Origin of the sequence: Formosa agariphila KMM 3901, from assembly GCF_000723205.1 — a bacterium.
Classification (GTDB): domain Bacteria; phylum Bacteroidota; class Bacteroidia; order Flavobacteriales; family Flavobacteriaceae; genus Formosa; species Formosa agariphila.
In genome coordinates this window covers 4,155,205-4,212,875 of sequence record NZ_HG315671.1, presented here as the reverse complement: position 1 = coordinate 4,212,875, position 57,671 = coordinate 4,155,205, and the positions used below count along the sequence as shown (strand labels likewise).

The 57,671-nt window shown below is 32.1% G+C and carries 52 protein-coding genes and 1 tRNA gene (1 of these 53 running past the window's edge); 40 read left to right on the top strand and 13 right to left on the bottom strand.

Annotation, left to right across the window (positions count from 1 at the left end):
* Positions 1 to 116 precede the first annotated feature (116 nt).
* From BN863_RS17815 to BN863_RS17785, 7 genes are all read left to right on the top strand, one after another.
* On the top strand, positions 117 to 977 hold the full coding sequence (locus BN863_RS17815; RefSeq protein WP_038532907.1) for an MBL fold metallo-hydrolase: 861 nt from the start codon (positions 117 to 119) through the stop codon (positions 975 to 977).
* A 14-nt stretch (positions 978 to 991) separates the two neighbouring features.
* Complete coding sequence (locus BN863_RS17810; protein ID WP_038532906.1) at positions 992 to 2,608, top strand: S8 family peptidase; 1,617 nt, start codon at positions 992 to 994, stop codon at positions 2,606 to 2,608.
* A gap of 69 nt (positions 2,609 to 2,677) precedes the next feature.
* Positions 2,678 to 4,546, top strand: a complete 1,869-nt coding sequence (locus tag BN863_RS17805; protein WP_038532904.1) for a M1 family metallopeptidase — start codon at positions 2,678 to 2,680, stop codon at positions 4,544 to 4,546.
* An 84-nt stretch (positions 4,547 to 4,630) separates the two neighbouring features.
* Positions 4,631 to 6,037: a nicotinate phosphoribosyltransferase gene (locus BN863_RS17800; protein ID WP_038532902.1), complete on the top strand. Its 1,407-nt coding sequence runs from the start codon at positions 4,631 to 4,633 to the stop codon at positions 6,035 to 6,037.
* Positions 6,037 to 6,642: a bifunctional nicotinamidase/pyrazinamidase gene (pncA, locus tag BN863_RS17795; RefSeq protein ID WP_038532898.1), complete on the top strand. Its 606-nt coding sequence runs from the start codon at positions 6,037 to 6,039 to the stop codon at positions 6,640 to 6,642. Before BN863_RS17800 ends, pncA begins: the two co-directional genes overlap by 1 nt.
* 3 nt (positions 6,643 to 6,645) lie before the next feature.
* Positions 6,646 to 7,026 (top strand): ribonuclease P protein component, encoded by a 381-nt coding sequence (rnpA, locus tag BN863_RS17790; protein WP_038532896.1) that lies wholly within the window; start codon positions 6,646 to 6,648, stop codon positions 7,024 to 7,026.
* Positions 7,027 to 7,069: 43 nt separating this feature from the next.
* The gene (locus tag BN863_RS17785) at positions 7,070 to 8,710 is read left to right on the top strand and encodes a S41 family peptidase (RefSeq protein WP_038532894.1); all 1,641 of its coding nucleotides are present in this window, start codon (positions 7,070 to 7,072) and stop codon (positions 8,708 to 8,710) included.
* Here BN863_RS17785 and BN863_RS17780 read toward each other — a convergent pair.
* Genes BN863_RS17780 through BN863_RS17765 form a run of 4 tightly spaced genes read right to left on the bottom strand, consistent with a single transcriptional unit; the run spans position 8,707 to position 10,915 of the window.
* The gene (locus BN863_RS17780; protein ID WP_038532892.1) at positions 8,707 to 9,153 is read right to left on the bottom strand and encodes a GNAT family N-acetyltransferase; all 447 of its coding nucleotides are present in this window, start codon (positions 9,151 to 9,153) and stop codon (positions 8,707 to 8,709) included. The two genes, BN863_RS17785 and BN863_RS17780, sit on opposite strands and share 4 nt — an antisense overlap.
* Positions 9,154 to 9,155: 2 nt before the next feature.
* A complete protein-coding gene (locus tag BN863_RS17775; protein WP_038532890.1) occupies positions 9,156 to 9,566 on the bottom strand; it encodes a hypothetical protein in 411 nt (136 codons plus the stop codon).
* 2 nt (positions 9,567 to 9,568) lie between these two features.
* On the bottom strand, positions 9,569 to 10,480 hold the full coding sequence (locus BN863_RS17770; protein WP_038532888.1) for a cation diffusion facilitator family transporter: 912 nt from the start codon (positions 10,478 to 10,480) through the stop codon (positions 9,569 to 9,571).
* Positions 10,481 to 10,915 (bottom strand): RpiB/LacA/LacB family sugar-phosphate isomerase, encoded by a 435-nt coding sequence (locus BN863_RS17765; protein ID WP_038532886.1) that lies wholly within the window; start codon positions 10,913 to 10,915, stop codon positions 10,481 to 10,483.
* Between the two features lie 1,075 nt (positions 10,916 to 11,990).
* Here BN863_RS17765 and rnr point away from each other — a divergent pair.
* The 3 genes from rnr to BN863_RS17750 all read left to right on the top strand — a co-directional run bounded on the left by rnr (position 11,991) and on the right by BN863_RS17750 (position 15,739).
* The gene (gene rnr, locus BN863_RS17760; RefSeq protein WP_038532884.1) at positions 11,991 to 14,180 is read left to right on the top strand and encodes a ribonuclease R; all 2,190 of its coding nucleotides are present in this window, start codon (positions 11,991 to 11,993) and stop codon (positions 14,178 to 14,180) included.
* Between the two features lie 157 nt (positions 14,181 to 14,337).
* Entirely contained in the window at positions 14,338 to 15,012 is a 675-nt protein-coding gene (locus BN863_RS17755; RefSeq protein ID WP_038532882.1) for a head GIN domain-containing protein, read from the top strand.
* A 43-nt stretch (positions 15,013 to 15,055) separates the two neighbouring features.
* On the top strand, positions 15,056 to 15,739 hold the full coding sequence (locus BN863_RS17750; RefSeq protein WP_038532881.1) for a LysE family translocator: 684 nt from the start codon (positions 15,056 to 15,058) through the stop codon (positions 15,737 to 15,739).
* A 78-nt stretch (positions 15,740 to 15,817) separates the two neighbouring features.
* Here the strand turns inward: BN863_RS17750 and BN863_RS17745 are convergent.
* Positions 15,818 to 15,888, bottom strand: a tRNA-Cys gene (locus BN863_RS17745).
* Positions 15,889 to 15,941: 53 nt separating this feature from the next.
* Positions 15,942 to 16,304, bottom strand: coding sequence for a dihydroneopterin aldolase (gene folB / locus BN863_RS17740; RefSeq protein ID WP_038532879.1), 363 nt, complete (start codon positions 16,302 to 16,304; stop codon positions 15,942 to 15,944).
* A 134-nt stretch (positions 16,305 to 16,438) separates the two neighbouring features.
* Between folB and BN863_RS17735 the strand changes: the two genes are divergently transcribed.
* From BN863_RS17735 to BN863_RS17710, 6 genes are all read left to right on the top strand, one after another.
* A complete protein-coding gene (locus BN863_RS17735) occupies positions 16,439 to 18,463 on the top strand; it encodes a glutamine--tRNA ligase/YqeY domain fusion protein (protein WP_038532877.1) in 2,025 nt (674 codons plus the stop codon).
* A gap of 148 nt (positions 18,464 to 18,611) precedes the next feature.
* A complete protein-coding gene (locus BN863_RS17730; protein WP_038532875.1) occupies positions 18,612 to 19,625 on the top strand; it encodes a lipoate--protein ligase in 1,014 nt (337 codons plus the stop codon).
* Positions 19,626 to 19,708: 83 nt separating this feature from the next.
* Positions 19,709 to 19,921 (top strand): hypothetical protein, encoded by a 213-nt coding sequence (locus tag BN863_RS17725; protein WP_038532873.1) that lies wholly within the window; start codon positions 19,709 to 19,711, stop codon positions 19,919 to 19,921.
* Between the two features lie 180 nt (positions 19,922 to 20,101).
* Positions 20,102 to 21,697, top strand: a complete 1,596-nt coding sequence (locus tag BN863_RS17720) for a sensor histidine kinase (RefSeq protein ID WP_038532871.1) — start codon at positions 20,102 to 20,104, stop codon at positions 21,695 to 21,697.
* The gene (locus BN863_RS17715) at positions 21,694 to 22,326 is read left to right on the top strand and encodes a response regulator (protein WP_038532869.1); all 633 of its coding nucleotides are present in this window, start codon (positions 21,694 to 21,696) and stop codon (positions 22,324 to 22,326) included. Before BN863_RS17720 ends, BN863_RS17715 begins: the two co-directional genes overlap by 4 nt.
* Positions 22,327 to 22,435: 109 nt before the next feature.
* Positions 22,436 to 22,744, top strand: coding sequence for a hypothetical protein (locus BN863_RS17710; protein ID WP_051774921.1), 309 nt, complete (start codon positions 22,436 to 22,438; stop codon positions 22,742 to 22,744).
* A 146-nt stretch (positions 22,745 to 22,890) separates the two neighbouring features.
* Here the strand turns inward: BN863_RS17710 and BN863_RS17705 are convergent, their stop codons facing one another.
* Genes BN863_RS17705 through BN863_RS17695 form a run of 3 tightly spaced genes read right to left on the bottom strand, consistent with a single transcriptional unit; the run spans position 22,891 to position 24,923 of the window.
* Positions 22,891 to 23,646 carry a tetratricopeptide repeat protein gene (locus tag BN863_RS17705; protein WP_051774920.1) on the bottom strand — a complete coding sequence of 252 codons (756 nt, stop codon included), beginning with the start codon at positions 23,644 to 23,646 and terminating at the stop codon, positions 22,891 to 22,893.
* Between the two features lie 11 nt (positions 23,647 to 23,657).
* On the bottom strand, positions 23,658 to 23,975 hold the full coding sequence (locus BN863_RS17700) for a heavy metal-binding domain-containing protein (protein ID WP_038532866.1): 318 nt from the start codon (positions 23,973 to 23,975) through the stop codon (positions 23,658 to 23,660).
* Between the two features lie 18 nt (positions 23,976 to 23,993).
* Positions 23,994 to 24,923 (bottom strand): SPFH domain-containing protein, encoded by a 930-nt coding sequence (locus BN863_RS17695; RefSeq protein ID WP_038532864.1) that lies wholly within the window; start codon positions 24,921 to 24,923, stop codon positions 23,994 to 23,996.
* Between the two features lie 306 nt (positions 24,924 to 25,229).
* Here BN863_RS17695 and BN863_RS17690 point away from each other — a divergent pair, with 306 nt between their 5' ends.
* Entirely contained in the window at positions 25,230 to 27,044 is a 1,815-nt protein-coding gene (locus tag BN863_RS17690) for a T9SS type A sorting domain-containing protein (protein WP_051774919.1), read from the top strand.
* A gap of 78 nt (positions 27,045 to 27,122) precedes the next feature.
* Here BN863_RS17690 and gltX read toward each other — a convergent pair whose 3' ends face one another.
* Complete coding sequence (gltX, locus tag BN863_RS17685; RefSeq protein WP_038532862.1) at positions 27,123 to 28,634, bottom strand: glutamate--tRNA ligase; 1,512 nt, start codon at positions 28,632 to 28,634, stop codon at positions 27,123 to 27,125.
* A 164-nt stretch (positions 28,635 to 28,798) separates the two neighbouring features.
* Here gltX and BN863_RS17680 point away from each other — a divergent pair, with 164 nt between their 5' ends.
* From BN863_RS17680 to BN863_RS17650, 7 genes are all read left to right on the top strand, one after another.
* Positions 28,799 to 32,203 (top strand): glutamyl-tRNA synthetase, encoded by a 3,405-nt coding sequence (locus tag BN863_RS17680; RefSeq protein ID WP_038532860.1) that lies wholly within the window; start codon positions 28,799 to 28,801, stop codon positions 32,201 to 32,203.
* Positions 32,203 to 32,613, top strand: a complete 411-nt coding sequence (gene ybeY, locus BN863_RS17675) for an rRNA maturation RNase YbeY (RefSeq protein ID WP_038532858.1) — start codon at positions 32,203 to 32,205, stop codon at positions 32,611 to 32,613. The genes BN863_RS17680 and ybeY overlap by 1 nt, the downstream gene beginning before the upstream one ends.
* Positions 32,614 to 32,679: 66 nt before the next feature.
* Positions 32,680 to 34,551, top strand: coding sequence for a tRNA uridine-5-carboxymethylaminomethyl(34) synthesis enzyme MnmG (gene mnmG / locus BN863_RS17670; RefSeq protein ID WP_038532855.1), 1,872 nt, complete (start codon positions 32,680 to 32,682; stop codon positions 34,549 to 34,551).
* A gap of 110 nt (positions 34,552 to 34,661) precedes the next feature.
* Positions 34,662 to 35,519, top strand: coding sequence for a class I SAM-dependent methyltransferase (locus BN863_RS17665; RefSeq protein ID WP_038532853.1), 858 nt, complete (start codon positions 34,662 to 34,664; stop codon positions 35,517 to 35,519).
* Positions 35,520 to 35,750: 231 nt separating this feature from the next.
* Positions 35,751 to 36,263, top strand: coding sequence for an OmpH family outer membrane protein (locus tag BN863_RS17660; RefSeq protein ID WP_038532852.1), 513 nt, complete (start codon positions 35,751 to 35,753; stop codon positions 36,261 to 36,263).
* Positions 36,264 to 36,480: 217 nt separating this feature from the next.
* Complete coding sequence (locus BN863_RS17655; RefSeq protein WP_038532849.1) at positions 36,481 to 38,850, top strand: TonB-dependent receptor; 2,370 nt, start codon at positions 36,481 to 36,483, stop codon at positions 38,848 to 38,850.
* Between the two features lie 6 nt (positions 38,851 to 38,856).
* Positions 38,857 to 39,702 carry a DUF4249 domain-containing protein gene (locus BN863_RS17650; protein WP_038532847.1) on the top strand — a complete coding sequence of 282 codons (846 nt, stop codon included), beginning with the start codon at positions 38,857 to 38,859 and terminating at the stop codon, positions 39,700 to 39,702.
* A gap of 274 nt (positions 39,703 to 39,976) precedes the next feature.
* On the opposite strand, the gene BN863_RS17645 is transcribed toward BN863_RS17650, so the two are convergent.
* Together BN863_RS17645 and BN863_RS17640 are read right to left on the bottom strand one after the other, a co-directional pair.
* The gene (locus tag BN863_RS17645) at positions 39,977 to 40,375 is read right to left on the bottom strand and encodes a hypothetical protein (protein ID WP_038532844.1); all 399 of its coding nucleotides are present in this window, start codon (positions 40,373 to 40,375) and stop codon (positions 39,977 to 39,979) included.
* A 9-nt stretch (positions 40,376 to 40,384) separates the two neighbouring features.
* Positions 40,385 to 41,536, bottom strand: a complete 1,152-nt coding sequence (locus tag BN863_RS17640) for a DNA polymerase III subunit (protein ID WP_038532841.1) — start codon at positions 41,534 to 41,536, stop codon at positions 40,385 to 40,387.
* A 242-nt stretch (positions 41,537 to 41,778) separates the two neighbouring features.
* On the opposite strand from BN863_RS17640, the gene BN863_RS17635 reads away from it, so the two are divergent.
* The 3 genes from BN863_RS17635 to BN863_RS17625 all read left to right on the top strand — a co-directional run bounded on the left by BN863_RS17635 (position 41,779) and on the right by BN863_RS17625 (position 45,735).
* Entirely contained in the window at positions 41,779 to 42,966 is a 1,188-nt protein-coding gene (locus tag BN863_RS17635; RefSeq protein WP_038532839.1) for a phosphoglycerate kinase, read from the top strand.
* Positions 42,967 to 43,080: 114 nt separating this feature from the next.
* Entirely contained in the window at positions 43,081 to 44,727 is a 1,647-nt protein-coding gene (locus tag BN863_RS17630) for a LysM peptidoglycan-binding domain-containing protein (RefSeq protein ID WP_084817575.1), read from the top strand.
* 24 nt (positions 44,728 to 44,751) lie between these two features.
* The gene (locus BN863_RS17625) at positions 44,752 to 45,735 is read left to right on the top strand and encodes a DUF4837 family protein (RefSeq protein ID WP_038532836.1); all 984 of its coding nucleotides are present in this window, start codon (positions 44,752 to 44,754) and stop codon (positions 45,733 to 45,735) included.
* A gap of 78 nt (positions 45,736 to 45,813) precedes the next feature.
* Here BN863_RS17625 and tatA read toward each other — a convergent pair whose 3' ends face one another.
* Complete coding sequence (gene tatA, locus BN863_RS17620; protein ID WP_038532834.1) at positions 45,814 to 45,996, bottom strand: twin-arginine translocase TatA/TatE family subunit; 183 nt, start codon at positions 45,994 to 45,996, stop codon at positions 45,814 to 45,816.
* A 118-nt stretch (positions 45,997 to 46,114) separates the two neighbouring features.
* Here tatA and BN863_RS17615 point away from each other — a divergent pair, with 118 nt between their 5' ends.
* The 13 genes from BN863_RS17615 to BN863_RS17555 form a co-directional block, all read left to right on the top strand.
* A complete protein-coding gene (locus tag BN863_RS17615) occupies positions 46,115 to 46,987 on the top strand; it encodes a M23 family metallopeptidase (protein ID WP_038532832.1) in 873 nt (290 codons plus the stop codon).
* Positions 46,984 to 48,486, top strand: coding sequence for a GH3 auxin-responsive promoter family protein (locus BN863_RS17610; protein WP_038532831.1), 1,503 nt, complete (start codon positions 46,984 to 46,986; stop codon positions 48,484 to 48,486). The genes BN863_RS17615 and BN863_RS17610 overlap by 4 nt, the downstream gene beginning before the upstream one ends.
* Positions 48,487 to 48,513: 27 nt before the next feature.
* The gene (locus BN863_RS17605; protein WP_038532829.1) at positions 48,514 to 50,202 is read left to right on the top strand and encodes a DUF6909 family protein; all 1,689 of its coding nucleotides are present in this window, start codon (positions 48,514 to 48,516) and stop codon (positions 50,200 to 50,202) included.
* Between the two features lie 5 nt (positions 50,203 to 50,207).
* Positions 50,208 to 51,296, top strand: coding sequence for a hypothetical protein (locus tag BN863_RS17600; RefSeq protein WP_038532827.1), 1,089 nt, complete (start codon positions 50,208 to 50,210; stop codon positions 51,294 to 51,296).
* The gene (rfbB, locus tag BN863_RS17595; RefSeq protein WP_038532825.1) at positions 51,286 to 52,305 is read left to right on the top strand and encodes a dTDP-glucose 4,6-dehydratase; all 1,020 of its coding nucleotides are present in this window, start codon (positions 51,286 to 51,288) and stop codon (positions 52,303 to 52,305) included. Before BN863_RS17600 ends, rfbB begins: the two co-directional genes overlap by 11 nt.
* A 1-nt stretch (position 52,306) precedes the next feature.
* Positions 52,307 to 53,173, top strand: coding sequence for a glucose-1-phosphate thymidylyltransferase RfbA (gene rfbA / locus BN863_RS17590; protein ID WP_038533866.1), 867 nt, complete (start codon positions 52,307 to 52,309; stop codon positions 53,171 to 53,173).
* Positions 53,173 to 53,718, top strand: a complete 546-nt coding sequence (gene rfbC / locus BN863_RS17585; protein WP_038532823.1) for a dTDP-4-dehydrorhamnose 3,5-epimerase — start codon at positions 53,173 to 53,175, stop codon at positions 53,716 to 53,718. Before rfbA ends, rfbC begins: the two co-directional genes overlap by 1 nt.
* The gene (gene rfbD, locus BN863_RS17580; RefSeq protein ID WP_038532820.1) at positions 53,718 to 54,566 is read left to right on the top strand and encodes a dTDP-4-dehydrorhamnose reductase; all 849 of its coding nucleotides are present in this window, start codon (positions 53,718 to 53,720) and stop codon (positions 54,564 to 54,566) included. The genes rfbC and rfbD overlap by 1 nt, the downstream gene beginning before the upstream one ends.
* Positions 54,567 to 55,361, top strand: a complete 795-nt coding sequence (gene cysQ / locus BN863_RS17575; RefSeq protein ID WP_038532818.1) for a 3'(2'),5'-bisphosphate nucleotidase CysQ — start codon at positions 54,567 to 54,569, stop codon at positions 55,359 to 55,361.
* A gap of 69 nt (positions 55,362 to 55,430) precedes the next feature.
* Positions 55,431 to 55,850 (top strand): DUF2061 domain-containing protein, encoded by a 420-nt coding sequence (locus BN863_RS17570; RefSeq protein WP_038532816.1) that lies wholly within the window; start codon positions 55,431 to 55,433, stop codon positions 55,848 to 55,850.
* On the top strand, positions 55,850 to 56,455 hold the full coding sequence (gene cysC / locus BN863_RS17565; RefSeq protein WP_038532814.1) for an adenylyl-sulfate kinase: 606 nt from the start codon (positions 55,850 to 55,852) through the stop codon (positions 56,453 to 56,455). Before BN863_RS17570 ends, cysC begins: the two co-directional genes overlap by 1 nt.
* Complete coding sequence (cysD, locus tag BN863_RS17560) at positions 56,448 to 57,359, top strand: sulfate adenylyltransferase subunit CysD (RefSeq protein WP_038532812.1); 912 nt, start codon at positions 56,448 to 56,450, stop codon at positions 57,357 to 57,359. Before cysC ends, cysD begins: the two co-directional genes overlap by 8 nt.
* A 33-nt stretch (positions 57,360 to 57,392) precedes the next feature.
* Positions 57,393 to 57,671 carry the start of a sulfate adenylyltransferase subunit 1 gene (locus BN863_RS17555; protein ID WP_038532810.1) on the top strand. 975 nt of this gene lie beyond the right edge of the window, so 279 of the gene's 1,254 nt are visible here — the first part of the coding sequence; it begins with the start codon at positions 57,393 to 57,395; its stop codon lies beyond the right edge, outside the window.

The following is a 57,671-nucleotide window of genomic DNA, read 5'->3' as shown; positions in this document are numbered from 1 at the left end:
TTGGCTTATATCAGGTGCTAGTAAGTTCTTTTATGTTAAAAAAGACCCAATAAAAATTAAGATTTCTATAAAATAGGTTCACTCTTTTTAACTTTACGTTGTAAAATTTTAAAATCATGAATTTATATCCAATTGAAACTGGAAATTTTAAGCTTGATGGAGGTGCTATGTTTGGCGTTGTACCTAAAACCATTTGGCAAAAAACAAATCCAGCAGATGCTAATAATTTAATCGATATTGCGGCGCGTTCACTCTTAATTGAGGATGGTAATAGGCTTATTTTAATAGATACTGGAATGGGCGATAAACAGTCTGATAAATTTTTTGGATATTATTCATTGTGGGGAAACCATTCCATAGATGCTTCTTTAAAAAAATATGGTTTTCATCGCGACGATATTACCGATGTGTTTTTAACGCACTTGCATTTCGATCACACAGGCGGAAGTATTCAATGGAATAAAGATAGAACAGGTTACGAACCTGCATTTAAAAATGCACATTTTTGGAGTAATAAAGACCATTGGCTATGGGCCACACAGCCTAATAGAAGAGAAAAAGCATCGTTTTTAAAAGAGAATATTATACCAATGGAAGAAAGCGGTCAATTAAAATTTACTGGACTTCCTAAAACCGACATTCTAGAAAACAGTGAGCTAGGTTTCGATATTTTATTTGTAGACGGGCACACCGATAAACAAATGATTCCGCAACTTAAATACAAGGATAAAACCATAGTATTTATGGCAGATTTATTACCTACGGCAGGCCACATTCCATTACCATATGTGGTAGGATACGATACAAGGCCCTTGATAACACTAGATGAGAAAGAAAAGTTTTTAAATACAGCCGCCGATAATAATTATTACCTATTTTTGGAGCACGATGCTCACAACGAAATAATCACCGTACAACATACCGAAAAAGGTGTAAGATTAAAAGATACTTATACCTGTAATGATATTTTTAATTAACATAATAGTAACACATGAATTTTATTAAACCTATTTTATTTACTGCTTTAACTGCAACGCTTTTAACAAGTTGTGGAGGTGGTGCAAAAATAATTTCTACCCCTATAGAAAATATAGATACTGCGCCTTTAAAAGTTTCTGATTTAAACGAAACTCAAAAACAAACTTGGGGTCATTTAGACCTAATTTCAGATACCATTCCTGGTATGAGTGTAGAAAAAGCTTATACTGAAATTATTAAAGATAATAAAGGAACAAAAGTAATTGTTGCTGTTATTGATTCGGGTATAGATATAGAACACGAAGATTTAGACGGTGTAATTTGGACTAATGAAAAAGAAATTCCTGGAAATGGAATTGATGATGATAAAAACGGATATGTAGATGATATTCATGGGTGGAACTTTTTAGGAGATGCTTACGAAGAGCAATTAGAATTTGTTCGTTTATTAGCTAGTGGAGATACCTCTAACCCAGATTATGCTAGAGCCGAAAAAGAATACGAAGAAGAATTCGGAAAGTATACAAACTACAAAACGCAATACGATCAGTTATTACAACAATTAAAAGGTGCAGATGATATTATATCTGCTAAACTTAATAAAACAGATTATAATTTAGCTGATGTTGAAGGTATTGTAACCGGAGACGATGAAGCGTTAACAACAGCAACTGCTATTGCTAAATACATTTTAGGACTTGGTTTTGATGATGTAAATGCTGCTAAAGAAGATTTACAAAACGGAGTTAAAAGTATTTCAGACCGTTTAAACTATAACCTTAACAAAGACTTTAAAGGAAGAACTACAGGTGATGACATTAACGATTTAACCGATACAGGTTACGGAAATGCAAATGTATTACCAACTGTAGATTCTGAAAGCCATGGTACACACGTTACAGGAATTATTGCTGCAGAACGCAACAATGGTTTAGGTGCTAACGGTGTAGCAAACAATGTAGAAATTATGTCTTTAAGAGTTGTTTCTAATGGAGATGAATACGATAAAGATGTAGCTTTAGGTATCCGTTACGCTGTAGATAATGGAGCAAAAGTTATTAACGGAAGTTTTGGTAAGTACTACTCACCACATAGTGACTGGGTAAGAGATGCTATTGCATACGCTGCTAAAAACGACGTTGTATTAGTTATGGCTGCAGGAAACGAAGGCATCGATTTAGATAAAAACGATCATCATTATCCAACAGATAACATTAATAATGGCCCAGAAATTAGCGATACTTTCATTTCAGTAGGTGCTTTAGCTCCTAAATACGGACCTGAAATGGTTGCTGGATTCTCTAACTATGGTAAAATAAATGTAGATGTATTTGCTCCTGGAGCACAAATTTATTCTACAGTACCTGGTAGCGATAAATATAAAACTATGGGCGGAACATCTATGGCATCTCCTGCTGTAGCTGGTGTTGCTGCTTTAATACGTTCTCAATTTCCAAAATTATCTGCTGCACAAGTAAAGCAAGTAATTTTAGATTCTGGTTTACCTATTAAAATTAAAGTTATTGTTGGTGGAGATGCGAACAACGAGCAACCTTTCGACACTTTATCTAAGTCAGGTAAAATGGTTAATGCGTATAATGCATTAATTATGGCTTCGAAATTAAAATAAAAACATTCATTTTTAAAAAACCTCATCAACTAAAACTTGATGAGGTTTTTTATTTAAATACTTTTCAATATGAAACATATTTTTAAAGCACTACTTCTGCTTCTTTTAGTTTTTACATCTTGTAAATCGTCTGATGCTGTACTAAGTAGTAATTCAAAATCTAATACAGATCCAACTTATTGGCAACAGCATGTAGATTATACAATGACAATTGATATGGATGTAGAAACCTATCAATATAAAGGTGTTCAGAAATTAGTGTACACTAACAATTCACCAGACGTGTTAACAAGTGTATATTATCATTTATTCCTTAATGCATTTCAACCAGGAAGCGAAATGGATGCCCGTTTACAAAGTATTGAAGATCCAGATGGTAGGATGATGGAAAATGGAAAGAGTAGAATATCTACTTTAAAACCTAATGAAACAGGATACATAAAAATAAATTCACTTAAACAGAATGGTAATCCTATTACTTACCAAACTGAAGGAACTATTTTAGAAGTGAAATTAAAAAACCCTATACAACCAGGAGAAAAAGTAACTTTCGATATGGATTACGATGCACAAATTCCGCTTCAAATCCGTCGTTCTGGTAGAAATAGTAAAGAAGGTGTGGCATTATCAATGACGCAATGGTACCCTAAATTAGCTGAATACGATTTTGAAGGATGGCATGCAGATCCTTATATTGGAAGAGAATTTCACGGTGTTTGGGGAGATTTCGATGTAACCATTAACATCGATAAAAATTATACTATTGGAGGTACTGGATATCTTCAAAATCCAAACGAGATTGGTCATGGTTACGAAACTGGAAGCGTAAAAACTCCAGAAGGCGATAAGTTATCTTGGCATTTTATTGCACCTAATGTTCACGATTTTACGTGGGCAGCTGATCCTGAATATATTCACGATACCATGCAAGTTCCTGAAGGACCATTATTACATTTTTTCTATAAAAACAATCCTGAAATAAAAGAAAACTGGAAAAATCTACAACCTAAAACCGTAGAGTTAATGGAGTTTTTTAGCAAAGAAATAGGGAAGTACCCATACAAACAATATTCTGTTATTCAAGGTGGAGATGGCGGTATGGAGTATGCCATGTGTACACTTATTACTGGAGAACGTAAATTTGGAAGTTTAGTAGGTGTAACCGCTCATGAGTTAGCACATACTTGGTTTCAGTTTTTATTAGCTTCAAACGAGTCTAAACACGAGTGGATGGACGAAGGTTTTACAAGCTATATTAGCGATCAAGCCATGAATGTTATCATGAAAGAAAATAAAGAAAATCCTTCAGAAGGTGCATATCGTGGTTATTATTACTTAGTAAATTCGGGTAAAGAACAACCTCAATCTACACATTCAGATCGTTACGATTGTAATATGGCTTACAGCATTGCAGCCTATAATAAAGGAGAAGTGTTTTTAGCACAATTAGGTTATGTTATTGGACAAGATAATTTAGAGAAAACACTTAAAAAGTACTTTACAGATTTTTCTTTTAAACATCCAAGACCAATTGATGTTATACGTTCTGCAGAAAAAGTATCTGGTTTAGAATTAGATTGGTATTTAACAGATTGGACACAAACTACAAATACAATCGATTATGGTATTGCATCTGTAGACGAATCTGGAAGCACAACGAATGTCACTTTACAACGTATTGGATTAATGCCAATGCCATTAGATATTGAAGTTACGTACGCTAACGGAACTAAAGAACAATTCTATATTCCATTAACAATGATGCGTGGAGAAAAACCTGCAACAACAACTAGAACTCAAGTAAAAGACTGGGCTTGGGCGTATCCAACTTATACCTTTACCATTAATAAATCTAAAAGTGATATAAAAAATATTACGATAGATCCTAAAGAATTAATGGCAGATATAGACAAAAGTAATAACGTCTATTCTAAATAATAAAACTCAGTTTTCAATAATTAATAACGCATGTGCTTACTTTTGTAAAAAACATGCGTTATTTTTATATAAAATTATCTCAACATGAATTTAAATTCTGCTTTATATACCGATTTATATCAACTTGCCATGGGGCAAGCGTATTTTTTAAAAGGTAAACACGAAGTCGCAGCGACCTTCGATTACTTTTTTAGAAAAACACCTTTCGATGGTGGTTACGTTTTATTCTGTGGTTTAGAAGAAGTATTAGATTGGTTAGAAAATATCGCTTTTTCTGATGATGATATCGCCTATTTAGAAGCTCAAGATTTCGATTCAGACTATATAAATTATTTAAAAACATTCAAATTCACCGGTCATATTCAAAGTATGGACGAAGGTGAAGTTATATTTCCTTTTAGTCCAATTTTAACGGTTACAGGCTCTATTATTGAATGTCAGATTATTGAAACATTTATTCTAAATAGTTTAAACTTCCAATCGTTAATTGCCACTAAAGCCAGTAGAATTCGATTTATTGCTGGTAAAGATAAAAGTCTAGCCGAATTTGGTTTAAGACGAGCACAAGGCTTCGCAGGACTTCAGGCGTCGCGTTCTGCTTATATTGGTGGATTCGATTATACATCGAATGTACTTGCAGGAAAATTATTCGATATCCCTGTTTCTGGAACTATGGCACATGCCTATATACAAAGTTACGACGACGAACTTACAGCCTTTAGAGATTTTGCCGAGACTAGACCAGTAAGCTGCGTCCTTTTAGTAGATACTTACGATACTTTAAAACGAGGAGTGCCTAATGCTATAATTGTAGCCAAAGAAATGGAAGCTCGTGGTGAAAAATTATTAGGAATTCGCCTAGACAGCGGAGATTTAGCATACCTATCTAAAGCGGCAAGAAAGCAATTAGATGATGCAGGTTTAGATTATGTAAAAATAGCAGCATCTAATCAATTAGACGAACATGTTATTAGAAGTTTAAAAGAGCAACATGCTCAAATTGACATCTATGGTGTTGGAACAAATTTAGTAGTTGGAAAACAAAATGGTGCACTAGATGGTGTTTATAAACTGTGTAGTTTTAATAATACGCCTCGAATTAAGATTTCTGAAAATTTAAAAAAGATGAATTTTCCAGGAAAAAAACAAGTCTATCGTTACATGAATGAAGATGGGCTATTTATTGCAGATGCCATTACTTTAGATCATTTAGACGCTCCAAAATCTATGGCTCACCCGTTTGAAACACATAAACGAATGCCACTAGAATTTACTTCGGTTAGACCATTATTACATGATGTTATGATAGACGGAAAACGTGTACGAACTAAAAAACCGCTTTCAGAATTAATAAAAATTGCAGAAGAAAATCTTTCAAAATTACCAGTAGAACACAAACGTTTTGCGAATCCGCATGTTTATAAAGTAGGTTTAAGTCCGGAATTAGAACAACTAAGAGATCAATTAAAAAAAGATAAATTAGAGGCCTAATGAAAGCACTTATTCTTGTCGATATACAAAACGATTTTTTACCTGGTGGAACTCTAGCTGTGTCAAATGGCGATGAAATTATACCTCTAGTTAATAACTTACAATCTAAATTTGATTTAGTTGTCGCGTCTCAGGATTGGCATCCCGAAAATCATGCTAGTTTTGCCAGTAATCACGATAACAAAAATGTGTTCGATGTAATTCAATTAGATGGTCAAGACCAAGTATTATGGCCTAACCATTGTGTGCAAGGTACAATTGGTGCAGCATTCTCTTCAGATTTAAATACAGCTGCTGTTGCTGCTATTTTTAGAAAAGGGATGCATAAAAATGTTGATAGTTACAGTGCATTTTTCGACAATAACAACTCGCAACATACCGGTTTAGAGTCTTATTTAAAAAGCATGAATATTACCGATGTGTATGTTTGTGGTTTAGCTGCAGACTATTGTGTGTATTTTACCGCAAAAGATGCACAAAGCCTCGGTTTTAATACGTTTTATATTACAGATGCTACACGGTTTATTTCTGAAGACGTTTACAACAACATACTTTTAGATTTAAAGCAACAAGGTGTAACCATTTTAAACAGTGCTGATATTTAATTTATGAAGCAAACTTACGGGAAAGTCGAAAAACTTAAGAGTAAAATTATTATAGAAAAACTCTTTACAGAAGGGAAATCAGTGTCTGCATATCCGTTGCGCTTAGTATATTTAAAAACCAATTTCGAAGATAGTGTTTCAGTTAAAACAGGCGTTTCTGTAAGCAAACGAAATTTTAAATTAGCTGTAGACAGAAACCGTATAAAACGCCTGTTACGAGAAGCCTACCGTTTAAACAAAAATGAATATTTAGGTACTATCTCGTCGCAATATGCGTTTATGATAATATATTCTGGTAAAGACATACCAACTTACGATTTTGTTGACAAAAAAGTTAACATCCTTTTTGAAAAATTTACAAAATCTCAAGCTGAACATTTATAATCCTTTTAGTACTTATAATAGTGGTTTAAAAGCCGTTTAACACATGAAAACATTACTTAAAAAGAAGATTCTTATTCCCATTATGGCGGTTGCTGTGTTTTTTTCAACTACAGCATTTCAGAACGATTTTTTTGAAATCGCAAAGCAAATAGAAATATTCACGACGCTTTATAAAGAATTAAACATGAATTATGTCGACGAAACCAATCCGGCAGATTTAATGGATACGGCTATAAAAAGCATGCTAAAAGATTTAGACCCGTATACAACGTTTATGAACGAACAAGACGTAGAAGCGGCTAGAATTAATAATACAGGCGATTATACAGGTATTGGTGCACGTGTTAAGACACTTAAAAATAAATTGATAATCGTAGAACCTTATAAAAATTATCCTGCCGATAAGGCCGGTTTAAAAGCTGGAGACGAAATTATAAAAGTTGGTGATATTGCTTTAGAAAATTTTAAAGATAATAAAGGTGATTTATTAAAAGGATCTGCAGGAACTAAGGTTGAGGTTACCTATGTACGTCAAGGACAAACCTATACAACAACTATAAATAGAGCTGAATTAGAAATTAATGCCGTGCCTTATTTTTCAATGATTAATGAAACCACGGGTTATATTGTATTAAGTCAGTTTAATACCAAAGCGTCTTCGCAAACTGCATATGCAGTAAAGGATTTAAAAGCTCAAGGTGCAAAAAATATTATTTTAGACTTACGTGATAATCCAGGAGGTTTATTGCATGAAGCTGTAAATGTGGTTAATATTTTTGTACCTAAAAATCAGTTGGTTGTTACAACAAAATCTAAAGTCGAAAAATTTAATAAAACCTATTACACTCAAAAAGAAGCTTTAGATGTTGAAATTCCCGTTGTAGTAATTATAAACGGACGCAGTGCATCGGCGAGTGAAATTGTTGCTGGAACACTTCAAGATTTAGATCGTGCTGTGGTTCTTGGTTCTAGAAGTTTTGGTAAAGGATTAGTACAACGCCCAAAACAGCTAACTTACGGTACTCAATTGAAACTTACTATTTCTAGATATTATACACCTTCTGGACGTTGCATTCAGGCTTTAGATTATTGGCATAGAGACGATAAAGGAGAGGCTGTAAGAATATCTCAAGAAAATTATCACGAATTTAAAACAAAAAACGGGAGACCTGTGTTTGATGGTGGAGGTGTATTACCAGACGAAGCTCTAGACATTACTAAAACTTCTGCAATTACAACCGCCATATTAAATAAAGACTATATTTTCGATTATGCGACATCGTACTATTACAAACATCAAAATTTAAAAGATATCAATGCTTTTAAGTTAACAGATTCAGATTTTTCAGACTTTAAAAAATATTTAAAAACGCATGCTTTTAGTTTTGAAACTGAAACAGAAAAAGCACTTGCTAAAGTTTTAGAAAGTGCCAAAAAAGAAGGTTTAGATGATAATATCCAGAAGGATTACAACACACTTATTAACAATCTAGATGCCTCAAAAATAAAGGGTATAGACGAAAACAAAGCACAATTATCGAGTTTATTAACAGACGAAATTGTAAAGCGTTATACCTACAGAGAAGGTGTTTACGATTACTATAAAACTCACAACCTCGAAATAAAACGCGCTACCGAAATTTTAAGTAACGGGACAACTTATAGAGGATTCTTAACCAACTAAGGTTTTAAAATCATCCCAATGTGAGGAATCCCATCTTCTAAATAAGGTTCAGAAATACAATTAAATCCTAAATTATTATAAAAGGATTCTAGGTGTTTTTGCGCCGAAATTTTAATGGTAGTTTCTCTAAATTCATCATTCACTGCGTGAATTGAAGCTTTCATAATATCGTAACCATATTTATGCGTACGTTCTGTTGCTTTAACAATAACACGACCAATGCTGGCATTTTCAAAATAATCGCCAGACCTAAATATTCGAGTATAAGCTACTAACTCGTTGTTTTTAAACCCTAAAACATGCAGTGCTTTATTATCTTTTCCATCAATATCTTGATAAACACAATTTTGTTCGACTACAAATACTTCACTCCGTAATTGTAAAAGCGCATATAATTCATTTATAGTTAATTCATTAAAAAATTTTATTCTAATATCTAACATACCTAAAAGGATTTTCTTTTTATAACTAAGGTTTTTAAATTATCTAAACTAATTTCAAAATAATATCGTCCTTCAAAAACTTCTGTTGATTGATCATAATATTCTGGTGTAAAACGAAATGATTCCTGTTCCGTTTGAATTAGTATAACTGCTTCGGAGTGTATGCTATTAAAGGGTTTATAAGCAGTATATGCGCCTTTAACAGTACTGTCGTAATGCTGAATAAAATTCCCATTACGTATTTCTGCACGTTTCCAATTGTAAGGTGTATTATTTCGTAAACCCACCATTAAAGATTCGGACTCTGGAATTAAGTCGTCGGTTACATTATCTATAATATGTTCACAAGATGTTAAAAATGATATACTTATAATAATAAATAGTATACGAAATACAGACCTGTTTACTTGCATATTTAATCTTGAACAATAATTTCTTTAGGATCTTCTCTATTAAATTCGGGCTGAATATTAACGTGATTAATATTAAATTTATCCCTTAAATGAGTTTCAATTCTAAATAAAATACTATTAAACTGGGTTAACGTAATATCTTCTTTAAAATCTAAATGAGCTTCTAAATGCAATTCATCATCATTTAAATTCCAAACATGTACATGATGTAATTTATTTACTGAAGGAAACTTATTTATATCCTCAACAACTTCATTTATATCGATTTGTGCTGGTGTAAATAGCATAATCATCTTTGTAGAAGTTATTAACAAATCGGCACCAACCCAAATTAAATACAATCCTATTAAAAATGTAAGTACACTGTCTACCCAATAAATGTGATAAAATTTCATTAATAAACCACCTATTAAAACAGCAACACTCGCCATCATATCTGTAAACAGATGTAAATAAGCACTTCTCATATTTAAGTTAGACTGCGAATCACTCTTTAATAGTAATACGCTAAACCCATTTGCCAAGATGCCTAATATAGATAACCAAATAACTAAATTAGATTCTATAGGTTCTGGATTTTTAAATCGTTTAAAGGCTTCAATTATTAGCAGTACAGCAATTATTATTAAAGTTGAAGCATTTATAAATGCGGCCAAAATCTCGGCACGTTTATACCCAAATGTTCGGCCTTTATTGGCTTTTTGTTTAGATAAACGGTTAGCCACATAACTAACTATTAATGAAATAACGTCGGTAAAATTATGAAGCGCATCACTTAATAAAGACAAACTACCAGAGACTAATCCTCCAATAGCTTGACTTACTGTTATAAGCACATTTAAAAGAATAGAAATTACCAAATTTCTTCCTTTTAAATTAGTATGACTGTGATTATGGTCGTGATGCGAAGACATTTAGCAACTTACAGGAATTTTATTTACACGATTTTGATGACGACCACCTTCGAATTTAGTATTTAAAAATGCATCAACCATTTCTATGGCTTGTTGCATAGAAGTATAACGTGCTGGAATACTTAAAATGTTAGCATCGTTATGTTCTCGGGCTAAAACTGTAATTTCTTTAGTCCAACATAATGCAGAACGTACCTCTTGGTGTTTATTAGCAGTCATATTAGCACCATTACCACTTCCGCAAATAATAATTCCGAAATCTACTGCTTTATTAGTAACATCTAGAGCCACTGGATGTACAAAATCTGGGTAATCAACACTATCGGCAGCATCGGTTCCATAGTTGTTAACAACGTATCCTTTTGCTTCTAAATGGTTTACGATTGCAAATTTATAATCTGTACCTGCGTGATCATTTCCTATTGAAATCTTCATAATGTGTTAAGCTATTTTTTAGTTATATTTAATGTAATACTGTTAGAAATAATAAGGGTGTAAATGTACGAAATGATGGTTAATAAACCACCTAAATGCCTAATAATTAAATACTTTACAATTCCTTTTTTATTGCGAAATTCATGTTAAGTATACCATTTTTAAACATTTACGTAACAATTGTTTATAAAAACGGATTTAGTATTAACTAATTGTTAATATCTCGTGATTACTTTTTGAAACTTTTACTTTTAAATATCGATTATTTTTACAACCAAAGATTTAGTAATACACTCCAAAAATTTAACTCACTTTCTTTAGAAAAGTTTTTAGACCAAAATCAACTCATATAAACATCGATTTTTTAATTTTTTATTAAACTTTTGATCTGAATTCACGTTATCAACAATTGTTAATAACATAGTAAAAACACTTCAAAATAAACACATTAATAGTCTAACAAGATGTTTACTTCCTACCCACAAGATGTAAACTACATAGAAACAAAATAAAACTTAAAAAAGTTATACCGTTATTAACAGACTATAATAAGCACCATTTATTTTTTTAAATTTTAAAAGAAAACTATTTATATATATATATATGTGGATAACTGTTTTTGTAAAGAATTTTGAGCTTCTACTTTTCAATTGTATTGAGTATGTATTTAATTTCTAAATAAACTTTATACTCTGTTTTGTATAAAGTTTTTTAGATATCTATTTATGAAGTGTTTACCTGTTTTTATATGATATTTCAATGTATTATCCTGTAGTTACTAACTTAAAAAACTAAATCGTGTTAGTTCTTAACTTTTAATATTAGAACAAAATGTTATGTGTATAAAGCCATAAATTAATTTAAAAACGTTTAGATTTTTATTATACAGATTGTGTACTAGTGTAGAGATTAATACTTTTAAGATAGCCTCTTTTTTTTATCAGATAATTATTAAATTTAGTTCTGAAAAATAAAATGATAGTTCAATTATTATATTGAAATAGTTAAACTTCTTAATAAAGAAACATTGGTTTAGTTTTTAAAATGTAGCTTTGTTACAATACAAATGTAGATTATGACAAGAAAGCGAAAGAATAAAGCTTCAAAAGGAATTTCTAATCTCTCCAAAACGATTTTAAATATTCTAAGAAAGGAACGTAATAAAACCTTTAATTACAAACAAATAGCAGCCATACTGGACGTTAATGATGCCAGTAGCCGAAATCAAATTATAAAAACACTTCAAAAATTATTAGCTAATAAAGAAATTGAAGAAGTAGAACGTGGCAAATTTAAAGCTGTTGTAAACACCGAATATCATACTGGAATTTTAGATTCAACCTCTAAAGGGGCTGGTTATGTAGTTTGCGATGATTTTGACGACGATATTTATATCGCTTCAAATAATATAAATAAAGCCTTAAATGGCGATGAAGTAGAACTTTATGTGTACAAACGAAAAAAACACGGAAAGTTAGAAGGCGAAATTACAAGTATAATTAAACGTGCTAAAACAGAGTATGTTGGAGTGATCCAACTGAGTAAAAACTATGCTTTTGTAGTGGTAGATGGCAATAAAATGTACAAAGATATTTTTGTGCCAATCAACAAAGTTAACGGTGCAGAAGATGGTGATAAAGTGTTAGTAAGTCTAGAAGATTGGCCAGATAAAGCCGATTCTCCTAACGGAAAAGTACTTAAAGTTTTAGGAAAACCCGGTGAACACAATACCGAAATACACGCTATTTTAGCCGATTACGGTTTACCATACGAGTTTCCAGCAGAGGTTGAAGAGTTTGCAAATAACATTGATACATCGATAACGGAAGACGAAATTAAAAAGCGTCGGGATATGCGTAAGGTATTAACTTTTACCATAGACCCGAAAGATGCGAAAGATTTTGATGATGCGTTGTCTTTTGAAGTTTTAGAAAATGGAAATTACGAAATCGGAATTCATATTGCCGATGTGTCGCATTATGTGCAAGAAGGTACTATTTTAGACGATGAAGCTTACGAGCGAGCAACATCTGTGTATTTAGTAGATCGTGTGGTGCCTATGCTTCCAGAAATTTTATCTAATAATGCGTGTTCTTTACGTCCGCATGAAGAAAAATTTACGTTCTCGGCCGTGTTCGAACTAAATAATAAAGCACAAGTTGTTAACGAATGGTTTGGTAGAACCGTAACATATAGCGATGCGCGTTTTGCTTACGAAGAAGCGCAAGCAATTATAGATACTAAATCGAATACCATTCCTGCAGAAGTTTCTTTAACTGGAGAAACCTATTTAGCCGATCAGGCTGTAGCCGATGCTGTTTTAAAAATGGACGAATTAGCCAAAATTATGCGTAGTAAACGTATGCGTTCTGGTGCGATTTCGTTTGATAAGGTTGAAGTTAAATTCAATTTAGATGAAGATAGCAATCCAATAGGTGTGTTCTTTAAAACATCTGCAGATGCCAATAAATTAATTGAAGAATTTATGTTACTGGCAAACAGAAAAGTATCGGAATTTGTTGGAAAACAAAAACCAGAAAAAACATTTGTTTATCGTGTGCACGACGAACCAGACGAAAGCAAACTGCAAGCACTTCAAAATGTGGTGGCTAAGTTCGGTTATAAATTAAATTTTAAGGATAGTAAATCCATTTCGTCCTCATTAAATGGTTTATTAAGTGATGTTGTTGGTAAAAAAGAACAAAATTTAGTCGATACTTTAGCGATTCGTACCATGAGTAAAGCCGAATATACCACACATAATATTGGACATTATGGTTTGGCATTCGATTATTACAGTCATTTTACTTCGCCAATTCGTCGTTATCCAGATGTTATGGCACATCGCTTATTACAGCAGTATTTAGATGGCGGTAAATCGGCAAACGAAGCCATTTACGAAGAAAAATGTAAGCATTCTAGTAGCATGGAATATTTAGCTACTAAAGCCGAGCGGGATTCTATTAAGTATATGCAGATTCGCTTTATGCAAGATCACGAAGATGAAGAATTTTTAGGTGTTATTTCCGGGGTTACCGATTGGGGTATTTACGTAGAAATTGTTGATAACAAATGCGAAGGTATGGTGAGAACTCGAGATATAAAGGGCGATTATTATGAATTCGACGAAAGTCAGTATGCACTTATTGGTCGCGAATCTAAAACCATGTATCAGTTAGGAGACGAGGTTATTGTAAAAGTTAAAGATACAGATTTAGTTAAGAAGCACTTAGATTTTAACCTGATAGGAAAACCCAACGCGTAAAATAAATTTTTACGTCAAGCTGAATATTATTCAGTCTCATATAAAAACCATCAATAATATATATGTTATTGATGGTAAATTAAACCATGAAAATTTGAAATACATTCAAGTTTTCATGTCGTTTAACATTGTTGTATAATTATATTATAAATTGAAAATGAAACAGTTAGTAGTATTATTAATGGTATGTTTATCTTTAGGATTACATGCTCAAGACAAAGTAGAAAAAACAGTCGGAGAATTTAAAGAACTAAAAGTTTACGATTTAATTCAAGTTAATCTTATTAAATCTGATGTTAACAAAGTTGAAATCACGGGTAACAACGCTAATAATGTTGAAACCGTTAATAAAAATGGAACTTTAAAGGTTAGAATGAGCTTGGATAATAGTTTCAATGGCGAAAAAACGAAAGTAAATGTATATTACACCTCTATAAATATTATAGATGCAAATGAAGGTTCTTCAATAAGCTCTAAAGATGTTATAGAACAATTTGAAATTGAATTAAGAGCTCAAGAAGGTGCTAAAATAAATGTCCCTTTAAATACGTCGTTTGTTGTTGTAAAATCTATTACTGGTGGAGAGATTACTACAAGTGGTACTTCTAAAAACGAACAAATTAATGTGTTAACAGGTGGTATTTATGATGGGCAATTATTAGAATCTGAAACATCAAAAGTTACCATTCATGCGGCTGGAGAAGCACATATAAAAGCTTCTAAAACAGTAGATGCAACCATCCGTGCTGGCGGAGATGTTTATATCTATGGTAAGCCAGAAGAAGTTAACGAAAACAAAGTTTTAGGCGGAAGAATCTTAAGAGTAGACTAATTCCCTTAAGTTTTTACTAAATTTGCGATAGAGATCGCGTAATATGTTAGAAGACGTTTTAAGAGCAATTCCTTTCGGAATATTGTTATCCTTTACCATTGGCCCAGTTTTTTTTGTACTACTGGAAACAAGTGCTACAAAGGGGTTTAAAAGCGCTCTTATATTCGATTTAGGTGTTATACTTGCCGATGCTTTTTTTATAGTGGTTGCATTTTACAGTACAAGTCGGATTCTAGATCGGATTAAAGATGATCCCAATTTTTTTATATTCGGAGGTGTTTTACTGGTGGTATACGGATTAATATCTTTTGTAAAAGCTCAAAAATCTTTCCGTACCATTCTTCGAGAATATCATAGTGTAGAAGTTCAAAAAAATTATGGAAAGCTTTTTATGAAAGGCTTTTTACTAAATTTTATTAATATAGGCGTACTTTTAGGTTGGCTGAGTTTTATAGTTATTGGAAATTCTATGACCGATAACGAATACGGTATTCATATTTTTTTAGCTACCATATTAGCCGTTTACTTTATAGTTGATATTTTTAAAATACTAGCCGCTAAAGCTTTAAAAAATAAGTTAACACCGCGTATTATTTTTAAAACTAAAAAAATAGTATCTCTTGTTATTTTAGGCTTTGGAGTCTTGTTATTAGTTCAAGGTTTTTTTCCTAAAGAAAAGGAAATTTTACAAGATACATTAGAGCAAATTAATCCGTTAGGTGATTAATTATCAATTATATACTAACTTATTATTTAACTTTTAAGCATAAAAAAAACCTCCAAGTAAACTTGAAGGTTTTTGCAGAGGCGTCGAGCGGATTCGAACCGCTGTACAAGGTTTTGCAGACCTCTGCCTAGCCACTCGGCCACGACGCCGTTATTAACGGATTGCAAATGTAGAAAAAAATATGATTCTACACTACTTACTTTCACTTTTTTCTTTTCTCTGTCATTTTTATCGTCACCATTTCCACATCTCCACCAATAGGAGGATTAAGTTTGCTTACACTAATGGTTGCTTTATTAACAGAATTATTTTCGTTTAATATTCTTACTAATATGCGCTTAGCAACAGTTTCTAAGAGGTAAGAAGGTGTTTTCATTTCTTCTCTTACAATTCTGTTTAAAAAGACATAATCTACCGTATCGACCAAGTTATCCGAAAGTGCCGATTTCTGTAAATTGGCTTTAATTACTAAATCTACACGGTAATCACTACCTATTTTTGTCTCTTCGGTTAAACAACCGTGGTTAGCAAAAATTCGTATGTTTTCTACTTTTATAACGCCCATAAGCTTGTAAATAAATAATATTTCGTGGATAAAAATTTTGGATAAAATTAATCATTATCTGTAAGAATAATAGTAAGCAAGCGGATATTTCATTAATTTTGCGCTTTATTTTTAATAGGTATTCATATCAATTTATGTCTGAAGAAACAAAATCACTCAATTTTATTGAACATATTATAGAAAACGATTTAAAAACCGAAATATCTCAAGATAAATTACGTTTTCGTTTTCCACCAGAACCTAATGGGTATTTACACATTGGGCACACTAAAGCTATCGGAATTAGTTTTGGTTTAGGTGAACGTTATAATGCTCCTGTAAACCTTCGTTTCGACGATACTAATCCAGCTAAAGAAGAGCAGGAATATGTAGACGCGATTAAAGAAGATGTCTCTTGGTTAGGTTACCAATGGGATAAAGAAGTGTACTCTTCAGATTATTTCCAGCAATTGTTCGATTGGGCAGTGCAACTTATAAAAGATGGAAAAGCCTATGTCGATTCGCAATCGTCTGAAGCTATGGCCGAACAAAAAGGAACACCTACACAACCTGGTGTAGATGGTCCGTTTAGAAATAGAACTGTAGAAGAAAACTTAGATTTATTCAACCGTATGAAAGCGGGAGAATTCGATGAAGGCGAACATATTTTACGTGCTAAAATAGACATGCAACATGTAAACATGTTAATGCGTGATCCTATTATTTACCGTATTTTAAAGAAAGAACATCACCGCACAGGCGATACATGGTGTATTTACCCTATGTACGATTGGACGCATGGTGAAAGCGATTATATAGAACAGGTTTCACATAGTTTATGTTCTTTAGAATTTAAACCTCATAGAGAGCTTTACGATTGGTTTTTGGACCAATTGGTAGTAGAAGATAAATTACGACCTAAACAACGCGAATTTGCACGTTTAAACTTAAGCTATACCATTATGAGTAAGCGTAAGTTATTGCAATTGGTAGAAGATGGTGTGGTTAACGGTTGGGACGATCCGCGTATGCCTACTATTTCTGGGTTACGTCGTCGTGGTTATACGCCAACGGCTATCAGAAAATTTGTAGAAACTGTTGGGGTGGCTAAGCGTGAAAATGTAATCGATGTTTCGCTTTTAGAATTCTGTATTCGTGAAGATTTGAATAAAACAGCACCGCGTGTTATGGCGGTTTTAGATCCGGTGAAATTGGTTATTACTAACTATCCAGAAGATAAAGAAGAATGGTTAGAAGCAGAAAATAATCAGGAAGACGATAGTGCTGGATTTAGACAAGTACCATTTTCTCGCGAATTATATATTGAGCGTGACGATTTTAAAGAACAAGCGAATAGTAAATATTTCCGTTTAACTTTAGGAAAAGAAGTCCGTTTAAAAAATGCATACATCATTAAAGGAGAACGCGTTGTAAAGGATGAAAACGGTAAAATTACCGAAATTCATGTAAGTTACGATCCAGATACGTTAAGTGGTAGTGGCACAGAAGCTAGTTTACGTAAAGTAAAAGGAACTTTGCATTGGGTGTCTATAAAACATGCAGTTAAAGCGGTCGTTAGAGAATACGACAGATTATTTATGGACGAATCTCCAGATAGTCATGCCGATAAAAGCTTTATGGATTTTATTAATCCAGACTCTTTAAAATTAATTACGGCTTACGTAGAACCGAGTTTAAAAGAAGCAAAAGTAGGCGAGCGTTTTCAATTTCAACGTTTAGGGTATTTTAATGTGGATAACGATTCAACTTCAGAGCAATTAATTTTTAATAAAACGGTTGGTTTACGTGATTCTTGGACAAAAGAAAAACCAAAAGCGCAAGCGAATCAAAATCAGAATCAGCCTAAATCTAATCAGCCACAACGTAAGGCTATAGATGTGATACAGCAATTTGGTAAAAAATATACGAATTTACCAGATGCTAAACGTGAGAAAATTAAAGCCGATATTTTAGAATTGGCAGAAAAAGTGTCTTACGACGAATTAGAGCCGTTATTTGGAACTGCGGCTAAAAAAGTAGGTACACGTATCGCCGCCATGTTAACGTTGCAAGTACTGCTTAAAAATGGCTTAGAACGTAACGATGCTATTAACGAATTTATAGAAAAAGGATTAACAGATGGTAATGCGCTTTTAGTCGCAGAAGCATCTGAGATATAATCTGAATTTAATTGATATAAAAAGCCTTAGAAATAGTTCTTATTTCAAGGCTTTTTTGTTTCAAATAATTAAAAATGATAAGTGAGATTTGTAATCTATTACAGGGATTCTAAGTATTTTTGTAAAACAACTTTTTAATTTTTGCAGTATGGTTTTTATAGATAACGAAGGCGTTACAGATCCGCATTTAAATTTGGCTTTAGAAGAATATGCTTTAAGGCATTTCGATACTAATACCGATTATTTGTTGTTTTACATTAACGAACCATCAATTATAATTGGCCGAAATCAAAATACATTAGAAGAAATAAATCAAGAGTATATTACAAAAAAAGGCATTCACGTGGTGCGCCGCATTAGTGGAGGAGGAGCTGTATATCACGATTTAGGAAACTTAAATTTTAGTTTTATTACCAATCATGATAATGCCAGTATGCATAATTTTAAAAAGTTTACAGCACCAGTTATCGAAGTCTTGAAAAACTTTGGAATAGAAGCCGAACTTATTGGAAGAAACGATATTTTAATAGACGGTAAAAAAGTCTCCGGAACAGCACAATTTACTACCGGAAAACGCATGTTTAGCCATGGAACGTTGTTGTTAAGTACCGACTTAAACGAAGTGGCTAATGCGTTACAAGTTAAGATGAGTAAAATTCAATCTAAAGGTCATAAATCGGTTAGAAGTCGGGTGGCAAATATTAGCGATTTTTTAGAGGAACCATTAACTATAGAAGCTTTTAGAAGTTTAATTTTAGAAGGTTTATATGCAAACGATAAAAATTTTAAAACCTACAAATTTACAGCAGAAGATCGTGAAGGAATTGACAAATTAAAAGCAGAGAAGTACGACGATTGGAACTGGAATTACGGGCGTTCGCCTAAGTTTAATATTCAGCGTACAAAACGTTTTCCTATAGGTGAAATTGATTTGCGAATTTTTGTTGAAAAAGGACACATCGCCGAGTTTACCGTATTTGGAGATTTCTTTGGAAAAAAATCGGTTAAAGAACTTTCAGCTATTTTTATCGGACTGCCTTACGAAGAAACAGCTATTAAAAATGCTTTAAAAGATACAGACCTTACCGAATATTTTGGAGCTATCGATAGAGACGATTTTATCACTATGATTTATGGAAACGACGACGATGTAACGACTTAAATTCTGTAGCGCGTTTTCATAGATTCATTTTATAATGTATTCATTTAATTTTTCGTAACTTATAAGAATAAGTATTTTGAATTATGAAGACACAAGAACAATTACTTAAGAATATTTCGGATACTGTTTGGGGTATAGAAAACGACTATCCAGAAATCTATAAACATCTTAATGAAAATCCGATGACTATTCCTGAATTTAAAAATCCAGAGGTTACAACAGAAGATCTTAAAGTGTATTTAAAAAGTTTAAAAGTGATTATAAAACGATATAAAGAAGAACAACATTTAAAATAATACAAATCCGAATAATGTAAAAACTCCTGATTCAAAAATTAGAATCAGGAGTTTTTTTTAAAACATTATCTTTAGCTACACAATAACCCATTTTTATGAGTTTATTTTTTTAATGATTTGATGAACTTACGTGCCCTAATATTAATTATAATAAATAGCTTGATATTTGTAGTTATACTCATGCTATCCTTCACATTTTATAATGAGTTTTCTAAGGTTTTAGACGACAGAATATTACTGCAATTGAATTCTGTAAAAACATTAAAGCAAATTCAAGTAGAAAACTTAATTTCTAGCGAATGGAATGCATTTTTAAAAGGTTCCACGACTGCATCTAATCTAGATACGCTTAACATACATATTCCTGAACATATATTACAAACTACGGGGATACACGATTTAACACCATATAATTTAGATGGACATACTTCTATAGGTCTAATTTCAACAACATCAGGACAACCAAAAATTAAGATTATTCCCTATTATAAAATTAATAATATTTTATTGGAACGTGCCGGAATGGGAAGTAGTGGAGAGTCTTATTTAGTGGGTACAGATTTTACTATGCGATCTCAGTCTAGGTTTTCACCACAAAAATTACCATCAACCATAACAGCTAAAACAAAAGGTGTTCAAGATGCATTATCGGGTGCTATTGGTAGAGGCGTTTTTAAAGATTATCGTGGCATAGAAGTGTATAGTGTTTACAGTCTTATTAACATTTCAAATTTAAAATTAGTTATACTTTCAGAAATAGATATTAGCGAAGTAAAAGCACCTTTAAGTCAACTTAAATTAAAACTTTTAGGGCTTACAATATTAATCATGTCAATAGCTATTATTCTTTCACTTTTTCTCACTCGAATTATAACAAATCCGATTACAAACATGAGAGAGAGCTTAAAGATAATGGCAGCAGGAAATTATAAACAAAATAAAAAATTTGTAAAAAATTCAAGCGAGATTAAAGACATGTTCGAAGCGCTCGATAGTTTAAAAAAATCGTTACAAGGTGCTGTAAATTTCTCTAACGAATTAGGTAAAATGAATCTTAACTCACAGTATGTTCCAAAAGGAAATAATGATGTGTTGGGTAAAAGCCTCATTAAAATGAGGAATAAACTTATAGAATTTAGAAATAAAGAAACTAAAAATAGTATTACTACTAAACGCCAATTAGTAGATGGATTAGAAAATGAAAGACGACGACTTTCCCGTGAATTACATGATGGTATTGGGCCGTTATTAACATCTTTAAAATTCTATATTGAAAACCATATTGAAGATAAAAATCAGAAGTTAGAAATGATCCGAATTTTAGATACAACCATTTCAGAAATTCGCTTAATGTCTAATGCCCTTATGCCTTCTACTATTGATGACTTTGGGGTAGGAGTGGCCCTAACTAATTTTGTAAATAATATTAAAAAGACTTCTGGAATTTCTATTGAATTTGAAGATTTAACTGATGAAGAAATTAGTAAAATAACTAAAAATCAATCTATAAATATTTTTAGAATTGGGCAGGAGCTGGTTAATAATGCGTTGAAACATTCGCATGCTGAAAATATTAGAATTTCACTTTCAGAATTTGATGAATTTATTTCTTTGTTCTATTATGACGACGGTATAGGTTTTGATTTAAAAAAAGTAACATTAGGCTCTGGTATTATCAATATAAAGGAACGTGTAGAGATTTGTAATGGCGACATTCAAATACATTCTAAAAAAGGAAATACCACTATAGAAATTGAATTACCGATAGATATATGAGGAAAATAAAAATAATTATAGCAGACGATCATGAGCTCTTTAGAAACGGTTTAAAAGAACTACTCATAAAACATGATGATATAGACGTTATAGCAGCTGTTGGCGATGGTAAACAATTTATAGAATGTATAGAAACTCTAGATGATATCGATATGGTTTTACTTGATCTTAGTATGCCAAATATGGATGGTTTTGAGGTTTTAAAAGGAATTAAAAATTTAAATAGAGATATTAAACCTATAATTATTTCTATGCATAACGATGGAAACTATATTGCAAAAAGTGCTAAAGCTGGAGCGTATGGTTATTTGCTTAAAAATACAGACGAAGATGAACTTATTAAAGTAATTAGAATTGTTGCTCAAGGTAAAAAATACTTTAGCCCTGCAATTTCCGAAAAGATGATAAATTTTATGTCGGAAAATAAGGTTAGCGAAAATATTATTTCTAATAAAGAAAAGGAAGTTCTAGGATTAATTTCTGAAGGACTTACAACCAAAGCAATTGCCGCTAAATTGTTTGTGAGCACACGAACTATTGAAACCCATCGTGCAAATATTTTAAAAAAATTAGATGTAAAGAACACGGCAGAATTAATAAAAAAAGCTACAAAAATTAAATTAATTTAAAGGTATAGGCTATCCGTATTTATACGGATGATGATTACGTGATTTTAGTGACCTTTAAATACATGGTGTTATGTTTAAATTTGAATTAAACAATTAAACATCATACAGAATGAAAAATATATCTTTTATACTAGTTTTATTATTAGCATCAACTACAGTTGCATTTGCACAAGAAAGAAGTGATTTAATGGGACCAGAATATAAAAATTACAAATCTTGGGAGCACGAAAGTACACCTACAACAGTAGCTGTAGAATCTAATAAAGAGCAGCTTACTGGACCAGAATACAAGAATAAAAAAGCGTGGGAAGACAGCGCTACAGATAAGGAATATATTTTAGTAACAGTAGGTACAGAACGTTCAAAATTAAAAGGTCCTGCATATAAAAATTATAAGCCTTGGAGAGAAAATAATTAATTTAAATACTTGATTTCAATGTACATTCCATCTTAAAAATGTAATGTGAATTTATTAGTTAAAAAATAGCCTTAACATTAGTGTTAAGGCTATTTTTTTGTTTCAATTTAATTTAAGCGTTTCAATAATATTACGCTTTATAAATTCTAGTTATTTAAGTATGCATCTAATGGAATTAAGATGTTTTCGGCAGTGCTCATTTCGTTTGAAAGTGTTTGAGCTTTAGCAATCATTTCAGGAGTTAAACTACGTGATGCAGAGATATTTTTCCTAGCCTGATTTTCTGGAGATGTATCTATAGTTGCCGAAACAATTAAAAGTGCAACACCTGCTACTTGATTTACTTCTACACCTTGACCACGCATATATAACATGCCAAGATTACCTACTGCTAATCCATCGCCTTGAAGCGATGCTTTTCTATACCATTCATTAGCTTTTGTATAATCGATTGTAGTACCAAGTCCGTTTTCATAGCTCACACCAAGATTAAATTGTGCTGCTGAATTTCCTTGATTTGCAGATTTATTATACCATAAAAATGCTTCTTCTGGATTTTTATCGGTACCAAGTCCCTGCTCGTACATAAGTCCAGTATTAAATTGTGCTAAGGCGTGTCCTTCGTTTGCAGCTGCTAAAAACTCTTTAAATGCCGCAGACATATTGTTAGCTTCTATTGCTCTAATTCCGGCATCAAAAAAAGCTACACCATCCGGGGATTGAGTTTCATCTGTAGAAGTGTTTTCAGTTTGAGTTGATTCTGGATTTTGGTCTTTAACTTCAGTGGTATGAGTAGAATTCTCTGTTGTTTTAATTTTACTAGAAGCGTTATCTTTACAAGATATCACCGAAAAAAATCCTGCAATAATAAGTGCTCTAAATGTAAGTTGTATGTTTTTCAATGTAATATATTTTATAATTTTACGGCAGTTCCCGAAGCAGTTACCATAAGCATACCTCCGTTAGGACCAACAGTTTCATAATCTAAATCTACGCCAACAATGGCATGTGCACCCAAATCTTCTGCGCGTTCTTGCATCTCTTTTAAAGCACTGTCTTTTGCTTCTCTTAATACAGATTCGTAAGAACTTGAGCGTCCGCCAACGACATCGCGAATGCCTGCAAAAAAATCTTTTATAAAATTGGCTCCAATTATGGTTTCACCAGTAACTAAACCTAAATATTGTGTTATTTTTTGAGTTTCTAAAGTAGGTGTTGTTGTAACTATCATGATTATTATTTTATACTTTTATTCTAAATTTTTAGGGTTTTTCTTGCCTTCTTTCATTGCTTCACCAATTTGATTACTAGCTACAAAACTAGCTACCATATCGTTTAACATATTACTTCCTGTTTGTGGCGAATTTGGCAATAATATTAAATTACTATTAGTTTCTTCACCTAAAGATTGTAAAGTATCGTAATGCTGTGTAACAACAATTAAAGCAGAAGCTTCTTGCGAATTGATTCCAACTCGATTTAATACCTCTACAGATTCTTCTAAACCACGAGCAATTTCACGACGTTGGTCTGCAATACCTTGACCTTGTAAACGTTTACTTTCTGCTTCAGCTTTTGCTTTTTCAACAATTAAAATACGTTGTGCATCTCCTTCAAACTGCGCAGCAATTTTTTCACGTTCAGAAGCGTTAATACGGTTCATAGCTTCTTTTACTTGTGCATCAGGATCGATGTCTGTTACTAAGGTTTTAATAATGTCGTAACCGTAGTCTGACATTGCATCGTTAAGTTCCATTTTTACTGCAATGGCAATATCATCTTTTTTAACAAAAACATCATCTAATTTCATTTTTGGAACTTCGGCACGAACCACATCAAATACATAAGATGTAATCTGGTCGTGAGCATAATCTAGTTTATAAAATGCGTCGTATACTTTTTCTTGAATTACTTTAAACTGAACCGATATTTTTAAACGCACAAATACGTCATCTAAGGTTTTAGTTTCAACAATAACATCTAATTGCTGAATTTTTAAACTCATTCGACCTGCAACGCGATCAATAAATGGAATTTTCATTTGTAAGCCAGAATGACGAATACTTAAAAACTTTCCGAAGCGCTCAATAATCGCAGCCGATTGTTGTTTTACGGTGAAAAATGACAGAAATAAGGTTACAAGTAATAGAAATAATATAGGAATTAACAATACGGACATAATGGGATGTTTTTATAGTTAGTAAAATCTGATTCTAAATTTAGACTATATATTTTGATTTTAATAAGGATTCTGAATTAAAACAATTCTAAAGCCAATAATTGGTCTAATTAGAATAGAAATTGTTACATAATCTGTTAGACTTTATCAATTTATAAAAAATAAAATGCAGATTTCTTAGACGAAATACACTAGCGTTTTTCATTCACCCTTTAAAATTTCCAATTCATCGTTTAAAAGCCTTGTAGCTCTAGGTTTAGTTGTCAATATAATATATTTGAATTGCTATTTACCAAATCTACAATTATGATTCACAGAATATTACCCCTTTTTTGTGTCGTAATTTGTTCTTTTCAAATTACCTACTCACAAAACCAAAATGAAGCAGTTGCTTCTGCTTGGTTAAATTCGAATTTTTCTGAATTACAATCTCAAAAAGCTTATGAACTTAGATCAGAATTTAATCAAGTTGGTGCATCTGGAGAAACTTTCAGATATAGTCAATTTGTAAACGATGTTCCTGTTTACGATGCAGGTGTTGCAGTTCATGTTTCACCAAATAGTGAAGTAACTTACCATTCAGGATCTTTTTACAGTTCTATTTCTAGAATCAATACAACACCAAACATGTCTGCTGATCAAGCAGTAAGTATAGCTGCTAAAGCTTTAGGTATAGAAGGTACTATTACACAAAAAGAGTCTAAACTTTATGTATATAACGATGATGGAGCGACGTTGTTAGTATATCGTGTAACTACAAATTCTAGAACATTAAACGGATTTTGGGAAACCATTATCAATGCAAAAACAGGTGATATAATTAGTAATAAAGATATTGCACATTATCATCATGGTCATGACGACGGACATGAAGACTTATTAAATAGCACAATACCAACTCATATAGAAGCAAAGGGTAAGATTTTTAATCCGGATCCATTATCGGTTACAAACGAAGTATACGGTGGACATTTTATGGATAATAATGATGAAACAAATGATTATTTAGATAGAGCGAGAACAGACGTATCTTTTCAAATTTTAAATAGTTCTGATGGCGTTTATAGATTAAAAGGGGATTACCTAGAGATTAAAGATATTCAAGATCCTGTAACAGGATTATTCGAGCAAGATTCGCCAGAATTTAGTTTTACAAGAGATCAAGATGGTTTTGAAGCGGTTAATGCCTATTACCACATCGATCAAAATATGAGATACATTAACGAAACTTTGGGGATTCCATTAAAATCTATGTTTAACGATGGTATTATTTACTACGATCCACATGCATTTAACGGATCAGATAATTCATCTTACGGTGGAGGTATTTTAAAATTCGGAATTGGTGGAGTAGATGATGCCGAAGATGCCGATGTTATTGTACATGAATTAGGTCATGGTATACACGAATGGTTAATTCAGAGTAGTATTTCTCAAGTTGAAGGATTAAGTGAAGGTTTTGGTGATTACTGGGCACAATCTTACAGTAGAGGTTTAGAACGTTATAACAGTTCTAGGTCAAGTACAACATATAACGATTTATTTAAATGGGATGGTCATAACGAATTTTGGGGAGGACGTATTACCAATTACGAGCAAACTTATCCTGAAGGATTAACGGGGAAAATTCATAAAGATGGTCAAATTTTCGCAAGTACGCTTATACAAGTTTGGGAATATTTAGGAAAAGAAAAAACCGATTTAATTGTGTTAGAAGGTATGGCTATGACGAGTAGTAAAACCAATCAATTAGAAGCAATTACAGCAATACGACAAGCTGCTGTCGATATGAATTTAGGTTGTGAGAGCATTACGGCTATAACTAATATTTTTACAGAACGCGGTTATGCTGTTGAAGCTTACCAATGTTCTACTTTAAGTGTAGATGAAAATGAAATTACTAACATTTCAATTTATCCAAATCCAGCTAACGACGTTATTTCATTTAAAAATATAAATAATACTCACCAAATAACCATTTATAATATGATGGGACAACAGGTGTTAAAACATTCAATAGATAGAGCGAATAATTCCGTAAATGTTTCCAATTTATCTAAAGGGATGTATGTGGTTTCATTTAAGGATTCTGCAACCAATTTTAAATTTATTAAACAGTAACCAGTCTAAATATAAGAGTACAAAAAACGCGCGTTTTAAACGCGCGTTTTTTTATTTTATAACGTATATACTTTTCTATTAAATAGCTGTTGCTAAGTTTTCAATACGTGCGATAGATTCTTGTTTTCCAATCATAAACATAATATCGAAAACATCTGGACCTTGTAAAGCACCCACTAAAGCTAATCGTAAAGGCATCATAACTTTTCCAAAACCAATTTCTTTAGAGGTAATCCATCCTTTTACTGTATTTTGAAGCGTTTCCGTAGAGAAATCCTCTATAGAGTTAATAAGAGTAGCTAATTCACTTAAAAGCGCTCTAGTGTCGTCTTTAATAGCTTTTTTGAATGCTTTCTCGTCGTAAGCTTTTGGTGCTTCGAAGAAGAAACTACTTAAATCCCATAAATCAGATATAAATGTCGCACGTTCTTTAATTAAATTAACAGCCATCGCGATATAATTCACGTCGATATCTTTTAATTCGTCACGTTGCGCTTTAAAGGCTTCTGCAAGTTCGTCGTTATTTTGCTCTTGCATGTAATGGTGATTAAACCATTTTATTTTATCAGGATCAAATCGTGCTCCAGCTTTGTGTACGCGTTCTATATCGAAAGCTTCAACAAGTTCGTCTAAACTAAATAATTCTTGTTCTGTCCCTGGATTCCATCCTAAAAAGGCTAAGAAATTTATAACACCATCGGCAAAATAACCATCTTCTTTATATCCACGTGAAACATCGTTAGTTTTTGGGTCAATCCATTCTAAAGGAAATACTGGGAATCCTAATTTATCGCCATCACGTTTGCTTAATTTACCTTTACCTGTAGGTTTTAAAATTAATGGTAAATGTGCAAATTCTGGAGCATCCCATCCAAAGGCTTTATAAAGTTGATAATGCAAAGCAAGAGACGGTAACCATTCTTCACCACGAATTACATGCGAGATTTGCATTAAATGGTCGTCTACAATATTTGCTAAATGGTAAGTTGGCATTCCATCACTTTTAAATAAAACTTTATCATCTAAAATGTTGGTGTCTATTTTTATATCGCCACGAACCATATCTTTTAAATGTAAGGTTTCGTCTTGAGGTGATTTAAAACGCACAACGTAATCTTCTCCAGCATCTAATTTTTGTTGTACATCTTCAGCAGAAAGCGATAACGAATTGCTTAATTTTAAACGGTTATGCCAGTTGTAAATAAACGTCTTTCCGTTAGCTTCATGATCTTTTCTATGTGCATCTAAAGATTCAGCAGTATCAAAAGCGTAATATGCGTTTCCAGAAGCTATTAACTCTTCGGCATAAGCTTTGTATAAATCTTTACGTTCACTTTGTCTGTAAGGACCAAATTTTTCGTTTTTTCCGGGACCTTCATCAAACGGTATGTTACACCAGTTTAAGGCATCAATAATATAATTTTCGGCACCTTCTACATATCTGTTTTGATCGGTATCTTCAATACGTAAAACAAAAGTTCCGTTATGTTTTTTAGCAAACAAATAGTTGAATAAGGCCGTACGTACACCACCTATATGAAGTGGTCCTGTTGGGCTGGGTGCAAAACGCACACGAACATCTTTAGTCATGTTTTTTTATTTAAGACCGCAAAGATACTCTGATATGTGTAAAGATGAAAGATTTAAACAAAGCAATAATTATTTTATAGATTTCAATTTAACAGAATGTTACATTTGCAGACTATTACAGCTAAAATTATTATTGTAGATTAGTGGGTTAAATACACGGTAAATTGGATAATTATAAAACTATAATACAAAAACTCGAAGGCTTTATTAGGCGTTATTATACGAACGAACTTATTAAAGGTGGAATCTTGTTTTTTTCTATCGGACTTTTATATTTTTTACTCACGCTTTTAGTCGAACATTTTTTATGGTTAAGCCCAACCGCTAGAGCCATTTTATTTTGGATGTTTGTTTTGGTTGAGGTGTTACTCTTTGCAAAATTTATTGTGCTTCCGTTAAGTAAATTATTCAAACTTCAAAAAGGGATAGATTACGAAGAAGCTTCTAAATTAATTGGAAATCATTTTCCAGAAGTGAACGATAAATTACTTAATGTTTTACAACTTCATAACGATAGCTCGAAATCGGAATTACTATTGGCGAGTATCAATCAGAAAGCTTCAGAGTTAAGTCCGGTACCTTTTAAATTAGCCGTAAATTTCAATCAGAATTTAAAATATTTAAAATACGCGATTCTCCCGGTTTGTCTTTTGTTAATTTTTCTAGCGCTTGGAAAAATTAATTGGTTTACCGATAGCTATAAACGTGTGGTAGATTATAAAACGGCTTACGAGCCACCAGCACCATTTCAGTTTTTTGTTTTAAATGAAAATTTAAATGGTGTAGAGAACAAAGATTTTAAATTACATATTAATACAGCAGGAAGTGTAATTCCTGAACAAGCTGAAATCATTTTTAATAACGAGACTTACATTTTACAAGATTTAGGTTCTGGAGAATTTGAATATGTTTTTAATAAGCCTAAAACAGATATTACATTTCAGCTTCATGCAAATGGAGTCACATCTAAACCGTATAAATTGGCTATAGTTGAAGTGCCAACATTATTAGGTTTCGATATGGTTTTAGAATATCCTAATTACATTAATAAAAAGGATGAGGTTTTAAAAAGTACAGGAAATGCCATTGTACCAGAAGGTACAAAGGTGACTTGGAAATTAAATACAAAAGGGACTGATCAGGTACATTTATTCGCTACAGATACTATGGCTTTTTCAAAAGTTGGAAATAGTTTTGAAGGCTCAAAACAGGTGTATTCTAATTTTAATTACAGTTTAAGTACTAGTAATAAAAATCTTACAAACTATGAAAGTTTAAATTTTTCTATTGATGTTATTAAAGATCAATTCCCGGAGTTAAAAGTGGAAATGGTTAAGGATACAGTCGATTTAAAAACAATGTATTTTAAAGGTCAGGTAAGTGACGATTACGGTTTGCGTAATTTAAATTTGGTGTATTTTGAAACAGATAACGAATCTGCTAAATCTACCATTCCAATTGCTATTTCTAAATTCAACGTCGATCAATTTGTAACGGCGTTTCCAAATCAATTACAGCTTAAAGAAGGCGTGTCTTATAGTTTATATTTTGAAGTGTTTGATAATGACCAACTACACGGATATAAGCGCAAAAAGAGTAAAGTGTTTAGTTATCGCGAAAAGACTAAAAGTGAAACTAAAAACACCTTATTACAGCAACAACAATCTGGTATACAGGATTTTAATAATTCCTTGGAGAAGTTCGATGAGAATCAGAAAATGCTAGACGATATTTCAAAAACACGTAAGACAAAAAAGACTTTAAATTTTAATGATAGAAATCAGATTAAGGATGTTCTGAAACGTCAAGAGCAACAGGAAAAGATGATGAAAAATTTCAATAAATCTTTTCAAAAAAATCTAGAAGAATTCGATAAGGATAATACAGCAGATCCTTTAAAGGAAGAGCTCCAAAAACGGTTAAAAGAAAATGAGGAGCAGTTAAAACAAGATGAGCGTTTATTAAAAGAATTGGAAAAGATTCAAGATAAAATAAGTGAAGAAGAACTTTCTGAGAAATTCAAATATCTAAGTAAACAAAATAAGAGACAGAAACGTAGTTTAGAACAGCTGGTGGAATTGACTAAACGTTTCTATATTGCAAAAAAAATGGAGAAACTTCAAGAAGATTTAAACACTTTAGGAGATGAACAATTAAAACAAGCTGATAAACCTAAGGATAAAAATACTGCTGATATGCAATCTGATTTAAATAAAGAATTTAATACACTTCAAAAAGAATTGGATGCTTTACAAAAAGATAATAAGCTTTTAAAGAAACCTATTGAACTTCCAAGAGATCAAAAATCTGAAGAAGCTGTTGATCAACTTCAAAAAGATGCAGAACAGGATTTAAAAGAAAGTGAGTCTGGAGATCAAAGTCCAAATGAGCAACAGAAAAAAGAAAATAAAGCTAAACAAAAGCAAAAGCAGGCTGGACAGAAAATGAAAGAAATGAGTAAGTCTATGCAACAATCTATGCAAATGGATGGGGGAGAACAAATGCAGGAAGATGCCGAAATGCTTCGTCAGATTTTAGATAATTTATTAATTTTTTCGTTCGATGAAGAAGCATTGATGAATGAGTTTAAAAGTATTGAAATTAATCATAATAACTATGCTCAAAAATTAAGAAAACAACATGATTTAAGGGAATATTTTGAACATGTAGATGATAGTCTTTTTTCTTTGTCTTTACGTCAACCCATGTTGTCTGAATCTATAAATAATGAAATCACCGAAGTCTATTTTTATTTAGATAAATCGTTAGAAGAATTTTCTGAAAATGAAATTTATCAAGGTGTGTCATCTCAACAACATGTGTTTTCATCAGCTAATGTACTTGCAGATTTATTGAGTAATATTTTAGATAATATGGAAGATCAATTAAATGCATCATCTTCTGGACAAGGCTCTGAAGGTAAAAAGTCTGGCGAAAGTGAAGGTCAACTTCAAGATATTATTATGAGTCAAGAGGAGTTGAATAAACAAATGCAAAAGAATATGTCCGGTGAAGGTTCGCAAAGTGGGCAGAAAAAAGGACAAAAAGATGAACCTGGAGCTAATGGTAAACCTGATTCTAAAGGAAATCAAGGTGATGGTAAAAAAGGAGATGAACAAGGTAAAGATGGACAGCAAAGTAATGGTCAAGAGTCTCAAGAAGGCATGAGTGGTGAATTATTTAGTATTTATCAACGTCAGCAAGAATTACGTAATGAGTTAAAGGAACGATTACAAAAAGAAGGGTTAACACCTGAAATCTATCGTTTATTAAAAGACATGGAATCTGTAGAAATGGATTTGCTAAATGATGGTTTTACACAAAAGACATTAGAAAAGATGTTGAATTTCGAACATCAATTACTTAAATTAAATGATGCAACTTTTCAGCAAGATCAAGAGAATAAACGTGAATCTAAATCAAATTCTAATTCTTTTTCTAAGACTTCAACAGATAAATTACCACAGGCAAAACAATATTTTAATACTACTGAAATATTAAATAGACAAATCCTACCTTTGCAAAATAGTTTTAAACATAAAGTGCAACAGTATTTTAAGAATGAATAATGATATATTTTAATTACGAAACAGATTTTGAATTAGGTAACGAAGATGTGTTAGCTAATTGGATTAATGCGACTATTCTTGAGGAAGGTTGTAAAGAAGGTGAGATAAATTATATTTTTTGTGATGATGAGTATCTTCATAAATTAAATGTAGAGTTCTTAAATCATGACACGTTAACTGATGTTATTAGCTTTGATTACACAGTCGGAAAAGAGCTACATGGTGATATTTATATTTCTGTAGAACGTGTTAAGGATAATGCAAATGATTTTAAAACAGACTTTGTAGATGAAGTCAATCGTGTTATCATTCATGGAGTGTTACATTACTGTGGTTATAAAGATAAAACAGATTCTGATGCTCAAATAATGCGTAATAAAGAAGATTATTATCTTTCAAAACTTAATTAATTTACTCCAATTTTAAATTGTTCCACGTGGAACAATCAAATAATTTTAATAATAAATTGAATTCAAATGTTCGATAAAGTTTACGATGTAATTGTAGTTGGTGCGGGTCATGCAGGAAGTGAAGCTGCTGCTGCTGCCGCAAATATGGGGAGTAGTACATTGTTAATTACAATGAATTTACAAAACATTGCACAGATGTCTTGTAATCCTGCCATGGGAGGAATTGCTAAAGGTCAAATAGTACGTGAAATAGATGCGTTAGGTGGTTATAGTGGAATAGTAAGTGATACTTCGGCGATTCAGTTTAAGATGCTTAATAAATCTAAAGGACCTGCAATGTGGAGTCCAAGAGTGCAAAGTGATCGTATGCGATTTGCAGAAGATTGGCGTATGATGTTAGAAGGTACACCTAATTTAGATTTTTACCAGGACATGGTATCTGGTTTAATTATAGAAGATGGAAAAGTCGCGGGTGTTAAAACATCTTTAGGAATTGAGGTTAAGGCTAAGTCTGTTGTACTTACTAATGGAACTTTTTTAAATGGTTTAATTCATATAGGTGATAAAAATTTTGGTGGTGGTCGTGCTGGAGAAAGAGCTGCTACTGGAATCACTGAACAACTAGTGGATTTAGGGTTTGAATCGGGTAGAATGAAAACAGGAACTCCACCTCGTGTAGATGGTCGTTCTTTAGATTATTCTAAAATGATTGAGCAACCAGGAGACGAACGTCCAGAGAAATTTTCTTATTCTAATATCACAAAACCATTAACGAAACAGCGGTCTTGTTATATGACATACACAAGCACTTTAGTGCATGATTTATTACGTGAAGGTTTTGATCGTTCTCCAATGTTTAATGGTAGAATTAAAAGTTTAGGGCCGCGTTATTGTCCATCGATTGAAGATAAAATTAATCGTTTCGCAGATAAAGACCGTCACCAATTATTTATTGAACCTGAAGGTTGGAATACGTGCGAAGTGTATGTTAATGGTTTTTCTACTTCACTTCCAGAAGATGTTCAATTTAAAGCATTGCGTTCTGTCGTAGGTTTCGAAAATGTCAAATTCTTTAGACCAGGTTATGCGATTGAATACGATTATTTTCCACCAACACAATTAAGACATACCTTAGAAACAAAGTTAGTTGAAGGATTGTATTTTGCAGGTCAGATTAACGGTACTACTGGATATGAAGAAGCCGCTTCCCAAGGTTTAATGGCTGGTATAAATGCAAGTTTAAAAGTGCAAGAACGAGATGAATTTGTGCTTAAAAGAAACGAAGCATATATTGGAGTTCTTATAGATGATTTAATTACAAAAGGTACAGAAGAGCCTTATCGAATGTTTACTTCTCGTGCAGAATATAGAACGTTACTTAGACAAGATAATGCAGATTTTAGATTAACACCTAAAGGTTTTGAAATTGGTTTAGCATCTCAAGAACGTGTAAAACGTATGGAGTTAAAGCATGAAAAGTCGGAATTATTTGTACAGTTCTTTAAAGATTTAAGTGTTAAACCAGAAGTAATAAATCCGATTTTAGAAAATAAAGATTCTGCTGTTGTAAATCAGTCTGGAAAGTTGTTTAAGGTTTTTGCTCGTCCAAATATAGATATGGATGATGTTAGAAAAATTGAAGATGTAGAACAGTTTATTGTTGAATATGATTTAGATCGTGAGATTATAGAACAGACAGAAATACAAGTAAAGTATTCTGGTTATATAGAAAAGGAAAAGAATAATGCTGATAAGCTAACCCGTCTAGAAGATATTAAAATTCCTTCTAACTTCGATTATTCCAAAATAAAATCCATGAGTTTTGAAGCTCGAGAAAAGTTGAAAAATATTCAACCAACAAGTATATCTCAGGCCTCAAGAATTAGTGGCGTGTCTCCTAATGATATTTCAGTTTTACTGGTTTATATGGGAAGATAATTTTGATGTTCCACGTGGAACATCAAAATGTAATAAAGAAAAGTGATTAATATGTATCAATAATTTGAAATCTCTACACGTAAATATGTAGAGATTTCTGTTTTAAATTTATGAGCCAAGCATCAAATAAAGCGTATTTAAAGTGTAAAGATTATTCAGTGTCTGGAGAATATTTTGAATTACTTCATGATACTGATCTTGATATTTTAGAAACTTCTCCTCAACCAAAAGAAGAACAATTAGGACAATATTACGAGAGTGAAGATTATATTTCGCATACAGATTCTAAACGTAATCTATTCGAAAAAGCATATCACGTTGTAAAGGGTATTGCATTAAAACGAAAGTTAAATTTAATTAATAGTTTTAATACAGACGAGAAATTTCTTTTAGATGTAGGATGTGGTACTGGAGATTTTTTACAAATTGCAAAAACAAATGGATGGCAAATTTGTGGAGTAGAACCTGATGGTGGAGCTCGGAATTTAGCTTGTACTAAAGTAGGGGAGGTGGTTTATGATGCTTCAAAAATAAATAACTTAAAACCTCATAGTTTTGATGTAATTACGCTTTGGCATGTTTTAGAACATTTACCAAATTTAGATACACATATTAAAAACTATAAAAAATTATTAAAACCAAATGGTGTTTTAGTAATTGCTGTGCCGAATTATAAAAGTTACGATGCGCAATATTATAAAGCCGATTGGGCTGCTTTTGATGTTCCGAGACATTTGTGGCATTTTTCGCAAAAGGGAATGTCTAATATTTTAGGAAAACAAGAGTTTAAAGTGGTTAAAACGCTACCAATGATTTTCGATGCGTTTTATGTATCCTTGCTTTCGGAAAAATATAAATCAGGAAAAATGAATTTTATAAAAGCTTTTCAAATCGGATTACAATCAAATTTAAAAGCAAAACAGACGGGTGAGTATTCATCATTGATTTATGTAGCTAAAAACAAGTAAAAAATGAATTTAAGACGATTTTAGAGGGTTTTAAAGCTGTGTTTGTATATTGTATAGTAAAATGTAAAATCTTTTCTTAAATCTGTTTATTTGAGTTTATTTTTAATAGTTAAAATTTATTTAATTTTGATTTTTAATAAACATTACTGATAATTACTTAATAGCTTAATAATACACGAATTATCTGTTTAACTTTTCTATTTTTGTTTTGTAAATTAATTTTAAATCAAAATGAAAAAAATATCTTTTTTAGTAATTACTCTTATTACTATGGCTTCTTGTCAGCAATCACAAAAAATTGGATTTGTAGACAATTCTAAATTGATAAATGAATATCAAGAGAAAATAGATGTTGAAGCTAAATATAAAACATTAATAGAAGCTTCAAATAGAACAACTGATAGTTTAGCGCAATCGTTTCAAGCAGAATATCAAGAATTCCAAGCACAAGCAAGTTCTATGCCTCAAGATAAAGCCCAAGAGCGTTATCAGCAGTTAGGACAAAAACAACAAATGTTGCAACAACAAATTCAAATGGGCGAGCAGCAAATAGCTGGAGAAAGTCAAAAAGAAATTGATTCTTTAATTTCTAAAGTAAGAACATTTGTAAAAGATTACGGTAAATCTAATGGTTACGATTTTATTTTAGGAAGTAATGACGCTGGAAGTGTTATGTATGGAAAAGAAGGAGACGATTTAACAGAAACACTTGTTAAAGCGTTAAACGATTCTTATAAAAAATAGGTTTTACTTAAATCCTTAGAACTAAAAGTCAAACATGGTTTTCGTGTTTGACTTTTTTTGTGTCTAACAATTGCATGTATTTATTATGCTTATAGTTAAACACAAATATCAAGACCATCGATAGCATCAATATTTAAGTGTTTTGAGCTATATTTAATACTTAAATGCCATATAAATTTACTTGATTTGTAATCAAAAAATAATATTAAACTAAATTATGAAAACGAAACTTAGCGTTTGCTTTTTGCTTCTTACTGCGCTGATGTATTCTCAAGAAAAATTTTCTGTGAGCGGAACTGTAAAAGATTTTGCAAATGGAGAAACTGTATTTGGGGCTTCAGTGTATTTAGAAGGGACAAGTAATGGAACAGTTACTAATGCTTACGGATTTTATTCTTTGTCGGCTCCAGAAGGAAGTTACAAACTGGTTATTTCTTATTTAGGATACACTACAATTACTAAAGATATTGATTTAAACAAAAACCAAAATTATTCTTTCGAATTAGAGGAAGATAATATGGCTTTAGACGAGGTTGTAATTACTGCAGAAGAATCTGAAAAGGCTAATATTAGAGACCCACAGATGAGTGTGTCTGTAATTAAAAGTTCTACTATAAAAGCAATTCCTGCAGTGTTAGGTGAAGTGGATTTAGTGAAGTCCATACAGCTGTTACCTGGAGTTACAAATAATGGTGAAGGTTCTAACGGATTTAACGTTAGAGGAGGTGCAACAGATCAAAATTTAGTACTCTTAGATGAAGCAATTATATTTAACGAATCGCATTTATTTGGATTCTTTTCGGTGTTTAATGCCGATGTGGTTAAAGATGTTAAGTTGTACAAAGGTAATATCCCATCTAATTACGGTGGTCGCGTCTCATCTGTGCTCGATATCCGTCAAAAAGAAGGGAATAGTAAAGATTTTAATTTAACGGGTGGAATTGGCTTAATTTCAAGTCGTCTTGCCGCAGAAGGGCCTTTGTTTAAAAGTAAAGGATCGTTTATTGTTGCTGGGCGCTCGTCTTATGCGCATTTATTTCTTCAGGCAGCAGGTCAGGAAAATACCGCTTATTTTTACGATATAAATGCGAAAGGAAATTACGAGATAAACAACAACAATAAATTGTTCATATCTGGATATTTTGGTCGAGATATTCTCCAATTCTCAGATTCTTTTGAAAATTCTTATGGAAATACGTCTTTAAATTTAAGATGGAATCATGTGTTTAACGATAAATTATTTTCGAACTTATCGTTAATTTATAGTATGTATAATTACAAACTAACTTTAGGTTTTATAGGCTTGGATTGGGATTCTGATATTAAAAATTTTAATGCGAAATACGATTTTAAATACTACCTAAATAATAAAACAACTATCGATTTTGGAGTAAGCGGAATTAATTACAATTTCAATCCGGGTGAAGTAAAACCTACAGATGAAAACTCTGCGATTAATGAAAATATTTTAGATGAAAAACGTGCTTTCGAAGGTGGTATTTATGTAAACGCCGAACACAAATTTTCTGATCGTTTAAACGTTCAAGCTGGGTTACGTTTTAGTTATTTTAACCGTTTAGGAGGACAACCAATGTCGACTTACGAGAATAATCAGCCTGTGGTTTATAATGAATCTTTAGGAATCTATCAGGAAGGAATTAAAACAGGAGAAATAGATTATTCAAGAGGGGAATCTATAAAAACGTTTTCAAATTTCGAACCGCGTTTAGGTTTAGCATATGAGTTAAGCGAATCGTCTTCGTTTAAATTAGGATATTCTAGAATTGCGCAATATTTACATTTATTATCTAATACCGCAAATGCAACGCCTTTAGATGTGTGGACGCCAAGTGGAGAATTTATAGATCCACAAATGGCAAATCAATATTCTGCGGGATATTTTAAAGAGCTCAAAAACGGATTGTTTTCAATAGAAACCGAAGTGTATTATAAAACTGTAGATAACAGAATTGATTATATAGATGGTTCTAGTTTAATAGCTCAAAATAATATTGAAACACAAATTTTAACCGGCGAATCTAGAGCTTACGGTTGGGAACTTTTATTCAGAAAAAATCGAGGTCGTTTTACAGGTTGGTTTGCCTATACGCTTTCTAAATCTGAACAAAATACACCTGGAGGAAATGCAAATGGACCCGGAATTAATAATGGTGAATGGTATAGTACCGCGTACGATAGAACACATGATGTGTCTGTAACAGGTACCTATCAACTAACCGATAAATGGAGCTTTAGCAGTAATTTTGTATTTCAAACGGGGCGTCCTACCACATATCCTGTTGGACAATATGAATATGAAGGTTTATCGTCTCCTGTGTACGACAGCCGAAACTCAAACCGATTACCTGCTTATAATCGATTAGATTTGGCGGCAACATTTAAGCCAAATAATAAACCAGATGCCAGATGGAAAGGGGAGTGGGTTTTTAGTATTTACAATGTTTACGACCGTAAAAATGCAGCCTCTATTTCTTTCGGTCAGAATTTAGAAACGGGTGTAAACGAAGCTACGCGGACAGCTATTTTTGGAATAGTGCCTTCTGTAACGTATAATTTCAAATTTTAAATCATCATGAAAAATAGTATATATATTGGTCTATTAGCTTTAACATGTATAATTACGTCTTGTACAGATGTTATAGATGTAGAGGTGCCAACTGCTGAGCCGAGGCTTGTAATTGAAGCGTCTTTAGATTGGGAAAAAGGAACTTCTGGTTTAAATCAGACCATAAAATTAAGCTCCACAACGCCTTATTTTGAAACCGATTTACCAAATGCAGTAACAGGAGCACAAGTAAGTGTAACTCGAGAAAGCGATAATGTCGTTTTTGTTTTTGAAGATCAGCAAAACGGAACTTATACAACCAATGATTTTGGAGCCATTTTAAACGATGTATATACTTTAAATGTAATCTACGAAGGGGAAACGTTTACAGCTACAGAAACATTGCGTCCTACAACGTCTATAACCAAAGTAACACAAACTAGAGATGGTGGTTTTGATCCTGATGCTTTAGAGGTAAATGTCTATTTTGATGACCCAGAAGACGAAACGAATTATTATGTTTTAAAATATCAGGAAATAGGCGATTATTTCCCAGATTTGGTTACAGTCTCAGATGAGTTTTTAAATGGAAATGAAATCCATTTAATTTACGAAAAACGAGGAGATGATGACGAAGATGAATTTCAAGCGGGTGATGTAGTAAATATTAATATTTATAACGTGACTAAAGAGTATTATAATTATATCGGGATTTTAAATAATCAATCGGGAAGTTCTGGTAATCCGTTTACTCCAGCTCCAGTAGAATTATTAGGGAATTGTATAAATATTACGAATAAAGAAAACTATCCTTATGGGTATTTTAGAGTTACACAAACCGATAAAAAAACATATACTTTTGTTGAAGAATAACTCTTCGTTTTTTTAAGAACAAGGCATAATAAAAAGCGTATTAAATTCTTGAACTTACGTTTGAAGATTTAATGTTTTTTTTATACAATGAGTTCAAAATTAAAAAGTTTATAAGATGTTATTTTTAAGACAAATAGGGTTGAGTTAAAGTTTGTTTAATTTGAAATTTAAACACTTTTAAAAGTTTGATAAAAATGAATTTTTTACCGTATTATTTAATTTTAAAAAAATTATAAAACTTACTGTTTTTGTTGAAGAAAAATAGGACGTTAATTTAATTTTGAAATAGAAAAACAGCAAACACAGAAACTATAAAATAGATTGTAATATTTCTAGCGCCATCAAAGTCTTTGGTTATGCGTTGACCCAATAAAAAAAGTAAAAGAATAACACATGAAATTATGGAACCAACCTGTGCGTAATTAGTGTTTTTTTCTGCGAGAATTTCAAAAATACCAAGGCTACAAAAAAGTGTAGTTAATGCTTCTAAAATTACAATTAAAACTAAAGTTATTGGAAGTAGTGGTACAACAAAAGTTTCAGAAAAATGAGATTTTAAAAATGAAATATTGCCTTTCCAATCGGTAACCTTATCAATAAAACTCATTAAAAAAGTAATGATTAAAAAGAGTAAAATAAGGAGTTCTGCACTATGGTTTAAAACGTGTTCCAAAATATTTTTTTAATCTTGTTTTGCGTGAAGCAATCGTGTTAGTTTTATAGACAAATCTGTCAGTACAATTTTAGAATTTCCGTTACGTTCAATATGGTAAATGGCATCTTGAATTGCTTCATAAATATCCATAATATTTCCATTATGAATAAAAGGTGCAAATTTTTCTAACTTAAAAGCTGTTTTAGGTTCTAAATACACCAATTCGTTAGCACCGTAATTTAGTAACATAGCTTGGCGGAAAAAATCCATACAAAAATGTAAAAATTGCTTTTGGGTTTCACGCCCTGTTTTTGCAATTTCTTCACTCCAATTAATAATATCATGAATTGCAGCTTTGTTACCTTTTGCTTTAAAAGCACTTCGCACCCAAAGTACAAACCAATCTTCAAACTGGGTGTCTTCTGAATCGTGATAGACTAAATCGCAAGCCTTATTATAATTTCCATAAGCTTGATGAGCAATTTTTGTAGCTTCACTTTCTTTTATGTGATAGTTTTTAACCAAAGCTTCAACAATCACCTCTTCTGCAAGTGCTGGGAAATGTAAAACCTGACAACGCGAACGTATTGTATTTATAATTTGTTGCTCTTCTTCAGCAATTAAAATAAACACAGTTTTATTGGGTGGTTCTTCTATAAGCTTTAATAATTTATTGGCAGCAGGAGTATTCATTTTCTCAGCCATCCAAATAATCATCACTTTGTAGCCACCTTCATATGCCTTTAATGATAACGCTTTTACTATGTCCTGGGCTTCATCAACACCAATTTGTCCTTGCTTATTGTTTACGCCTAACATTTTGTACCAATCAAAAAGATTTCCGTAAGGTTGTTCTTTTAATAATTGTCGCCACTCTGTTAAAAAGTGAGAAGACACGGGATGCGATTTTATACTTCCTGTTGTTGTTACAGGAAAGGCAAAATGCAAATCGGGATGCGAAATGTTATTGAATTTTAGATTGCACGCTTCGTTACCAGTATTGTTTTCTCCGTTAGAGTTTTTACACAAAATGTATTGTGCATAAGCAATAGCAAGTGGTAATGTACCAGAACCTTCTGGACCAACAAATAGTTGAGCGTGGGGTATACGACCATTATCTACACTTTGGGTTAAGTGATTTTTAATATGGTCCTGACCTAAAATATCTTTAAACAGCATGAAGCAAACCTACATAAAAATTTTAAGTTTTTGTTATCCAAAAGGGGTTGATGTTAAGTATTGTATTTTCAATTATAAAGTCGTGTTTAGCCTTGATTGTTTGGTTTAAATTGACGAATTAATAGTTTTATTGAATTTTTAACTGAAATTTATTTAAGACTATATCGTTTTCGTAAAAAAAACACGTTTTAAAGCTGTTTTTTATTGTTTACATTTGTAGAATAACATCAAAACTTTTTAGGATGAAAACACTTAATGATTTCGATTTTAATAATAAAAAAGCATTAATTAGAGTAGATTTTAATGTGCCTTTAGACGAGGATTATAATGTAACAGATAACACAAGAATTGTATCTGCTAAACCTACAATTATTAAAATTTTAGAAGATGGCGGAAGCTGTGTATTAATGTCTCACTTAGGAAGACCAAAAGGTGCTCAAGATGAGTTTTCTTTAAAACATATTAGCGAAGAAGTGTCTAATGTTTTAGGTGTGTCGGTAAAATTTGTTTCAGACTGTGTTGGTGAAAAAGCAGAACAAGCTGTGGCAAACCTTCAACCTGGTGAAGTGTTATTATTAGAAAATTTACGTTTTTATTCAGAAGAAACTGCTGGTGATGAAAAATTTGCTGAGCAACTGTCTAAATTAGGAGATATTTATGTAAACGATGCTTTTGGAACAGCGCATAGAGCACATGCTTCTACTACTATCGTTGCTCAATTTTTCCCAGAGAAAAAATGTTTCGGATATTTACTAGCTCAAGAAATTGAAAGTATCCAAAAAGTAATGGAAACTGGAGAAAAGCCTGTATTAGCTGTTTTAGGTGGTGCTAAAGTGTCTTCAAAAATCACAATTATAGAAAATATTTTAGATAAAGTAGACCACTTAATTATTGGAGGAGGGATGACATTTACTTTCATAAAAGCTCAAGGTGGTCAAGTAGGTGATTCTATTTGTGAAGATGATAAAATGGAATTAGCGCTAGATATTTTAAAACAAGCTAAAGAGAAAAATGTACAAATACATATTCCTGTAGATGTAGTTGCAGCAAACGCATTTAGTAACGATGCTGAAACTCAGATTGTAGATGTAACTAAAATACCAGAAGGATGGCAAGGTTTAGATGCTGGTCCAAAATCTATAGAAAACTTTAATAAAGTTGTTTTAGAAAGTAAAACCATTTTATGGAACGGACCTTTAGGTGTGTTCGAAATGCCAACTTTTGCTAAAGGAACAATTGCTTTAGGAGACTCTATTGCAGAGGCGACTAAGAATGGAGCTTTTTCTTTAGTTGGAGGAGGAGACTCTGTTGCAGCTGTTAAGCAATTTGGTTTCGAAAATAAAGTAAGTTATGTAAGTACAGGAGGTGGTGCAATGTTAGAGAGTTTAGAAGGAAAAACATTACCTGGTATTGCTGCAATTTTAGACTAATACACCCAAATTAAATAATGATAGTTTAAGAGTTTTATAACTTTAGCTTTCATTTTCAGTATAAAAACACGAATTTAGCCGGCTCGACGTTATACCAATCTAATGGTTTTATAAATGAAGCAACGACTAAATTCGTATTTTTTTTGTTTAGCATTTTTGCAAATTACTTGTTTTTATGCTCAAGATTCTCTGGCTGTTAAAGATAGTCAGGATTCTGTGATTGTAAATTCAATATTGCAAGACTCTACAGCTGTAAAATTCTATACAGAACTTGTCACAGAAGATAAGTTGCGTTCTGGCGAAGATCATACTGTGGATACTATTATAGACGGCCAAGCGTATTACAAACAAGAAATTAAACCTGCAATAGACTCTTTAAGTTTAGAACACTTAAGAGATCATGCCTATTCTGCTAAAGTAGATGAACTTTGGTTGGAAGAATTATACAGCAATAGTTTATACGATTCTATTTACGAATCGGTTACAGATCTTACATACGAAGAAGTAGATTATCCAGAACTAAATACAGATACACTTAAAAAACGTTTATTAGAATTAGATGCAAAAACACCTTTTAATGTGGCATATAACCCTGCTCTAGAAAGTGTGATTAAATCGTATTTAAAACGTCGAAGAAATTCGATGCAAAAACTAATGACGTTAAGCGAATATTATTTTCCTATGTTCGAGCGTGAATTAGATAATTATAATATTCCTCTTGAAATTAAATATTTATCTATTGTAGAATCTGCTTTAAAACCTAGAGCCAAATCTAGAGTAGGAGCCACTGGTTTATGGCAATTTATGTACACCACAGGAAAATACTATGGATTAGATGTTAGTAGTTATGTAGACGACCGTAGTGATCCATTAAAATCTACCGAAGCAGCAGCTAAATATTTATCTAAACTATATAGTATGTTTGGAGATTGGGATTTAGCTTTAGCAGCGTATAATTCAGGACCAGGAAATGTAACCAAAGCAATAAGACGTTCTGGAGGTTATGAAAATTATTGGAATATAAGAAACTATTTACCTCGTGAAACGGCTGGATATTTACCAGCGTTTTTAGCTACGATGTATATTTTTGAGAATGCAGAAGAGTTAGGGTTTTCTAAGTTAAAACCTGAAATTGCATATGTAGAAACCGATACGCTTCACGTGAAACAAATGATAACTTTAGATCAGGTATCTGAACTTACAGGTGTGAAAATAGAAGAACTTCAGTTTTTAAATCCGTCTTATAAACTTGATGTCATTCCTTTTATTAAGGATGAAACATATACGTTACGTTTGCCAGTTCGGGCTATTGGACCTTTTGTTGCTAATGAAGATGAGATTTACGCTTATGCAAAAGCAGAGTTCGATAAACGTGAAAAACCGCTACCACAATTAATAGAATCGGAAACAAAAACAAGGTATACCGTTAAGTCTGGAGATTATTTGGGTAAAATTGCTCGAAAATATAGTGTCCGTGTAAGTCAGATAAAACAATGGAATGGCCTTAGAAGTAATAATTTAAGTATTGGTCAGCGTTTAACTATTTATCCTAGAAATTCAACAGCTACGGCTAAGCCAACGTCAACTAATACTTCTACAGCATCTACAACAGAAAACACATATATTGTTAAAAAAGGAGATTCTTTATGGAGCATTGCTCAAAAACATTCTGGTATTTCTGTCGATAATATTAAAGAATGGAACGATATTAGCGGTAGTCGTTTAAAACCAGGAATGACTTTAAAAATGTCTAAAGGTTAATCATCTTGAAAAAAACTAAACATTATGCATAAAATTCTATTCTTTGTAACTGCGCTTCTTGTGCTTACTAGCTGTAATGATGACAAAAAAGGCAATCAGAAATTATTGTCTGAATCTTCTGGAAACTTAAATAACTTGTCTGTTGTGGTCGATAATGAATTGTGGCAGGGCAATGTTGGTGAAGCAATAAGAAACACGTTAGCATCGCCTGTAGACGGTTTACCGCAAGACGAACCTTTATTTTCATTGAGTCAAATTCCGCCTCAAGTATTTAGTGGTTTTGTTACAAAAAACAGAACGGTCTTACGCGTAGAAGTTGATGCGAACAAAACATCTTCAGTAAAATTTGGTAAGAATGTTTATGCCATTCCTCAAAAAGTTATAGTTGTTTCTGGAAAAACAGAAGCTGAGGTTATTGAACAATTAAAAAACAATGCACCTAAAATTATTGAAGCTTTTAAAAATCAGGAAATAAAAGAAAAGCAACGCCGAATTAAATTATCATTACTTAAAATAGATACCATTGAAAAGGCTTTAGGTATTAAAATGGAGCTTCCATCGGCTTATAGAATTGCTAAAAAGGATAATAATTTTTTCTGGTTAAGAAAGGATATTACAACGGGAACTCAGAATATTATGTTGTATGAGTTGCCTTTAAACGTATTAAAACAAAATGATAGTTTGGTTCAGCAAATTATTAAAATTAGAGATTCTATTGGGCAAGTACATATTCCAGGACCTACAGAAGGAACATTTATGATTACAGAAAAAGCCTATGCACCATATTTATTTCATACCACAATAGACGATAAGCCTGTGGTTGAAACGAAAGGAATCTGGGACGTGAAAAATGCTTTTATGTCTGGACCATTCATAAATTATATTATAGAGGATAAAGCAAATAATAGATTACTTGTTGTAGAAGGGTTTACTTTTGCGCCTTCAGTAGAAAAACGCGATTATGTGTTTGAGTTAGATGCAATCATGAAATCTATTAAATTTGAATAACACTTGTAAAATTTAGATGTAAAAAAAGCCAACAATTAATTGTTGGCTTTTTTTTATAGTATCGTGTAAAATAGTAAACTATGCTTTTTTGTCTTTGTTTTCGTCCTCTTCTTTCGAAGCGTCTTTAAACTCTTTAATACCACTTCCTAACCCACGCATAAGTTCAGGGATTTTTTTACCACCAAAAAGTAATAAAACAATTACCACAATTAAGATGATTTGAGGCGCTCCAATAACTAAAAATATTCCTTGAGAAATCATATTATTCAATGTTTAAAAAACAAAGGTAATGATTAAAGTTTAATATTGATGTTTTAATAATAATTTTAGGAAAACATAAAGGTTTGGTGCCATTAATTTATTTAATTTTGTTCTTAAGATGAATCAAAAGAAACCCAAAAATAAAAAATTAACAAAGAAGTTACTTCATAAGTACCGCCTTGTTATTTTAAATGAAGACACTTTTGAAGAGCGCTTGTCTTTTAAACTCACGCGATTAAATGTTTTTGTTGTTCTGTCTTTATTAAGCATGTTTTTAATTGTAGCCACGACATTGTTAATAGCTTACACGTCTTTACGTGAATATATTCCTGGGTATTCGTCTTCAGCTTTAAAACAATCTGCCACAGAATTGCATTTTAAAACAGATTCGTTACAGCAAGTATTACATGAAAACGAACAGTTTTATGCGTCCATAAAAAAAGTTTTAGAAGGCGATATTTCAACAACAAATATTAATAAAGATTCAATTATCGCTGCTACTAAATTTGAAGCGAGTCAAGTGGATTTAAGTCCAACCAAAGCAGATTCATTATTAAGAGAACGTGTAGATAAAGAAGATAAATATAATCTTTTCGATTCTGCCACTTCAGCAGCAAACTTTGTGTTATTTCCACCAGCAAGTGGAGAAATTAGCGAGTCGTATAGTGTTAAAGATAAACACTATGCTGTAGATATTGTTGTAGCAAAAGATACGCCAATAAAGGCTACGGCCGATGGTAGAGTTATTTTTTCTGAATGGACAACTCAAACAGGGTTTGTTATTATTTTAGAGCATAGCTACGGGTTAATTTCTGTATATAAACACAATGCAACTTTAACCAAAGAACAAGGAGATTTAGTTAAGGCGGGAGAAGTAATTGCTACAGCAGGAGATTCTGGTGAATACACCACTGGACCACATTTACATTTTGAGTTGTGGAGCGATGGCTATCCTATTAATCCAATTAATTTTATCGATTTTAAACCATGATGTCCATAAAAGCACTTTTAGCAAAACCATTTGCCAAGTATATATATAGTTCTGTTCAGAAATGGGCTAATAATCCCATTGAAACTCAAGATAAAGTTTTTAAAAACTTAATTTCAGAGGCAAGTTCTACAATGTTTGGAAAGGATCATAATTTTCAAAACATAAAAACATTCGAAGATTTTGTAAAACACGTTCCGGTTCGTGATTACGAAGACTTAAAACCTTATGTTTTAAAAGTTGTAGATGGCCAAGCTGATATATTATGGAAAGGAAAGCCTTTATATTTTGCTAAAACTTCGGGAACCACCTCTGGTGCGAAATACATTCCAATTACAAAAGAAAGTATGCCAACGCATATTGAAGCCGCTAGAAATGCTATTTTATTATACATTAATGAAACGGGTAACTCTAGTTTTGTTGATGGTAAAATGATTTTCCTTCAAGGAAGCCCAATTTTAGAAAAGAAAAACGGTATAAACCTTGGAAGATTATCAGGGATTGTAGCACATTTTGTTCCTAAATATCTTCAGAAAAATAGACTTCCAAGTTGGGAAACAAACTGTATAGAAGATTGGGAAACAAAAGTTGATGCTATAGTTGAAGAAACGCTTCCGGAGGATATGACTATAATTTCAGGGATTCCGTCTTGGGTACAAATGTATTTTGAAAAGCTTCAGGAAAAAACTGGCAAACCTGTTGGAGATATCTTTAAGAACTTTAATTTATTCATTTTTGGAGGTGTGAATTACGAACCGTATCGTGCTAAATTTGAAAAATTAATAGGAAGAAAAGTTGACAGTATTGAATTGTATCCCGCAAGCGAAGGTTTTTTTGCCTACCAAGATAAGCAGAACGAAAAAGGAATGTTGTTACAGCTAAATTCTGGTATTTTTTACGAGTTTATAAAAGCCGACGAATTTTTCGAAGAAAACCCAAAACGTATTACCATTAAAGACGTAGAGTTAGACGTAAATTATGTTCTAATTATTTCTACAACAGCAGGATTGTGGGCCTATAACATTGGAGATACTGTTGCCTTTACATCGTTAAAACCTTATCGTGTTATCGTAACGGGGCGTATAAAACATTTTATTTCGGCATTTGGAGAGCATGTAATTGGTAAAGAAGTAGAACAAGCCATGAAAGATGCAACTGCTGATACAGATATTCGTATTTCGGAATTTACGGTTGCGCCACAAATAAATCCGGAATCTGGTTTACCTTTTCATGAGTGGTTTGTAGAATTCGAAAACGAACCAAAGCATCTTCAAGAACTGGTTGAGAAGCTAGATGAATCACTTCAAAAACAAAATAGTTATTATTTCGATTTAATAGAAGGCAAAGTACTTCAGCCATTAAAAATTACTTCAATAAAAAAAGATGGATTTCAGGATTATATGAAATCTATTGGAAAATTAGGAGGACAAAATAAAATCCCAAGATTATCTAACGACCGAAAAATAGCAGATACGCTATATGCCTTAAAAGTAACTAAATAGTGCTATATTTGTGCGGAAAATAATTTTATGAGTAATAAAAAACATCACGAAAGAACACGAGCTCAAGAGAGTTCTGGCGCTATAGAGCGCATGTATATTACAATGAGACATTTGTTTAATCGTGGATTTTATAAACCTATGGGAATTTCTGGGGAAACCTTAAGAGAGGCTTTATTGCTTCTTAGACCAGAAATTTATGGTTCTGTTGGCGATGAGAAAGCAGAACTGGATGGTTTATTATACATTGTAGATAGGCTTCCTATTGGAATTGAAGAATGCCGTTATATAAATTTAACAAGTGATGAAGGTTATGCTGATTCGCATTTTAAAGCTATAATTCCACCAAAAAGACGTCGCAATTGTTATCGTATTGATGAGGATCAAATGAATATTGAAATCACTCGCGGACGTTCAGAAATTTACGATATTCTTACCCATCTTACATTTCTTTTTATTGAATCTCATAAAATCAGTAAACGCGTTATTATAGATGACGAGGGAACTACGACAAGAGATTGGATTAAGCTTGAGAAGGTTGTTCTTAGTAACGAAGAATTAACGCAGCCGGACCGAGAAATTGCAATTACCTATACTGCAAATATTTTAGGAAGAACGTTTAACGAAATTACCGAAATATATCATCAGTTCTCTACACCTCAAAATCCAGAGCGTTTATTACATATTGTGTATTGGCTAGGAAAATTGGCAATAGAAGAAGTTATAAATAACGATAAACGAACAGTTACTTTTAGTCCGATGTTACGTGAGCGTTTAGGGCACCATATTCACGGTGAAATTTGGGCGAACAAAATAAAACATACACTTTATAAAAATGATTTATTACAACGTCCTATTCATGTAATTAGTGCGAATATGCATAGTGTAATGAATACCCTTTTTGCTCCTAATGCTTTAAAATCGTTAGTGTCTAAAAAAGATGTTTTTGAAGTTTACGAAGCCTTAAGTCATAAGGACAATAAAGCGCTAAGAAATAAAGTGCAGAAAGAAGCGTTACAAAAAGGAATGATTTTTATTGATGATACTTCTGGAACAAATATCGATGTTCAGATTTTTGACACTTCTAAAATAGATGCCTCTAAAATTGATATAGCTACAAATGAAACTAAACTTCAGGAGGAAAAACCTGTAATTTTAGTTATGGATTATGCTTTTGGAGAGCAAGCTTACGAAACGATAGACGAACTATTAAAGCCTTATAAAATTGAAGGTAAAAAAGTGTATCTAAATGTAGAGTCGCTTTCAATAATGGGTAAAGCTGGAATTCTTGAAGGAGGAAAAGGAGATATTATGATTCCTTCTGCTCATATTTTTGAAGGGACCGCAGATAATTATCCGTTAAATAATGAGTTAAGTAAATCAGATTTAGAAGGTCATGGTATTGAAGTTTTTGAAGGTGCTATGATTACTGTTTTAGGGACTTCGCTTCAAAATAAAGACATTTTAAAATTCTTCTATAATTCATCTTGGAATGTTATCGGTTTAGAAATGGAAGGTGCACATTACCAAAAGGCAATACAATCGGCATCTAAAGTGAGAGGTAATATTTCACCAGATGTAAAAGTAAGATATGCATATTATGCTAGCGATAATCCTTTAGAAACAGGAGGTACATTAGCATCTGGAGGTTTAGGAACAACAGGAGTTAAACCAACATATTTAATTACAAGAACGATTTTGAAACAAATATTTAATTAATATAAATGAATACAAACTTGCCAGAAAATTCTAATTCTAATTTACCTCAAAAGCACCATAATTCGACAGATGAAGTCGACTTAATCGTGTTGTTTAATTATATTGGAAAAGGGTTTTCTAACTTTTTTAAATTAATTGGACGTTTATTTGAGTATCTGTTTAAGCTGATAATTTATGCATTAAAGCCTATTGTAATTTATGCAAAAATTATAGCCTTAGTTATGGTAATTGCTGCAATTTCTGGTTATTTTATCGATAAAAATAAGCCTACAATTTATGGGGCTAACATGATAGTTAAGCCGTATTACGATTCTAAATTTCCATTAATTAATAGTATAAGCTACTATAATGCACTTATAGAGAATGGTGAATATAATGATCTTTCTGAAATTTTTAAAATAGATTTAGAAACTGCTGAAAGTATTAAAAGTTTTGATGTTGGTCCTGGACCAGAATCGGAAACAGATTTAATGTTAGAATACGAGGAGTTTTTACTCTCTTTGGATAGTTCAACGGTAAGTAGTTTTTCTTATGAGAAATTTATTGAGAGACGTGATATTTATTCTACTAAAATCTATGAAATTAAAGTAGAAGCATTAAAAAATGATATTTTTAAAGATTTAGAGCAGGGGTTAAATCGTGTTTTTGAAAATACATATTCTCAAAGTTTATTAGATCGAAGAAATAAGGTTTATAAATTTGAAGAGGAAAATTTAACAACATCTTTAAATAAAATAGATTCCTTACAGAAAGTTTATATTTCTGTTTTAAAAGAAGAGTCAAAATCTCAGTCAAGAAAAGGAATCACAATAGGTGATGGTTTGTCTTTTGAAAAAGATAAATCAGTTACCAAAGAGTATGAGTTGTTAAATAAAGAAGTCGACTTAAGAGTTAAGTTAGTTGATCTCGAAGCAAATCGATTAGATGGTATTGTGCTTTTTGAAACTGTTTCAGGGTTTCAAAATATAGGATACAAAGTGTCTAACTTGTATAAAAATTATATGCTTACATTACCAATTTTAGCATTTCTATTAATTTATTTATTAATAGCAGGTTTAAAAATCATTAAATTTATAAAAAATTATGAAGGTTAAAACTTCAATATTAGTAACCGGAGGGGCAGGTTTCATTGGCTCGAATTTTGTTCCTTATTTTTTAGAAGAAAATAAAGATATTCATCTTGTAAACCTGGATAAGTTAACTTATGCTGGCGATTTAGAAAATGTATCTGAAGTAGAGGGTAATCCAAATTATACTTTTGTTGAAGGCGATATTTGTGATCGTAATTTAATAGAGGAATTGTTTGAGAAATATAAATTTTCTGGAATCATTCATTTTGCAGCTGAATCACATGTGGATAATTCTATTAAAAATCCAGATGCATTTATGCAAACAAATATTTTTGGAACTTTCAATTTAATTGATGTCGCTAAAAAACATTGGATGAATGGACCTTTCGAATTTAAAGAAGGTTGCGAGAATAATAAATTTCATCACATTTCTACAGATGAGGTGTACGGAACTTTAGGTGAAACAGGTCTGTTTTTAGAAACGACTCCATATGCACCTAACAGCCCATATAGTGCTTCTAAAGCTTCTTCAGATTTTGTTGTAAGAAGTTATTTCCATACATATGGTATGAATGTTTTAACAACTAATTGTTCTAACAACTACGGCCCAAAACAGCACGATGAAAAATTAATTCCAACAATTATTAGAAAGGCACTTTCTGGTGAAGATATTCCAATTTATGGCGATGGGAAAAATATCCGTGACTGGTTATATGTTTTAGATCACTGTAAAGGAATTGCTTTAGTTTATAAAACAGGAAAGTTTGGAGAAACGTATAATATTGGAGGTAGAAATGAACGTGATAATATGTACATTGTAAATACAATTTGTGGTATTTTAGACGGTATATATCCAAAAGAAAAGCCTTATGCAGATCAAATTACTTTTGTAAAAGACCGTGCAGGACATGATTTCCGTTATGCAATAGATGCTACAAAGTTAGAAAATGAATTGGGCTGGAAAGCCGATGAAAATTTCGAAACAGGAATTAAGAAAACTATCGAGTGGTATATCAATAAATACAAAAATTAAGATGAAAGGAATTATTCTAGCAGGAGGATCAGGAACAAGGTTACACCCTTTAACATTATCTGTAAGTAAGCAATTAATGCCTATTTACGATAAACCAATGATTTATTATCCGTTATCTACATTAATGTATGCCGGTATTAATGAGATCTTAATCATTTCAACGCCTAAAGATTTACCATTATTTAAAGATTTATTGGGAGATGGAGAAAAGTTCGGATGTAAATTCGAATACGCTGTACAAGAAGAGCCAAATGGTTTAGCAGAAGCTTTTATTATTGGTGCAGACTTTATTGGAGATGAAAAAGTAGCTTTAATTTTAGGAGATAACATTTTTTACGGAACTGGTTTAGGTAAATTATTACAAGAGAATAATGATCCAGATGGTGGAATCATTTATGCATATCGTGTTCATGACCCAGAACGTTACGGAGTAGTAGATTTTGATGAAAATGGACAAGCCATTTCTATTGAAGAAAAACCCGAGCATCCAAAATCTAATTATGCTGTTCCTGGTATTTATTTTTATGATAACTCGGTGGTAGAAATTGCTAAAAATATAGCCCCGAGTCATAGAGGTGAATTAGAAATTACCGATGTTAATAAAGTTTACTTAGAGCAAGGGAAATTAAGTGTTAGTATTTTAGACAGAGGTACGGCTTGGTTAGATACAGGTACATTCCAATCGCTTATGCAAGCATCTCAATTTGTTGAGGTATTAGAAGAACGTCAGGGATTAAAAATTGGTTCTATTGAGGCAGCAGCTTTCGAAATGGGGTATATCTCTTCAGAACAATTTGAAGCCTTAGCGCAACCTTTACTTAAGAGTGGTTATGGTAAGAACTTATTGGGATTATTAAATAAAAAATAATGACTGTTACAGAAACTAAATTAAAGGATTGTTTTATTTTAGAACCGCAAGTGTTTGGTGATAAAAGAGGATATTTTCTTGAATCTTATAATGCAGAGACTTTTAATAAATTAACAGGATTAGATGTAACATTCGTTCAGGACAACGAATCATTTTCTTCTAGAGGTGTTTTACGAGGACTTCATTATCAATTAGGCGAGCATGCACAAGCAAAGTTAGTCCGTGTTGTAAAAGGTGAGGTTTTAGATGTCGCTGTAGATATTAGAAAAGGGTCTCCAACTTTTGGTCAACATGTCGCCGTTAATTTAACTGAAGATAATAAAAGGCAGTTATTTGTGCCTCGTGGATTTGCTCACGGATTTGTCGTGTTAAGTGAAACAGCTATTTTTTCTTATAAATGTGACAACTTTTATAACAAAGCATCAGAAGGCAGTATTATTTATAACGACAAGACCTTAAATATCGATTGGCAAATTGATGAAAGTGAGATGTTGATATCTGAAAAAGATACCATATCACCTTCATTTGAAAACGCAACTTTATAATGAAAATTTTAGTTACCGGAGGAAACGGACAATTAGCAGCCTGTATTAAGGATGTTAGTAAACATAACAATCAACTGCAATTTATATATACAGATTCAGAAAATTTAGATATTACAAGTCAGCAACATGTTGCTGATTTTTTTCAAAATAATAATATCGATTGGTGTATAAACTGTGCTGCTTATACAGCTGTAGATAAAGCGGAAACTGATATTGATTTAGCGCGTAAAGTAAATAATGATGGTGCTAAACATTTAGCTATAGCTTGTAAAGCTAATAATGTGAAGCTCATTCATGTATCTACAGATTTTGTGTTCGATGGAAAATCTTCGTCTTTATATTCTGAAACTGATATTGCAGAACCATTAGGCATTTATGGATTAACAAAACTTGAAGGAGAACAAGCTATACAAGATAATTTAGATGCATATTTTATTTTAAGAACATCTTGGTTATACTCAGAACATGCTAATAATTTCATGAAAACGATGTTACGTTTAGCAGAAACTAGACCAGAATTAAGCGTAGTTGCAGATCAGATAGGTACGCCGACTTATGCAACAGATTTAGCTAATGTAATGTTGAAAATTATAAATGATAACCCAACCACTTATGGGTTATATCATTATAGTAATGAAGGGGTAGCCAGTTGGTATGATTTTGCTGATGCTATTTTTGAAATTACAGAAACAAATACCAAAGTTTTCCCTATTAAAACAGAAGCCTATCCAACACCTGCTGCTCGCCCACAATTTAGCGTAATGGATAAATCAAAAATAAAAGAAACTTTTAAAATTGACATTCCGCATTGGAGGGTAAGTTTAAAGCAAGCTATTAAAAATTTATAAATGAATTCAAATTTAAAAACCGCTATCGAAGCATCGTTAAAAGCAGGAGAAGTTATTATGCAAGTGTATGATACAGCTTTTAATGTGGAATTAAAAGATGATAAATCACCCTTAACTGAAGCTGATAAAAAAGCGAATGACATTATTAATTCATTCTTAATTCCATCAGAGATTCCAATTATTAGTGAAGAGAATAAACAAACAGATTACCAGGTTAGAAAAACTTGGGAAACGTGCTGGATTGTAGACCCAGTAGATGGCACAAAAGAATTTATTAAGCGTAATGGCGAGTTTACAGTAAATATTGCACTTGTAACTAATGGAAAGCCTGTTTTAGGCGTTATTTATGTGCCTGCAGTTAAGACATTATATTATGGTGATGTAACAAATAACGAAGGTTTTAAAGTTGAATTAGAAGACCATAACACGTCTATAGCGTATATTTTAGAACATGCAGAAGCATTGCAACCTAAAGATTCTAATTCTAATCCAGTTCAAGTTGTTGGAAGCCGTTCGCATATGAGTCAGGATACACTTGACTTTGTAGAAACTTTAAAAGCAAATGGAAGTGATGTTGAAATTGTTTCCAAAGGAAGTTCTCTTAAATTTTGTTTAGTAGCAGAAGGAAATGCAGATGTTTATCCTAGATTTGCTCCAACAATGGAGTGGGATACTGCTGCAGGTCAGGCAATTTGTAATGCTGTTGGTGTAGAAGTTATTTCGAAAGAAACGGATCAGGCGTTATTATACAATAAAGAAAATTTATTAAATCCTTTTTTCCTAGTAACCCTATAGGATAATTGTTTTTAATTAAAAAAAGCTTACTTTTGTTCTAAACATAATAGGCATAAAAGTCTATAAAAGATGAAAGATACTTCACATAAAAGACATATTGTTAAGGCAATTACATGGCGAATAGTTGGGACTTTAGACACTATTTTGTTGTCTTGGTTAATTTCTGGAGATCCGCTTACAGGTCTTAAAATTGGTGCGGCTGAAGTTACAACCAAAATGATTTTATACTATTTACACGAACGTGTATGGTTTAAGGTCGATATGGAAGAGAGTAATAAACGTCATATCTTTAAAACGGTTACTTGGCGTGTTGTAGGCACTTTGGATACCATGACATTAGCTTGGTTAATATCTGGAGACCCAATGATTGGTTTAAAAGTAGGTGGAACAGAAGTACTAACTAAAATGATTTTATACTATTTACATGAGAAAGCTTGGTATAAAATTAATTTTGGTTTAGATAAAAATAAACGTCATACTCACGAATAATGAAAGAGAATATTATACCTCACGATTATCAAATATCCCGAAAAGATAGACAAAGTAATAATCAACATAATTCATTTTTAATTTGGTTTACTGGGCTTTCAGGTTCAGGGAAATCGACTATAGCGAATGTGGTTGAACAAAAATTATTTGAAAAAGGAATAAAAACCTATACATTAGACGGAGATAATATCCGAAAAGGAATCAATTGTGATTTAACCTTTGCTCCAGAAGATCGTAAAGAGAATATCCGCAGGATAGCAGAAATCTCAAATCTAATGATTGATGCTGGTGTTGTAACGCTAGCAGCTTTTGTTTCGCCTTATAAAAAAGATAGATTAAATATTAAATCTATTGTTAAGGACGATAATTTTGTTGAGATTTATGTAAATACTAGTGTTGAAGAGTGTGAACGCCGTGATACTAAAGGGCTTTATAAAAAAGCTAGAGCAGGAGAAATAAAAAATATGACTGGAATTTCTGCGCCTTACGAGGCTCCTGAAAATCCAGATGTAGAAATAAAAACAGAAGGTGTATCTGTAGAAGATGCAGCAAATAAAATAGTAGAATATATATTACCTAAATTAAAATTATTGAGCAATGAGTAGTAATAAGTATTATTTAAATTATTTAGATGAATTAGAGAGTGAAGCGATCTATATCTTAAGAGAAGTATGGGCTCAATTTCAGAATCCAGTAATTTTATTTTCTGGAGGGAAAGATTCAATTGTATTAACACATTTGGCTAAAAAGGCATTTTATCCTTCAAAGATTCCATTTCCTTTAATGCACGTAGATACAGGACATAATTTCCCTGAAACTATTCAGTTTAGAGATGATATTATTAAAGATTTAGGTGTAAACTTAATTGTTGGTTCTGTTCAAGAATCGATAGATGACGGACGAGTTGCTGAAGAAAAAGGTAAAAATGCTACACGTAATGCACTTCAAATTACTACGCTTTTAGATGCTATTGAAGCAAATAAGGTAGATTGTGCTATTGGAGGTGGTCGTCGTGACGAAGAAAAAGCAAGAGCAAAAGAACGTTTCTTTTCTCATAGAGATGATTTCGGGCAGTGGGACCCGAAAAACCAACGTCCAGAATTATGGAACATTTTAAACGGTAAATATTTTGAAGGTGAGCATTTTAGAGCTTTCCCTATAAGTAACTGGACTGAAATGGATGTTTGGAACTATATTAAACGTGAAAACATCGCTATACCTTCGTTATACTTCGCTCATGAACGTGAGGTTGTATGGAGACAAGATGCTTGGATTCCTAATTCTGAATTTTTAATTCTTGAAGACCATGAAGAGGTAGTTACTAAAAAAATAAGATTTAGAACATTAGGAGATATTACCATTACAGGTGGAATCGAATCTGATGCCGATACGTTAGCCAAAATCGCAGATGAGGTTGCAGGAATGCGCCAAACAGAACGAGGTAACAGAAGTGACGATAAACGTTCAGAATCAGCTATGGAAGACAGAAAACGTCAAGGCTATTTTTAATCAATTCTCCAATCAATTTAAGAAAGAAGTAATATGTTAGATAATAATCAATTATTAAGATTCACAACAGCTGGGAGTGTAGATGACGGAAAAAGTACCTTAATTGGTCGTTTACTATACGATTCAAAATCTATTTTTGAAGATCAGTTACAATCTATAGAAAATACAAGTAAGAAAAAAGGTCATGCAGGCGTCGATTTAGCCCTATTTACAGACGGTTTAAAGGACGAACGTGAACAAGGAATAACAATAGACGTTGCGTACAGATATTTTACAACACCTAAGCGTAAATTTATCATTGCAGATACTCCA

What these genes read in the sequence shown, in the direction of transcription:
- BN863_RS17815 (WP_038532907.1), top strand. Translation starts at nt 117, where the DNA reads ATGAATTTATATCCAATTGAAACTGGAAATTTTAAGCTTGATGGAGGT.
- BN863_RS17810 (WP_038532906.1), top strand. Translation starts at nt 992, where the DNA reads ATGAATTTTATTAAACCTATTTTATTTACTGCTTTAACTGCAACGCTT.
- BN863_RS17805 (WP_038532904.1), top strand. Translation starts at nt 2,678, where the DNA reads ATGAAACATATTTTTAAAGCACTACTTCTGCTTCTTTTAGTTTTTACA.
- BN863_RS17800 (WP_038532902.1), top strand. Translation starts at nt 4,631, where the DNA reads ATGAATTTAAATTCTGCTTTATATACCGATTTATATCAACTTGCCATG.
- pncA (WP_038532898.1), top strand. Translation starts at nt 6,037, where the DNA reads ATGAAAGCACTTATTCTTGTCGATATACAAAACGATTTTTTACCTGGT.
- rnpA (WP_038532896.1), top strand. Translation starts at nt 6,646, where the DNA reads ATGAAGCAAACTTACGGGAAAGTCGAAAAACTTAAGAGTAAAATTATT.
- BN863_RS17785 (WP_038532894.1), top strand. Translation starts at nt 7,070, where the DNA reads ATGAAAACATTACTTAAAAAGAAGATTCTTATTCCCATTATGGCGGTT.
- BN863_RS17780 (WP_038532892.1), bottom strand. Translation starts at nt 9,153, where the DNA reads ATGTTAGATATTAGAATAAAATTTTTTAATGAATTAACTATAAATGAA.
- BN863_RS17775 (WP_038532890.1), bottom strand. Translation starts at nt 9,566, where the DNA reads ATGCAAGTAAACAGGTCTGTATTTCGTATACTATTTATTATTATAAGT.
- BN863_RS17770 (WP_038532888.1), bottom strand. Translation starts at nt 10,480, where the DNA reads ATGTCTTCGCATCACGACCATAATCACAGTCATACTAATTTAAAAGGA.
- BN863_RS17765 (WP_038532886.1), bottom strand. Translation starts at nt 10,915, where the DNA reads ATGAAGATTTCAATAGGAAATGATCACGCAGGTACAGATTATAAATTT.
- rnr (WP_038532884.1), top strand. Translation starts at nt 11,991, where the DNA reads ATGACAAGAAAGCGAAAGAATAAAGCTTCAAAAGGAATTTCTAATCTC.
- BN863_RS17755 (WP_038532882.1), top strand. Translation starts at nt 14,338, where the DNA reads ATGAAACAGTTAGTAGTATTATTAATGGTATGTTTATCTTTAGGATTA.
- BN863_RS17750 (WP_038532881.1), top strand. Translation starts at nt 15,056, where the DNA reads ATGTTAGAAGACGTTTTAAGAGCAATTCCTTTCGGAATATTGTTATCC.
- folB (WP_038532879.1), bottom strand. Translation starts at nt 16,304, where the DNA reads ATGGGCGTTATAAAAGTAGAAAACATACGAATTTTTGCTAACCACGGT.
- BN863_RS17735 (WP_038532877.1), top strand. Translation starts at nt 16,439, where the DNA reads ATGTCTGAAGAAACAAAATCACTCAATTTTATTGAACATATTATAGAA.
- BN863_RS17730 (WP_038532875.1), top strand. Translation starts at nt 18,612, where the DNA reads ATGGTTTTTATAGATAACGAAGGCGTTACAGATCCGCATTTAAATTTG.
- BN863_RS17725 (WP_038532873.1), top strand. Translation starts at nt 19,709, where the DNA reads ATGAAGACACAAGAACAATTACTTAAGAATATTTCGGATACTGTTTGG.
- BN863_RS17720 (WP_038532871.1), top strand. Translation starts at nt 20,102, where the DNA reads ATGCTATCCTTCACATTTTATAATGAGTTTTCTAAGGTTTTAGACGAC.
- BN863_RS17715 (WP_038532869.1), top strand. Translation starts at nt 21,694, where the DNA reads ATGAGGAAAATAAAAATAATTATAGCAGACGATCATGAGCTCTTTAGA.
- BN863_RS17710 (WP_051774921.1), top strand. Translation starts at nt 22,436, where the DNA reads ATGAAAAATATATCTTTTATACTAGTTTTATTATTAGCATCAACTACA.
- BN863_RS17700 (WP_038532866.1), bottom strand. Translation starts at nt 23,975, where the DNA reads ATGATAGTTACAACAACACCTACTTTAGAAACTCAAAAAATAACACAA.
- BN863_RS17695 (WP_038532864.1), bottom strand. Translation starts at nt 24,923, where the DNA reads ATGTCCGTATTGTTAATTCCTATATTATTTCTATTACTTGTAACCTTA.
- BN863_RS17690 (WP_051774919.1), top strand. Translation starts at nt 25,230, where the DNA reads ATGATTCACAGAATATTACCCCTTTTTTGTGTCGTAATTTGTTCTTTT.
- gltX (WP_038532862.1), bottom strand. Translation starts at nt 28,634, where the DNA reads ATGACTAAAGATGTTCGTGTGCGTTTTGCACCCAGCCCAACAGGACCA.
- ybeY (WP_038532858.1), top strand. Translation starts at nt 32,203, where the DNA reads ATGATATATTTTAATTACGAAACAGATTTTGAATTAGGTAACGAAGAT.
- mnmG (WP_038532855.1), top strand. Translation starts at nt 32,680, where the DNA reads ATGTTCGATAAAGTTTACGATGTAATTGTAGTTGGTGCGGGTCATGCA.
- BN863_RS17665 (WP_038532853.1), top strand. Translation starts at nt 34,662, where the DNA reads ATGAGCCAAGCATCAAATAAAGCGTATTTAAAGTGTAAAGATTATTCA.
- BN863_RS17660 (WP_038532852.1), top strand. Translation starts at nt 35,751, where the DNA reads ATGAAAAAAATATCTTTTTTAGTAATTACTCTTATTACTATGGCTTCT.
- BN863_RS17655 (WP_038532849.1), top strand. Translation starts at nt 36,481, where the DNA reads ATGAAAACGAAACTTAGCGTTTGCTTTTTGCTTCTTACTGCGCTGATG.
- BN863_RS17650 (WP_038532847.1), top strand. Translation starts at nt 38,857, where the DNA reads ATGAAAAATAGTATATATATTGGTCTATTAGCTTTAACATGTATAATT.
- BN863_RS17640 (WP_038532841.1), bottom strand. Translation starts at nt 41,536, where the DNA reads ATGCTGTTTAAAGATATTTTAGGTCAGGACCATATTAAAAATCACTTA.
- BN863_RS17635 (WP_038532839.1), top strand. Translation starts at nt 41,779, where the DNA reads ATGAAAACACTTAATGATTTCGATTTTAATAATAAAAAAGCATTAATT.
- BN863_RS17630 (WP_084817575.1), top strand. Translation starts at nt 43,081, where the DNA reads ATGAAGCAACGACTAAATTCGTATTTTTTTTGTTTAGCATTTTTGCAA.
- BN863_RS17625 (WP_038532836.1), top strand. Translation starts at nt 44,752, where the DNA reads ATGCATAAAATTCTATTCTTTGTAACTGCGCTTCTTGTGCTTACTAGC.
- tatA (WP_038532834.1), bottom strand. Translation starts at nt 45,996, where the DNA reads ATGATTTCTCAAGGAATATTTTTAGTTATTGGAGCGCCTCAAATCATC.
- BN863_RS17615 (WP_038532832.1), top strand. Translation starts at nt 46,115, where the DNA reads ATGAATCAAAAGAAACCCAAAAATAAAAAATTAACAAAGAAGTTACTT.
- BN863_RS17610 (WP_038532831.1), top strand. Translation starts at nt 46,984, where the DNA reads ATGATGTCCATAAAAGCACTTTTAGCAAAACCATTTGCCAAGTATATA.
- BN863_RS17605 (WP_038532829.1), top strand. Translation starts at nt 48,514, where the DNA reads ATGAGTAATAAAAAACATCACGAAAGAACACGAGCTCAAGAGAGTTCT.
- BN863_RS17600 (WP_038532827.1), top strand. Translation starts at nt 50,208, where the DNA reads ATGAATACAAACTTGCCAGAAAATTCTAATTCTAATTTACCTCAAAAG.
- rfbB (WP_038532825.1), top strand. Translation starts at nt 51,286, where the DNA reads ATGAAGGTTAAAACTTCAATATTAGTAACCGGAGGGGCAGGTTTCATT.
- rfbA (WP_038533866.1), top strand. Translation starts at nt 52,307, where the DNA reads ATGAAAGGAATTATTCTAGCAGGAGGATCAGGAACAAGGTTACACCCT.
- rfbC (WP_038532823.1), top strand. Translation starts at nt 53,173, where the DNA reads ATGACTGTTACAGAAACTAAATTAAAGGATTGTTTTATTTTAGAACCG.
- rfbD (WP_038532820.1), top strand. Translation starts at nt 53,718, where the DNA reads ATGAAAATTTTAGTTACCGGAGGAAACGGACAATTAGCAGCCTGTATT.
- cysQ (WP_038532818.1), top strand. Translation starts at nt 54,567, where the DNA reads ATGAATTCAAATTTAAAAACCGCTATCGAAGCATCGTTAAAAGCAGGA.
- BN863_RS17570 (WP_038532816.1), top strand. Translation starts at nt 55,431, where the DNA reads ATGAAAGATACTTCACATAAAAGACATATTGTTAAGGCAATTACATGG.
- cysC (WP_038532814.1), top strand. Translation starts at nt 55,850, where the DNA reads ATGAAAGAGAATATTATACCTCACGATTATCAAATATCCCGAAAAGAT.
- cysD (WP_038532812.1), top strand. Translation starts at nt 56,448, where the DNA reads ATGAGTAGTAATAAGTATTATTTAAATTATTTAGATGAATTAGAGAGT.